This window comes from Streptomyces sp. NPDC092045, from assembly GCF_044756005.1.
Taxonomy (GTDB): domain Bacteria; phylum Actinomycetota; class Actinomycetes; order Streptomycetales; family Streptomycetaceae; genus Streptomyces.
Map to the genome: position 1 here is coordinate 1,406,637 of NZ_JBIVSC010000001.1, position 55,993 is coordinate 1,462,629.

The following is a 55,993-nucleotide window of genomic DNA, read 5'->3' on the forward strand; positions in this document are numbered from 1 at the left end:
ACGCCGGGGGTGCCGGCCGCGCCGCCGTCCGCAGGGCCTTCGGCTCCGCCGTCGGCACCACCGTCGTGCACGCCGGGGGTGCCCGCCGCACCGCCGTCCGCGGGGCCCTCCTGCTGGTTCGGGTCCTGCCCGGGGTAAGCCATGTTTCCTCCTGAGGATCGGACGATCGGGGATCGGTGGTCCCGCTCGGAACCTCCCCGTACCCCTTACAAGCTCACTCGTGAGGCCCGGAGCGGCAACCGGAGGGGGAGTACGGGGGAGTGCGCCCGGCACCGCGGGCGGACGGGCTCAAGGTGCCGGGGACCCCTGTTCGGCGTACCGGATGAGGTCCCGGGAGGTGTCCATCAGCTCCTTCCGCTCCTCCTGCGAGCCGACCATCGGCTGGGAGCCGTGCAGGGGAAGCCCGGCGCTCTCCGGCAGGAACCTGACGGTCACCAGCCCGATCGCACCGGCCAGCATCAGGTAGTACGCGGGGATCATGTCGTTGCCGGTGGCGTTCACCAGCGCTTCGGTGACGAGCGGAGTCGTACCGCCGAAGGCCGCCACGGCGAAGTTGAAGCCGATGCCCATCGCGGCGTAGCGCACCGCCGTCGGGAAGAGGGAGGGCAGGGTCGCCGCGCTCGGCGCGGCGAAGCAGGCGAGCAGGGTGGCCAGGATCAGCATGCCGAGGATCGGTGGCCAGGTCCCCTCCGCCTTCAGGAGCAGGAAGGCCGGGATCGCGAGGACGATCATCGCCACCGCGCCGACCGCGTACAGGGGACGCCGTCCGACGCGGTCGCTGAGGCGGCCCAGGAAGGTGATGAGGAGGACGATCCACACCATGCCGATGAGCACCAGCACGTCGGCCGACGTGCTGGACCGGCCCAGGGTCTCCGTCTGATAGGTGGGCAGGTAGCCGGTGACCATGTAGTTGGTGACGTTGTAGAGCAGGACGAGGCCCATGCACAGCAGCAGCGGCCGCCAGTGGTCGCGCACGATGGTCCTGAACTCGCCGCCGACCGACTCCTGCGCCAGGTTCTTCTCGTGCTCGTCGAGCTGCTGCTGGAACGCCGGGGACTCCTCCAGCTTCAGTCGCATGTAGAGGCCGATGACGCCCAGCGGCCCCGCGATCAGGAACGGAAGGCGCCAGCCCCAGGACAGCATCTGCTCGTCCGAGAGCGCCGCGTTCAGCACGGTGACGAGCGCGGAGCCCATCGCGTAGCCCACGAAGGTGCCGAAGTCGAGCCAGCTGGAGAGGAAGCCCCGCCGGCGATCGGGCGAGTATTCGGCCACGAAGGTGGTGGCGCCGCCGTACTCGCCACCGGTGGAGAACCCTTGGACCATTCGGGCGAGCAGCAACAGGACGGGGGCGGCGATGCCGATCGTGGCGTAGCTGGGGATCAGTCCGATCGCGAAGGTGCCCGCGGCCATCATGATCATGGTCGTGGCGAGGACCTTCTGCCGGCCGAGGCGGTCGCCGAGGGGGCCGAAGACCAGGCCGCCGAGCGGTCGCACGACGAACGCGGCGGCGAACGTCGCGAAGGACGAGATCAGCTGGGCCCCCGGCGAGGCGCCCGGGAAGAAGACCTTGCCGATGGTCGCGGCGAGGTAGCTGTAGACGCCGAAGTCGAACCACTCCATGCAGTTCCCGAGCGCCGAGGCCCCGACCGCGCGCTTGAGGAGGGGCTTCTCGACGACCTGGATGTCCTGCTCGCGGTAGGCCCGCTTGTTGCGGCGCAGCCGCCGCGCCAGCTCCTCACGGACGTGCCCCGGAACGTTCGCGATCGTTTCCGGTAGGCGTGTGCGGCTCCGGGAGCCGGTCGGGTCCTCTGGAGGTACGTGGGCCACGCGCTGACGCCCCTTTCGTGTTCATAAGCGATGCGTCACCTCGGCAATCGTCCGTCATGCCGATCACCGGGTGCACGTCGGAACCGCTTCCCCGGGTTTGCCGGGGCACACGTGTGAACCTCTTACGGCCCCGCGCACACGGCCCCGCGCACACGGCTCCATGCGCTGCCGGGCCTCGGACCGCGCCGAGAGGGAGGCGGAGCGCCTCGCGGGCAACCGGCTGCCGTCCGGCGCCTTGCTCGGCGACGGCGGGGTGAACGGCGATCGCCTCGGCCGCCCGCCCCGGCCCCGGCGCCGGACTCGCCCTCGCGGCTGTCCGACGCACCGGCAGCGGGCCGGCACCCGTCCCGGTGAGGCCCGCCCGCGTTCTGGCCGCGCGGGAGGAGCCCGACGGTACCGGCGTTGTCGGTCCCCGGTGCTAGCTTCGCCACCATGGCAAACCGTTCATATCTCTACTCCGCGGATTCGATGCCGAACGAGGCGGAGATCCCCAAGCCGATCCGATGCATATCGGAGCACAACGGGGACATCCCCCTCGCGCACAAGCTCATGGCGGGACGCGGCACGACGATCGTCCCGTCGATGATCTGGAACCCTCCGATCGGCATCGCCGCCGACTACGCCGGCGGGGCGACGCTGCTGCGCGACCTCCTGCACGTGGTCGGCAAGGGCCTGGAGGACGACGCCGAGTTCGCCGAATGCGTCGCCAAGGTCACGGCCCACCTCGAGAAGCAGCGGGCGAAGTACTTCATCCTGGAGACCGGGGAGATCGTCTCGATGACGGACGACGATCCGGCAGAGAGCGTGCGGCTCCTGGCGGCGAAGGAGATCCCCGACGTCGTCGCCCGGGCCGAGGCGGCGATCGCCGGCCGGAACGACGACTGGCTGGCCTCGGTCCGAGCCGACTGGCAGAGGCACTTCGCGTCCTTCTACAGCGAGGTGCTCTACTTCTCCTTCCCCGGGTGACACGGCCGGCAGCGCGGTGCCGGACGGTCCCGCCCCGACCCGGGCGGCGCCTTCGGCGGTAAGGATTCCTCGTGCCGCCTGCCGGGCCCGTGCCCGTCCGGTGCCGTTGTGTCGGCGCCGGCCGGTGGCCGACGGAGGCCGCCACGCCGGTGATCGCTACGCGTCCGCTGCCCCTCGGCCTTGAGCCGTCGTCGGCGACGCGGGGGCGTCGTTCAGGCAGCGGTCGAGAAGCGCGTGCATGCGGGGGACGGGGAGGGACGGGTTGGCCGCGGCGCCCTCCGCGGTGCGGGGGTCGGCGAGGAGCGCCTCCAGGACCCGCGCTGTCAGGCCCGGGTTGGTGGCGGCCGCCCGGCGCACCGACTCGTCGGGATCCTCCACCGGGGGATCGGGCACGGCGGGGTCGGCCGCGGTCAGGGCGCGCACCTGCGGGTCCGGGTGGCCGACGAGGTGGCTCGTGCCGGTGCGGGGGAACGCGGGCAGGGTCAGGAGGTGCGGACGGTGGGCCGGGCGGGCGACGAAGACGTCCAGGAGCAGGCGCGGCGGAGCCAGGGGGTGGTGGCAGGCCAGCCGGATCCGTACCTCCTCGTCCTCGTCCCGGGCGAGCGCCGCGACGAGTTCGCCGGGCAGGCCGGGCCAGCTCGCTGCGACCCTGCGGAGCACGGGCTCCCCGGACGCGGCGCAGGCGGCGAACCAGTCGGGTGACGGCGGGATCGCCGGCGCGGTGATCGGGCAGGTGCAGTTCGGACCGTGGTCGAGGACCCTGTCGATCATGTCGTACTCGGCCCAGGTGCGGGAGAAGCGCTGGAGGCGTGCGCGCATCCGCACGTCCTCGTCCGGGTCTCGGCTCAGCTCCGCGACCAGGTCCGCGCCCAGGTCGGGGCGGACGGCGACCAACGCGCGGACCGCGGCCCGGGGATGGCGGGCGAGCCTGGCGAGGGCGTGGGCCGGGGCCTGGCGGTTTCCGGCCAGGGGCTGCACCATGCCGTCCGCGAAGCACTGCTCGACGAGCGCCGGGGACAGGGCGCACCTGCCGAACACCATGGGCCTGCCCCGCCGCTCGTAGGAGGGCAACCGGGCCTCCACCTGTTCCGGATCCAGCACCCAGCTGTGGTTTCGCGCCTCTTCACGGACCGCGGGATCCGGATCGTCGAGCAGTCCCGCCCGCTGCGAAGGGGTGAGCGACTCCCAGCTCCACGTGGCTCGTCTCCGGAGTTCGGGGTGCTCGCGGTCGGCCAGGGAACGGCGGAAGGACAGCGAGACCTGCCGGGACAGATCGAGATTCCCGGCGATGTCGTCCGCGGTGAGTCTGTTGTCCTCTCCTCCGTCCTTCGCGGTCAGCAGCGTCACGAGGATGTCGTCCGGCAGTGGCCGGACCCGCCGGAGGTGGCGCCGGGGACCGCCGGCGAGGTGCGCGCGGACCAGTCCCGACGGATCCGTCGCCAGGGGAGTGAGCCACACCGGGTCGACGTACGGGTTGCGGGCGAGCGCGCTGCGGACGGCTCCGACCGGGTGGCGCAGGGCCGCGTCGATGACGGCGTCGGGCAGGTCGCGGCCCTCGCACATCAGCAGGCCCGCCCCACCGGCGGTTCCGTCCAGCAGGCGTATCAGCACGTCGGAGGGCGCCGCCGTATTGAAGGCGAGGCCGCGCAGCCACGGTTCACGCAGGGAGTCGGACACCGCGTCATCCTGCCACTACGCCGTTTTCTGTGCTCATGGGGTGCTCCCGAGTGGACGGGCGTGATCTCCTCGTGGGCAGGTGAGGGCCGCGCGCGTACGCCTTCGTCGCCGTCGTTCACCGTCCTGCGGCGGTCTCGGCGGACCGGTCTGCCGGACCGCCCACGGAGCGTTCTCCGGATCGGGAGTGGAGGGGAAACGACCTGAGAGGAGGCCCTTTAGAGTCCTGGGGCCGTCCTGGCCTCCAGGGTGGGGGAACGCGGACGCCCATACGTCCGCTTGTGAGATGACATGAGAAGATTTGCGGCCCGATGGCCGCACGCGTGGGCGTCCGTCCTGGCCGTCGTCCTCCTCGCCGGGGGTGTGGCGACGCCCGCCGCGGCTCTCGAAACCAGGCCCGGTGACGCGGCTGCGACCGGCTACACCCGCGAGTCGGTGCGCGCGGCGACCTGGAACATGTGCGGGGAGGCCGGCGGTTCGTACGCCTCGGCGGCCGGGTACTGCCCCTGGTGGAACGGCGCCGCCACCGGACGCTACAGACCGGACGGCTCCGCGATCCTCGACGTCACCGGCCCCCGCAGGAAGATGGAGGGCGTCGTCAGGCTCATCGACGAACGCAACCTCAACGCCGTGCTGCTCCAGGAGGTCTGTGCCGGTACGACACCGGGCGACTCCTCCGGAACCAGCCACCTCGACGAGCTCGCGAAGCTGCTCGCCGGAAAGGGCTGGAGCTTCGCCTCCGCGGGCGTGACCCGGCCCGACGACAAGTACGGGGTCGAGCCCGAGCGCAAGGACCCCGAACTCGTCGACTCCGAGGGCTCGGACTGCCGCGGCGACGCCCTGACCGGCACGCTGAGCGTCGCCATCGCCGTCAAGGGGCGGATCACCTGGCGGTCGGAGGACGACTTCCGCACTCCCGTCGGCACCGGCCTCTCCATGAACAGCGGGACCATCCTCTGCGCCGAGGTGGCCGGCTGGGAGAGCCACCTGTGCAGCACGCACGTCTCCGACTTCCACGCCGACACGACGAAGAAGAAGGACCCTGACGACCCGGCCCAGGCGAACTGGGAGGTCCCCATCTCGCCGGCGACGGCCGACGCCTACTACCAGAAGCAGCTCGGCACCATCGTGGACACGGTGAAGAAGTTCCCGTCCGTGGTCCTGGGCGGCGACTTCAACACCAGCGACCAGGAGACGCTTCAACCGCTCTACAGCCTGATGGCGGAGTGCGACCAGCGGGCGTACCTGCCCAACGACGGCACGTACGACGACGCCGTCAACGAGGCCACGAAGCTCACCCGGACCGACGGGGCGACGAGGCCCGACGGGGGCTACAAGTCGTACGCCATGACGTCGTCCAAGATCGACCACCTCTTCTCGACCGACGGCTTCACCGGCTGCGACGCGCGGACCGATTTCGGCGACAGCACGGACTACCTGGCCGAACACCAGCCGGAGTGCCAGTCGGTCGCCAAGAACTGCAAGCCCGACGACGACGCCTACTCCGACCACACCCCGCTCTACGGCTACACCCAGGGCGGCCCGGCCGTCTCCTGGAAGCTCGACGGCGGCGCCACGGCGACCACCGGCGGCTCGGCCGGGCTCACCGGCGCGAGCGGCGACGGTACGAGCGACTGGCGGACGGGCGAACACGGCGGCTCCCTGTACATGGACGGCCGGGTGGACGAGGCCGTGGCCGCCGGCGGCCCCGCCTTCGACACCGCCCACAGCTTCACCGTCTCCGCCTGGGCCGAGCTCGACGCCGACGCGGGCACGTCCGCCGTCCTGTCCCAGGACGGCAACCGGGTCAGCGGCGTGATCCTCTTCTACAACGCGGGCGACAACTCCTGGCGCTTCGTCCTGCCGAAGGCCGACGCCGACGGCTGGAACATCGACCAGGCCGTCGCTCCCGGCGCGGTCAAGGGCCAGTGGACCAGGCTCACCGGCGTCTACGACTCCGCCCCCGGCAAGGCGAGCCTCTTCGTCGACGGCACGAAGAGGGCCGAGACCACGCACACCGCCAGGTGGCGCGCGAACGGCCCCTTCGTCGTCGGCCGGGACCTCGTCGGCGGCGTGCGGAACGCCGGCTTCAAGGGGCACATCCAACGGGCCGAGGCCTTCGGCCACGCCCTGCGGGCCGACCAGGTCGCCTCGTACTCCGCGACCATGGCGCCCCCCACCGGCAAGAACATCGCGATGGCCGGGATCGAGGGGACGAACTCCCAGGGCTGCCACCAGCACGGCGACGACTACGGGAACGCCTTCGGCACCGCCGTCACGCTCACGCCGACCCCCACTGCGACGGTCCGGCACCCCGACCCGTCCAAGGACGTGTGGGCCGAGTTCTCCCTGTGGGACAACACCACCTCGACCCAGATCCTGAGCCTGGGCACGCCCGCGTCGAAGAGCACCGTGGTCAAGGGCCAGGGCACCGTCTCGCTCACCGCGCCGAGGCTCACCCCCGGGCACAGCTACGGCTGGCGGGTCCGCACGGCCGACGCGACGACCGGCAACACCCCCGTGTCCGCCAACTGCCACTTCAAGGCCCCGGAGGCCTGATCCCCCCAGAAGTCCGCAGTCCGACCCCGCGTGCCCCGGCCGAAGACCGTCCGGCCGGGGCACGCCCCGTTCCGGACACGACCCGGCAGGTCGTTCTCCGCGGCGGCGCCTTCCCGGACCCCGCCGAGGGCCGGCACGCGCACACCCCCTGCCGTCCGCCCACGCGATCAGCTGGCTCTACCTTTCTGGCCACGGGTTGACCACAGCCATTCGTAGGGTTGAGGCACCCAGGGGAGCGGGGTGTGGCTTTCAGCTGGCTGCCGACCGTGGTTCCGGAGGCTTGGCCGCCCCGCTCCCCACGACGACTCGGCCGCCGATTGGGAAGTGCGAACATGTCGCTGTGTAGAGCAATACCGGCGAGGTCGTCCGTGGTACGCAGACGAGGACGAACGACTGGAGCACGATGAGCCGGGTATGGGCAGGGACCGACTGCGGCAAGGGGCATCACCACTGCCTGCTCCTGGACGCTGAGGGCGACACACTGCTGTCGCGACGGGTAGCCAACGACGAGTCTGAGCTGCTGGCCTTGATCGCAGATGTGCTGGAGCTCGCCGGCGGCGATCGAGTCACATGGGCCTTGGACATGACCGGCGGTGAACCAGCTCTCTTGATCGCCCTCCTGGTGAACCACGGTCAGGAGCTCGTCTACATTCCCGGTCTCGCAGTCAACCGAGCCACCGATGGTTACCGCGGAGCAGGCAAGACGGACGCCCGAGACGCGCGCATCATCGCCGACCAGGCGCGTATGCGCCGGGACCTGCAGCCGATCCGGCCCGGTGACGAAGCCGCCATTGAGCTGAAGCTGCTGACGGAGCACCGCACCGATCTGGTCACCGAACGCACCCGTACCGTCAACCGCCTCCGATCGCTGTTGACAAGCATGTTCCCGGCGCTGGAACGGTCGCTCGAACTCAACACAGCGGGACCGCTCGTGCTGCTGAGCGGTTACCAGACGCCGGCGGTCATCCGCCGGCTGGGCACCCGGCGCCCGACGGCGTGGTTGCGTAACCGGAAGGTGCGCAATGCTGAGGCTCTCGCGGCGAGAGCAGTCGAGGCCGCCGAGCGTCAGCACACCGCCGTCGCTGGAGAGGCCGCCATCGCGAGGATGGTCCGCACCCTTGTGAAGGAGGTGATGTCTCTCAACGAGAAGGTGACGGAGACCGACAAGCTCATCGAAGGCCGGTTTCGCGAGCACGAGCTCGCTGAGGTGATCCTGTCCATGCCTGGTATCGGCGGCACGCTGGGCGCCGAGTTCCTAGCCAGCGTGGGCGGCAGTCTGGATGCCTTCCCCACGCCGGACCCGCTTGCGGCCTTTGCTGGCCTCGCCCCTGCACCACGCGACTCCGGACAGGCCAGCGGAAACCTGCGCCGACCACAGCGCTACCAGAGGCGACTGCAACGCGTCTTCTACACTTCCGCGCTGCTCAGCATCCGTTCCGACCCGAACTCGCGCCGGTTCTACGACCGCAAACGGGCAGAAGGCAAACGCCACACCCAGGCCGTTCTCGCTTTGGCACGCAGGCGTGTCAACGTCCTCTGGGCCCTCATCCGAGAGCGACGCCGCTATGAGGTCATCCCGCCTGCGGTCTCTCATGCGTAGGTGTGCCTGTGAATGTGCTCAACTCGGTGCGCATGCATAGGCTCTGTCCCTGACCATGCGGTTCGTATGAGTTTGCGTCTGATTCCGGCCCTTTCTGTCTATGCGTCTGAGTGTCCGCCGGGCGATGTGTATCCGCAGTAATCGGGGTTACAGACCGTGTCGTGGTCTCGGCCCCAGAGGTATACGTCCCGTTCGGTCAGGCGGGAGGTGAGCGCCAAGCGGCGCTGCCTGCGGCGGGGCACAGTCGAGGGGAGAGTGGTGAAGGTCTCGGGCAGCACGGCGAGGGAGCTGGTCACCTGTTCGCCGTCGGTCATCCGTACCAGCACGCGGCATTGCCACCAGTGGCGTCCTGCATCTGCATCGGGCCAGTAGTAGGGGGCCGGGTCGGGGAAGATGTAGCAGGCGGAGTCGGCATCGAGGTGCGCATAAAACCACGGGCTGCTCTTACCGAGCCCCAGGCGAAGTCGCTCCGCCTCCTGGTAGAGGGCGAAGAGCCCGTCACGGTCAAGGGCTTTGAGAACCCGTGCTGGGCGAGGCAGCGGCCGACGGCCGACCGGGGTTTTCACCGGCCAGCCCGCCAGCGCGCCCAGACGCTGGCGCACGCTGGGTTCCGAGGCGCCCTTGCGAGGTGTGGGCAGTGGACGCGGCGGCGTCCACTTGTACCCGGTCTGGTCGATGTACCGCAGTATCCATGCACGCCGCTCTTCACTGGCAACGTTCCACCGATAGCTCATCGGGCGCTTGCGTATTGCCTGCTCCCGCCTACTGGGCGGACGACCGCGGGAGAACGTCCGCTTGGCAGGTCCCCCGGCGACACCTCGCATGTCGTGGCAGAAGTCGGCCAGCACCCTGATCCGGTCGATGGCCTCAGTAGCCGGGACGGACTGTGGTGCCGTCTTGGCACGCCGGGCTAGGGAGCGGATTTCCAGGAGCGCTTCGTCGGCCAGCAGAGCAGCCAGTTCCCTGTCATCAATCCTCTCCGCGCGGGCTCGTGGCAACAGCATCCGCAGATGATGACACGGCTTCTGCAGGAGTCAGGAGAGTGGCGTACTCCCCGCGGCCCCTACGAAGACGGCGGGGCAAGCACAGTGCGCCTTCAGGTGCATGCGGTGGAGCACTTTCACAGGTATGCCGACACCTCATGCCGCTTGACTTCCAGATTGGGAAGCCTCCGCGGTCATACGGAGAAACGGCCCGGCCTGCGCCACCCGAACCCGGTGCGCCATCCGACGGGCGGTGTGCACACTGCGACGCGCCAGACAGAGCTCGCCCGCCGGGACGTGGCAGGTCGGGCAGGGTTCGCCGAAAGCGCCGTGCCGGAAACGGCGGTGCGTCTCGTAGGTGGCGTCCAGCATCGCGTCGAGCGCCGAGGGCGGAAGGCCGGCGGACGCCGGGGTGGTGGTGCGCACCGGACGGCCGGGGAGGGGCAGGACCGTGGTGGGGCTCATGGCGGGCATCTCCTCGTGCGGCGTGGGTGCGAGGCCGTACGTCCTCGCGCTCCATGGGGTGAAAGGGCGGCGATTCTCCCTCCCTACCCGCATGACCGCAGCTCAGACGCAATTGTTCATTCCGTGTGGTTCGTGGCCGCGCCGCCTCCGGTCGCGCACCGCGCACGCCGCTCTTCCGCCCTCGCGTTCGACGGGCGTGCTCTTCGCCGGAGTGTCGAACCCCTGGAACCGGGCCGCGGCCCACCGGGGTTGACCTCGTCGGCCGGAGCGGTTCTGATGGCGCTCGTCCCGGCTCTCGCGGAGATCGTTCCCGGGATGCTCCACGGACCTGTGAAGGCCTGGTGGCCGGCACCGTGGCAGAGAGCCGAGCAGCGGTGGGACCTCGTGGCGGTGACCGCGTCGCGGGGCGAGGAGGAGAGCCCGGACGCCGGCCGTCCGGCGCACAGGGGAAACGGGGAGAGGAGCCGTCCATGGTGTCGGTGGGAGAGAGACTGAGCAGTGCGCGCGTACGGGCCTTCATCGGCCGGGAGGCCGAAGTCCGCCGCTTCGAAGAGGCCTTGAGCGGCGATCCGCGGGCCCCGTTCGCGTTCTACGCGGTCGGGCCGGGCGGCATCGGCAAGTCGGCGTTGCTGCGGTGCCTGGCGGACCGGGCGCGTACGGCGGGACGGCCCGTCCTCGAACTCGACGGACGGTTCGTCAGCCGGGACCCGGCCGACTTCGAGCGCGCGGCCGCGTGCTTCCTCGACGTTCCCGACACGGTGCTCCTCGTGGACTCCTTCGAGCACTGCCAGTGGCTGGAGGGATGGCTGTGGCAGCGCTTCCTGCCCCGCGCCGCGGACGGCGCCCTGGTCGTACTGGCCGGCCGCCTCGCGCCGCAGCCGCAGTGGACCGCCGATCCGGCCTGGGCCTGACTGCTGCACGTCGCCGAACTGGAGCCGTTCTCCGAGGAGCAGTCCATGAGCCTGCTCGCCGCGGCGCGGATCCGGCCCGAACTGCGCGACCGGGTGCTGCGGTTCGCCGGGGGCAATCCGCTGGCCCTGTCGCTGGCCGCCGCCGCGGGACCGGCGGGCTGGAGCGGGGAGGAGGGCCGGGCGCCTTCCGCCGACGTCCTGCGCACCCTGCTGGCGGGGCTGATCGGAGAGGTGCCCACGGCGGCCCACCGCCGCGCCCTGGAAGTGGCGGCGCAGGCGCACTCCACGTCCGAGGAACTGCTGGCCTCGGTGTTTCCCGAGGAGGACGTGCACCCGCTCTTCGCCTGGCTGAGGGACCTGCCCTTCATGGAGTCCACGCAGCGGGGGCTCCACCCGCACGACGCGGCCCGCGAGACGCTGGCCGCCGATCTGCGCTGGCGGGCCCCGCACGCCTTCACGGCGATGCGCCGACGGCTGGCGGAGGAGTATCTGCGGATGCTGCGCGAGGCGCCCGAGGAGCAGGTGTGGGCGGCCACCGACGAACTCTTCTACCTCTTCAGGGAGGTGGAGAGCCTGGCGCGGCTGCGCACCTGGGACCGCGAGGACGAGGTGCACGAGCGCCCCCTGCGACCGGACGACATCGACACCGTGCTGGCCATGGCCGAGGAGACCGAGGGCGCGGCCTCCCGCGACCTGGTCCGCTACTGGATCCGGCGGCAGCCGCAGGCGTTCAGCGTCTTCCGCCTCGTGGCCACGGGCCGGACGGTGGCCTTCACGGCCCGGCTCACCCTGCCGGCCCCGCCCGACCCCGAGGAGGCGGCCACCGACCCCGTCGTCGCGGCCGCCTGGGAGCACGCCGCGGCCACGGCTCCGGTCGGCGCCGGCGAGAACATCGGCATGACCCGCTTCTCCGTCTATCCCGAGCGGTACCAGATCCCCTCGCGCGTCATCGACCTGAGCAACTCCCGCGCCCAGGCGGGGGCCGCCCGCGACCGCGCCCGCGCGCACGGCTTCCTTGTCTACCGGGACGCCGACGCCTGGGCCGCGCGCTTCGAGGGCGTCATGGGCGACACCGGTGCGCGGCCGCGGGTCGGAGAGCACACGTACGGCCTGTTCAGCATCGACTGGCGCCGGGTGCCCGTCGAGACCTGGCTCCGGCACCTCATATCCGCCACCGACGTGCCCGTGCTCTCCGGCCCGTCGGGCACCTCGCGCACCGCGTTCGACCAGGCCGTGCGCGAGGCCCTGACGCACTGGCGGGACACGGCCGCCTTCGCCGCCTGCGCCTTGCTGCGCACCCGTCTGGCGGCCGACCTCACCGACCCGGCGGAGGAACTGCGCACCCTGCTGCGCCAGGCCGTCGACGACCTCGGACGCGATCCGCGCGGAGTGCGGGCCCGCGACGCCCTGACGGCGGGCCACTTCTCCGGCGCGCCCACCCAGGAGGCCGCCGCCCGGCGCCTCGGCCTTCCGTACGGCACCTACCGACGCCATCTGCGCCAGGGCCTGGACCTGCTCTGCGAGGCCCTGTGGCAGAGGGAGCTGCACGGGACCCGACAGCCCCGATAGGGACCCCGGGACGTACGACGGCGGAGAGCGGCCGGTCCTCCGGGCGGGCCGGCAGCCGTGAGGGGGTGCCGGGCGGGGCCGTTCGGGCGGTCGTCCGCTCGTCCGCTCGGCCGCCCGTCCGCCCGTCCGCTCGTCCGCTCGGCCGATTGTCCGCTCGGCCGGTCGTCCGCTCGGGCCGGCGCCGGACGGCCGGGCAGGCGGACGGCCGGGCAGGCGGACGGCCGGGCAGGTGGGGTGGGGCGCCCGCGCGGGTGGACACCTGCGGACAGGAGTGGACAGTCCTCGTTCCCGGCCGGTCTGGGAAGTGGACACCGTCCCGCACGAAGCTCTGCGTCATGAACCTCCGACGCACCCAGACGGGCCGAGCGGCCCCCTCCTCCCGGCCGGGAGCCGCCCTCACCGCACTCGCCGCGGCCCAGTTCACCGTCATGCTCGCCACCTCGATCGTGAACGTGGCGCTGCCGCAGATCCGCGCCGGAGCGGACCTGTCGGACGACGGCACCACCTGGGTGGTCAACGCCTACGGCCTGGCGTTCGGAGCACTGCTCCTCGCGGGCGGGCGGGCGGCCGATCTGCTCGGACGCCGACGGGTGCTGGTCGCCGGCCTCGCCGTGTTCGCGGCGGCCTCGCTGGCGGCGGGACTGGCCGCCTCCGCGAGTGCGCTGATCGCCGCCCGCGCCGTTCAGGGGCTGGGCGCCGCCGCCGTCGCACCGGCGGCGCTCGCCCTGACGGTGGACCTGTTCCCGCCCGGTCCCGGGCGCGACAAGGCCCTGGGCGTGTGGGGCGCGGTCTCCGGCGCGGGAGGGGCGGGCGGCGTGCTGCTGGGCGGCCTGCTCACCCAGGCGTGGGGCTGGCCCTGGACCTTCCACGCCGTCGCGCTGGGAACGGCGCTGGTGCTGGCCGCCGTGGCGGCGCTCGTACCGAGAACGGCGGAGCCGAAGGACGGGCGGCCGGGCGGACGGTTCGACCTGCTGGGCACCGCCGTCGTCACCCTCGCCCTGACCGGCCTGGTCTGGGGCCTGACCGGTGCGCGCGGCAGCGGTTGGACGGACGTCCGGGTGCTCGGCGCCCTCCTCGGCGCCGTCGTGCTGATCGTGGTCTTCGCCGTGGTCGAGCTCCGCCGGCCGAACGCACTGCTGCCGCCGCGGCTGTTCGCCGTGGGCCGGGTCGCCGCGGGCAACCTGCTGATGGCGCTGCTGGGGTCCGTGTGGATCGCCCTGTTCTTCTTCCTCCCGCTCTACCAGCAGCAGGTCCTCGGCTCCACCCCCCTGGTCACCGGGGCGGGCCAGCTGCCCCTCGCCGCGGCGGGCATGCTCGGCTCCGCCCTGGCGCCCCGCCTCTCCCGGCGCGTCGGCGTCACCGCCGGCGCGACCGCGTCCCTGCTCACCGCGGCCGCCGGTCTGCTGTGGATGTCGCGGATCGGCGCCGACGGAAGCTACACCGCCGATGTCCTCGGCCCGAGCGTCCTGGTCGGCGCCGGTCTGAGCGGCGCCTTCGTCCAGCTCACCGCGCTCGCCGTGGACGGTGTCCCGCGACACGACGTGGGCCTGGCCGGCGGGCTGGTCAACACGTCCCGCCAGGTCGGCGGTTCGATCGGCCTCGCCGTACTGGCGACCCTGGCCGGCTCCGTCACCGCCCGCGCCTCCTCCCACCAGCCCCCTCTGGAGGCCCTCACCGCCGGCTACCGGGCCGCCTTCGCGGTCTCGGCGGCGGTCCTGGCCGCCACGGCGCTCCTCACCCCGGCGCTCGTCCGCCGGACCGGTCGCACCCTCCAGCACAGCGCGACCGCCTCCGCCGGCCCCGCGGCGGCGCCCCGACGGGACCGGACCGCCCCCTGCCCTCCTGCGGCCTGAATCCCGGATGCGGGACCCGGAAACCGCCCGATTCCCGCTGCCCCCGCCCGTTGACCCTGCCCGACTCCCCCCGGCCCCGCCCGGGTCCCCCGGCTTCCCCGACCCCACACGGTCCCCCCGACAAGGAAGACGCATGCACACCATCGACACCACCGCCCCCGTCGTCGTCCGCCTGGCAACGCTGGTCGACGCCCCGCTCTCCACCGTCTGGTCGCTGCACACCGACATCGACGGCTGGCCGGCCTGGAACACCGGCATCGACCGCGCCCAGCTCGACGGTCCGGCGGCCGTCGGCAGCACCTTCACCTGGCACACCCACGGACTGGACATCACCTCCACCCTCCGCGAGTTCGTCCCCCTGCGACGCGTCGTCCGGGACGGGACCGTCGAGGGCATCGTCGGCGTCCACGCGTGGACCTTCGAGGAGACGGACGGGGGAGTCCTCGTCCGTACCGAGGAGTCCTGGAGCGGCGCCCCCGCCGACGCCGCGACCGACGAACTCGCCACGGCCCTGAAGACCTCCCTGGAGAACTGGCTCGGCAGCCTCAAGGCCCGTGCCGAGCAGACGGCCTGAACCCGCACGCCACCGAGCTCCACCGTCCGCCCCACCACGACGGCCAACGGAATCCGAGGACCCGAACATGACCAGCGCCCCCTACCTGACCGGCCACTACACCCCCGTCGCCGACGAGATCACCGCCGACGGACTCACCGTCGAGGGCACCCTGCCCACCGAGCTGACCGGCCGGCTGATCCGCAACAGCCACAACCCGAAGCCCGGCGTCACCCCGACCCACTGGTTCAAGGGCAGCGGCATGGTCCACGGGATCCGGCTCCGCGAGGGCCGTGCCGAGTGGTACCGCAACCGCTGGGTGCACACCCCCGCCCTGGACGGCGCCCCCTACATGACCGAACACGGCCCGGACCTGACCGCGAGCACGGCCGGAACCCACGTCATCGAGCACGCGGGACGCCTGCTCGCGCTGTGCGAGGCGAACCTCCCCTTCGAGCTGACCCCGGATCTGGAGACGGTCGGCGCCCACGACTTCGACGGCCGGCTGCGCACCGCCATGACCGCCCACCCCAAGGAGGACCCCCGCACGGGAGAGCTCCACTTCTTCGGCTCCTCGCCGTTCCCGCCCCACCTGATGTACTACGTCTCCGACGCCAAGGGAGAGATCGTCCGCAGCGTCGAGGTCCCGGGAGCGACCGCCGCGCTCAAGCACGACTTCGCCCTCACCCGCCACCACGTGGTCTTCGTCGAGGGCAACGTCACCTTCGACCCCACCGAGCACTCCGGCATCCCCTACGCCTGGAGCGACCGGCAGCCCTCCCGCATCGGCGTCATGCCGCGCGGTGAGGACGGCGCCCGGCGCGTCCGCTGGTTCTCCATCGAGCCCGGCAACATGCTGCACGTCTCCAACGCGTACGAGGACGGCCGGGGACGCATCGTCCTGGAGGGCCCCACTGTGGACCGGAAGGGGTTCGAACTCTCCTGGAACTGGTGGGTCGGCGCTCCCGGACGCGGCAGCGAACCCAACGCCCGCTCCTACACCCGCCGCTGGGTGGTCGACCCGGGCGCCGGCACCGTCGACGAGCAGATCGTCGACGACCTCGCCATAGAGTTCCCGACCCTCAACGAGAACTACTCGGGCGTCGAGAACCGCTACCAGTACGCCGTGTCCTTCCCCGACCAGGAGGGCTTCGGGGGCTACGGCGTCGTCAAGTACGACCGCGTCACCGGCGCGCGCCGCATCCACCGGGTCGGCGACGCCCGGTTGCCCAGCGAGGCGGTGTTCGTCCCCGCGGCCGGTGCCACCAACGAGGACGACGGCTATCTGCTCACCGTCGTCTCCGACCTCAAGCAGGACACCTCGCACCTGCTGGTCCTGGACGCCTCCGGCCTCGACCGGGTCGCCACCGTCCACCTGCCCCGCCGCGTGACCGCCGGAATCCACGGCTCCTGGATCCCCGACAGCGCCCTGGACGGCGCCGACTCCTGACACCGAAGCTCCGCACACGGGGGCGGCCGCTCCGGAAACCTCCCGGGCGGCCGCCCCTCCCGCGCGCGCCCGCACCGTGCCGCGGTCGGCGAGAAGGACGGGGCCCGGGAACCCGTCCCCCGCAATGACCGGTGCGGGAAGCCACTTGGACAGGGAAAACGCAACTTCGACACGGTCCGCAGAGGCGGCTACCTTCACCTGGTCCCCGGCGATCGCCCACGGTCGCACCGGAGTTCCTCCAGGCCGAGCCGTCCGCGACCGGACGAGTCGCCCACGCCCGCGAATCGCCGCCCCGGGCGCACACCACCTCACCGAGTCCCCACCAGGCCCCCCGACCAGGGAGAAACGCGTGCCCCGCCTCGCGCTGTACACATTCGGCGTCCTGAAGTCCCCTCTCACCGATCCCGCACCCCTCACGCGCGAGTTCCGCGCCAGGGGCAGGGCCGTCTACCGGAAGGTCGGCCGGCATCCCGGGTACCTCGCTCGTGCCGAAGCGGTGGACGGCTCCCGGGGCGCGCACTTCGACTCGGACTGGGGCGCGTGGGGAGAGTTCGCCGTGCCGGCCTGGTACGACAAGGGCCGTACGGCGGAGACCGCCGCCCTGGACGCGACCCTCTCCCTCTGGACCGACCCGCGTTCCGCCTTCGACGCCGTTTACACGGGTCCGCACCGCGAAGCGCTGAACAGGCGCGGCGACTGGTTCGAGAGGACGGGACGCCCGAGCCACGTGATCTGGTGGGTGTCCGACGGCGTGACGCCCACCTGGCGGGACGGGGTCTCCGGACTGGAGCACCTCCACGACCACGGCTCCGCGCCGCACGCCTTCACCTTCCAGCACCCCTTCGCCCCGGACGGTACGCCGATCAGGATCGAAGGCACCGGACCGAAGAACGACCGGGCCCGCTGAAAGGAGGTCCCGAACGACCGGGGTCACGGGGTTCGACGGATTCGTACAACCATCCGCACGCTCAGGAGTCATGTAGGACGAGCGCGCCGCAGGCGTGTTCGTTCCGTTTCCAGGGGGAATCCACATGACTCACCGCATATCCCTGCGCACCCGCGTGCTTCCGGCCGTGATCACCGCCGGGGTGCTCGTGCCCGCCGTCGTCGCGGGTGCGACGCCCGCTTCCGCCGCTCCGCCGCAGGTCGGCTGCACGTCCGGCAAGGCCGGGCTCGCCGCCAAGCTCCAGAAGGACATCACCGCCGCCCTCGCCGGGCGCACCGGCACCGTCGCCGTCGGCCTGCACGACCGCACCACGAACACCACCTGCACCCTGCGCGCCACGACCTCGTACGACTCGGCCAGCGTCGTGAAGGTGACCGTCCTCGCCGCGCTCCTGTGGGACGCCAAGAAGACCAACCGCTACCTGACCTCACGCGAGTCCGACCTCGCCAACGCCATGATCACCAAGTCGGACAACACGGCCACCACCACCCTGTGGAAGCAGCTCGGCATCACCAAGGTGAAGGGCTTCCTGACGGCCGCCGGCATGACGCGGACGGTGCCGGGGGCCGACGGCTACTGGGGGCTCACCCAGATCAACGTCACCGACGAGCAGCGGCTGCTCTCGCTCATCACCGCCAAGAACACCGTCCTGAGCGACAACTCCCGCGCCTACATCCTCAAGCTCATGGGGAGCGTCGTCACCTCTCAGAAGTGGGGGACCCCGGCCGGCGCGCCCTCCTCCGTGTCCGTGCACGTCAAGAACGGCTGGCTGCAGCGCGCCACGCGGGGCTGGCGCGTGCACAGCGTCGGCACCTTCAAGGGCGCCGGTCACGACTACACCGTCTCCGTGCTCACCGACGGCAACAGCACGATGAACTACGGCGTGACCACGATCCAGGCCGTCGCCAAGGTGATCCACCGGGACCTGATCCCGACCGCGCCCGCCGCGTCCCGCTACACGCCGACCACCACCCCCATGGAGGCGTACGTCGCGGTGCCCCGGGGCTGACGTCCCGGCCGCGTGAGCGGGGAGGAGGCCGCGGCGCCACCGGATCGGCGGTCTCGGCGCTCGGACCGGCCGGACGAAGCCGTGTCTCCCGGCCGGTGGGACCCGGGAGACACGGCGGCGGTCAGCAGGTGACGGTGCCCCTGCGCAGGGCGTGGCCCCCGTCGTTGGTGTCGTCGGACCAGTAGACGGGCTTGGAACCGGCCACGCACTCGTCGGCCCCGGCCAGGGAGAAGCCCTCGTTGTTGTAGTTCGGCATGCCGCCGGGGCGGTTGTGGACGGCGGCCGTGACGAAGGTGCCGCCGGCGCCGATGGTCAGGGTGCGGTGCCGGCCGTCGCACGTGTCGTCGCACACCGCCCACAGACGCGACGCCTGGGGCTCCCACTGCAGCTCCATCACACCGGACGTGCCGCTGCCGAAGGAGGCGACGCGGGTGTACGCGCCGGAGTCGGCCAGGACGTAACCGTGGATCGTGCCGGTGCCCTCGACGCCGACGAAGAACACCCCGCCGCCGTGGGCGCCGTAGCGGGCCGGGTCGTAGGCCGCGCCGGTGGAGGCGTCCTTGAACCCGGCCCCGGTCAGCGCGGCGTCGGGGATCCAGGTGATCCCTTCCAGACCGAGGTTGGAGCCGGTCGGGGGCAGGTCGGAGGTGAGGTTCCACTCCTTGACGGCGGTCAGCGACGAGCCGGATCCGCCGACGTCGTACTTCAGCACCGACAGGCGGCTGGTGCCGGAGGCGTCGCCGTTGCGCTCACTGGCGACGAAGACCCCGCCGGCCGAGCCCGAGCCGGTCAGCGTGACGCCCTCGCCGTCCGGGCTGCCGGAGCCGCCGGGGAAGCGCAGGGCCCTGCCGGAGGACCAGCCCCCGGCCGTGTCCGGCTTCCAGCCCCCGGAACCGTCCCGCACCAGGCGCCACAGCCTGCCGCTGTTCTGCGCCCCCCACAGCACACCGCCCTCCTGGTAGAGGCCGCTGAGGTCCTGGCCGAACACGTTGGAGCCGTCGGCCGTGGACACGCCGCTGCTGCCGGGCCACGCCACCGGGGTCGTGGAACCGCCTCCTCCGGTGCCGCAGGCGTTGGGGGCGCCGAGGGTCACGGCCGCCGCCTGCCCGAAGGCGCCGGTGCCGTCGGGGCAGCGCGACCAGGACGGGGCGGAGTGGGCGCTCCAGGAGAAGCCGTCGACCAGCGTCCTGCCGTCCGCCAGGTAGAGGCGGGCCTGGTCGGCGGAGCCCAGGCCGAACGCGCCGCTGACGTCGAACGCCCGGTGCCCGCCCGGTGCCAGCGTGGTCCCGGAGGCGATCGTGAAGGCGTGGTTCTTGTCGTCGTCCTTCAGGACCCAGCCCGAGACGTCGACCGTCGCGGTGCCCTTGTTGAACAGCTCGATCGAGTCGTTGACGTCGCCGGTGGTCACCACCTCGTTGACGCGTACGTCGTCGGCCGCGGCCGCGTGCGCCGTGGGCGCGCCGGTCAGGGCGCTCGCGGTCAGCACGGACGCGGCGACGAGGAGACGGGGGAGGACGCGGCGCCGGCGGCGGGCGGTCGATGAGGTCACGGGATTCCGTTCTGGGAGTGTCGTGGACGCGGCGGCCCGACGGTCTCTGCTCAGACCGAACGGGAGTCCTCCACCGACGAGGACGGCTCGCGAACGGCCGGCGAATTTCCGTGCACGTCCCCTCCCGTCCGGGCTCCGGCGCGAGAACAGGACGGACCGGCCGCCGGAGGGCGTCGCCGGGTGCTCGTCGAACGCCGGCCGTGCGAGTCGCCGACGGTGTCTGGCAGAGTTCGGCCCATGCTGCAGGTCTGCTTGAACGGAGTGCGGAGGCGGAGCGAGAGCCGCCGGGTTCCCGTGACCCCCGAGGAGCTGGCGGTCGAGGCCGCCCGTGCGGTGGCGGCCGGGGCCGAGGACGTCCACCTGCACCCGAAAGGGGCCGACGGGGTCGATTCGCTGGAGCCCCGGGCGGTGGGCGAGGCGGTGGGCGCGGTGCGTGCCGCCGTCCCGGCGGGGGTGCGCGTCGGGGTCACCACCGGAGCCTGGGCGGTACCGGATCCGGGAAGACGGGTCGAGCTGATCAGGTCCTGGACGGTCCTGCCCGACCACGCCTCGGTGAACTGGCACGAAGAGGGCGCCGAAGCGGTGGCCGACGTGCTGCTGGAGCGCGGGATCGGCATCGAGGCCGGTGTCTGGTCGGGCACCGACGGGGCCCGGCGCTTCCGCGCCTGGCCACGGGCCCACCGGGTGCTGCGGGTACTGGCCGAGGTGACCGACACCGACCCGGTCACCGCCGCCGACACGGCCACGGCCCTGGTGCGCGAGCTGGAGGACCGAACGGCGGCGCCTCTGCTGCTGCACGGCGAGGACGGCGGGGCCTGGGCCGTGCTGCGCGCGGCGGCCGGCCTGGGCCTGGACACCAGGATCGGCCTGGAGGACGTACTGACGTCGCCCGACGGCTCGGACGCCCGGGACAACGCCCACCTCGTACGGTTCGCGCGGAAGGTCCTCGACGAGCACCGCGCCCGGCGGCGGCCCTGACTTCACGCGTGCGGTCTCGTACGGGAGTCACGGCACACCGGGCGGGAGGGCGCGCGATCGGCCGGAGCCGCCCGCCGGCGAGACAGCGGCCCCCGGGGGGTGCCCACGGCCCGGAGCGAGCCCCGGGACGAACCCGCCGGTCGCGGCCCGCCCTCCGGTGGCAGTATCCGGAGGGTGCCCCCTTCCCTTCGGGTCGGTCCCTGCACCGTCGTCGCGCTCGCCGACGGCGAGGGCCCCTTCTTCTCCCCCAGAGGGGAGGCGTTCCCCGACGCCACCACCGAGGAGTGGGCGGCGGCCGACCGGTTCGATCCCGGCGCGCTCGACGCCGACGGGCACTGGCGGGTCCAGTTCCGCACGTTCGCGATCCGCGGCGACCGGGGGTGACGCCGGTCGGCGCGGGGACCGGCCCGGCCGACGGACCGGCGGCCTCCTGGGCGCCCGCGCCCGGGGCGCTCCCGGCGTCGCCGGCCGCCGAGGGCATCGAACCGTCCGACGTGGACACCGTGGTGCTCACGCACCTCCGCACCGACCACGTGGGCTGGGCCGTCGTCGGCGGCGACCGGGCGCGGCCGTTCTTCCCGGACGCGGAGTACCTGCTGCGACGGGCCGAACTCGACGCGATCGGGGAGGTCGACCCGCAACCGCGCGCCACCGTGATCGACCCGCTCCGCGTGGCCGGTCAGCTGCGGCTGCTCGCCGGAGACACCCCGCTGCGCGGCGGCGGGCGCGTGTGCGCCACGCCCGGCCACACCCCCGGACACCAGAGCGTGCTCGTCACGTCCGCGCGCGAGCGGGCCGCCGTCACCGGAGGCCTGCACGCGCACGCGGTCCAACTGCTCCACCCCGAGCTCGCCTACGTCCACGAGACGGACCCCGAGCGGGCGGGGGAGCCGGGGCGGCAGGTGCTCCACAGCCGGACCGCCGGCACCCCCTGCCTCGCGACCCCGCACCCGGCCGAGCCGTTCGTCGTCCGCCGACCCGCCCTTCGGGGCCGGTCGTCCGTCCCGCCACGGACAGCGCCGGTGAACGCGGCGGCGTTCCCGGCGGCCGCCCCGGGCTCGGAGCGGTCCGCCGGCCCGGGATCACCGGGCCGGATCCGACACCCCGCGACGGTGCTTCTGAACGACCGGCATCGCACGGCCGGCGGGGGCCTCCGGCAGACGTACGGCGGGGCGGCGCCCCCGCCGCCACGGCGGAGTCAGCACGTGGGCACCCCGGGGAGCCACGCCTCGGGGACGTCGACGAAGAGGTTGGACATGTAGCCGCCGTGGTCGGGGAGATAGGCCCAGGCGTCATTGGTGCGGCCGTCGTGGGTGACGCTCTGTCCGCGGACCTGGCAGGTGACGCGGACGGTCGTGGGACCGGGCAGGGTGGCCACGCGGGTGGACGCGGTCGTGGCCTGCTGACGGATGTTCACGTCCGTCCCCCAGGTGGGGAACGTCTTCCCCGTACCGGTTTCGCCCCGCACCAGGCTCATGTAGTAGGCCCAGTTCCAGTTCGGACCGGGATCGGTGTGGTCGTTGCCGGGGACCTCGCTGTGGCCGACGACGTGCGCGCGATCGCGCGGGATGCCGTACTTGCTCGTGAGGTGCCGGGTCAGCGCGGCGGACGAGCGGTACATGGCATCGGTGAACCACGCCGGATTGCTGACGTACCCCTCGTGCTCCACGCCCACCGAAGAGGCGTTGGCGGAGCGGGCGTGCCAGGCGGTGTCCCGCTCGCGCACCGTCTGGGTCACCTGACCGTCGGAGGAGCGGATGACGTAGTGGGCGCTCACCTGCGAGGAAGGGTTCTGGAACCAGCTGATCGAGCCCGCGTACGACCCCTGGGTGACGTGGACGACCACCTTCGTGACGGCGGAGGTGCGCCCCGCGCTGTAGTTGCCGGAGGAGGCCGGGACCCACAGGGCCGGCGGGTAGTCGGTGGAGGCCTGAAGGCCCTCGGGGACGATGCCGGCGTACCTGCCCCGCTCGGGCGCGACCGGTCGGGGGGCGACGCCGATCTCCTCGCCGCTGGCGGTGCGGGCGCGGGCGCCCCGGTTGAGGACGTCGTAGACGGCGTCGGCGTACGAACGGGCCGCCGTGTCGCTGTGGGGCGCGCCGTACCGGGCGACGACCGGGTACCAGGCGTCGACGCGACGCCTGTCGGCGGGGGCCAGACCCGCTTCGTCGGCCAGCGCCCGCAGGACGGCGGCGCCTCCGCGGATGTTGGCGGCGGGGTCCTCCTTGAGCGCGGTGACGGTCGCGCCGGTGAGCCGGGCGGCCCTCTCCAGCGAGTGCCGGACGGGGTTGCTGACCAGGTGCATCACGCCGTAGCCGTTGTCCTGGCTGGGCAGACCGTCGTGGTGGTCGAGGCGGGTCTCGCCGTATCCGACGGCCACCAGGAGGTCCCGGGGCACGTCGTGGGCGGCGGCGGCCCGCGCGAAAGCCGGATCGATCGCGGTGACGGGCGCGCCCGCTGAGTGCGCGGCCGCCGGCAGTGCTGGGCCGGCCAGCGCCACGACGGCGGCCAGGGCCGTCCCGTACAGCGCGGTACGCGCCCGTCCGGAGCGAGTGGGCGAAGTCATGGGGTGGATCCTCGCTTTCTCGGTGCCGGGTTCCCCTGTGCCCGGGAGAGACCGTGCTGCGGTCGGGAGGGGTGCCGGGACGCGAAGGCGCGGGGCCTCTCCGCCGCGCCGGGGCGGCCCCGCGAACGGGACCGCCCCGGCTGTGCCGGACCAGGGGTCAGAAGACGCTGACGCCGTAGGCGCTGAGCGCCTCGGTGACGGGCTGGAAGAACGTGGTGCCTCCGCTGGAGCAGTTGCCGCTGCCGCCGGAGGTGAGGCCGAGGGCGGTGGTCCCGGAGAACATGGCGCCGCCGCTGTCGCCGGGCTCGGCGCAGACGTTGGTCTGGATCAGACCGTAGACGATGTCGCCGTTGCCGTAGTTGACCGTGGCGTTGAGACCCGTGACGGTGCCGCCGCGCAGGCCGGTGGTGCTGCCGCTGCGCTGGACGGACTGTCCGACGTAGGCGTTGCCGGCGGCGGTGATGTCGCGGTAGCTGCCGTTGTAGAGGTAGACGCGTCCGTCGGCGGCGGAGGCGTTGGAGTGGCGGATGATGCCGTAGTCGTTCGTGGGGAAGCTGGTCCCGGCCCGGGAACCGAGCACGGCGGTCTGGGAGGAGTTGGTGTACCAGGTGCTGCCGCCGTTGGTGCAGTGGCCGGCCGTCAGGGCGTAGTAGGTGCTGCCGCTGCGGACGTTGAAGCCGAGGGAGCAGCGGCCGCCTCCGCCGTAGATGGCCTGGCCGCCGGCGATGAGCTTGTTGATCTTCCCGGTGGTCCGCTCGATCCTCAGGTTCCCGGCGTTGTCGCCGGCGGCCTCGCGCAGGGTGGCGATCTCGGCCCGGGAGACCGTGGAGTCGACGGTGACGACGACCTTTCCGGTGGCCTGGTCGGTGTACCAGGCGGTGCCGGCCACGTCGGCCCGGAGAACGGCGCTGCTGGTGGTGGCCAGTGCCGCGGACGTGGCCCGCGCGGTGTCGGCCTGCTGTGCCGAGGAGGTGGGGGCGGTCAGGGCCGAGGCGGCCACGAAGGCGCCGAGCACGGCGATCAGCCGGCTTCCTCGGGTGATCCTGGCGCGACGGGACGATCGGTTCACTTGATCCTCCGGTGGGGGTGGTCGGGCCGCTTGGGTGAGCGGCCCGCTGGAGCACGGGTCGGCGGCGGTGGCCGCCATGAACCTGTCAATTGCTTGGGGGAATCCTTGACTCCGCGCCGGGGTGCCGCAAGGTGTCCTTTCGGCCGCTCTACGCGCGTCCGGGTCGCGGGGCGCGCCCAACGAGATCGAACAAATGGGAGGCGATCTTCCCGCCCCCTCGCTGAAAGCTCGTCGGAAAGTTGCAGAAGGTGATTGCGGACCGGAAGTTCCCCTCCGGCCCCCGCCCCGTCCCGGTGCGACCCGAACCGGCGGGAGGCGTGGTCCTGCCCGAGGGCGGGACCCGGTCCGCCGTCCGTCGCGGCCGGATCCGAAAAGGTGCTGGTGCAATCGCGGGGCGCCGGCGGGCGGACGGCCGACGCCCCGCGTGATCTCCCCGCGCCTCCGTGAGGGCTTGCTGCTCAGGGCGCCGGACGGCGGTGGCGGCGGTGGTCCGGACTTCGCGGGCGCACGGCAATGATGGTCATTCACCCGATCTGCCGCATGGCCGGATTCCTGCGCATCGGGGTGCGGAGGGGCCGGATTTCCCTGCGCGACCGCCGACGTCCGCCGTACGTCCAGGAGGCGTTCGCCCGCCCGGGCGATCGTGCTCGAAGCGAGGCCCCTGAGCGGCCGTCAGGGAGGGCGGGTGGTCTGCACCTCTGGAACATCTGAACAGGAGCAAACCACTCCGCACATCTATCCCTTGAGCCGAGCGGCCTGCTAGAAGAGTGACGCCCCTCATCCTCAAGGAGTCGCTTGTCATGTCCACATCTCGCTTCAGGTCCGGTCTGCTGACGCTCCTGCTTCTGACGGCCGCCACCGTGGGCCTCGTCCAACCCGCTTCCGCCGCCACGACGGCCGGAGCGCGCTACGTCGCGCTCGGCGACTCCTACTCCTCGGGGGTGGGCGCCGGCAGCTACCTGTCCGACAGCGGCAGCTGCCAGCGCAGCAGCAAGGCCTACCCGTCCCTCTGGGCGGCGGCCAACGCCCCCGCCTCGTTCGCCTTCACCGCCTGCTCGGGGGCGACGACCAGTACGGTGAAGAGCGGCCAACTGGCCCCGCTCAACAGCTCCACCACGCTCGTCAGCGTCACCGCCGGCGGCAACGACGTCGGTTTCGCCAACGTCATGCAGACCTGCGTGCTGCAGAGCGAGGCAACCTGCGTCAACGCGGTGAACAACGCCGTCGCACAGGTCAACGGCACCCTTCCCGGCAGCCTCTCCTCGCTCTACGGCGCCATCCGCAGCCGCGCGCCCCAGGCCCGCGTCGTGGTCCTCGGCTACCCGCGCTTCTACCAGCTCAACGGCAGCTGCATCGCCGGCCTGAGCGAGACCGAACGCACCGCGATCAACCGGGGCGGCGACGCCCTCAACGCCATGCTCGCCAAGCAGGCCGCCAACGCGGGCTTCACCTACTCCAGCGTCGTCGACGAGTTCACCGGGCACGAGATCTGCTCCGGCAACGCCTGGCTCCACAGCGTCACGGTGCCCGTCTCCAACAGCTACCACCCCACCGCCGCCGGCCACTCCGGCGGATACCTGCCGGCCTTCCGCTCCGTCGCCTGAGACCCATCCCCACGAAACTCCACAGGGCACGGCCGCGCCCACCTGTGACGCGCGTAGCGCGACGGGCGCGGCCGCGCCGCCTCACCGACCACCGGAGGAACCCCCGATGAAGCTCCGTTCCGTCCTCACCGCCCTGGCCCTCGTCCTGGGCGCGCTCTTCGCGCCCGGCGTCGGCGTGCTCACCTCCGCCGGAGAGGCCCACGCGGTCACCAAGATCAGCCACTCCGCCGCGACCTCGCGGTTCCAGTCGTCCGGGATCACCTGGTCCTCCTCCGGCGGCTGCTCCGACCGCAACAACCCCACCTGCACCTCCTTCGACCAGCTCAACCTCGCCACCGCCCAGGGCGCCCAGACCCTCAGGAGCGCCAGCGGCTGCGCCCTCAACATCACCGGCGGCACCGAGACCGGGCACGCGAGCGGCACGTACTCCCACTGGAACGGCTACAAGCTGGACTTCGGCAAGGCCACCTGCCTCACCAACTACGTCAAGAACACCTTCACCTACATCGGCGTGCGCGGCGACGGGGCCCCGCAGTGGAAGTCCGGCGCGGGCAACGTCTACGCCGACGAGGGCAACCACTGGGACGTGACCTTCTACAACTGCGGCGGCTGCTGAACCGGCATCCGTACGGCCGGCGGGTGGCGGGAAGCGGCGTCTCCCGCCGCCCGCCGCGGACCGCCCACCCGGTGCCGTCCCGACGGCGCGGGTGCCGCCGTCAGCGGGGGAGGGGGGACGGAAGGGCGTCCATGTACCAGTTCGCCGGACGGTCGACCTCGCTGACGGTACGGGCGTCGAGCGCGACCGCGGCGGAGCTCGTACCGAGGGTTCCGCCCGCGTGCCAGGTGCCCACGACGGTCACCCATGTGTCGGCGGGCGGGGCCTCGCTCCCGTGGATCCGTACTTTGACCGCCCGGGCGTCCGCCGAGCAGCAGTTGATCAGGAGCCGGGTCAGGTCCCAGCCCTCGCCCCGCCCGCCGGGCGTGACGAATCCGGTCAGCTGGACGCTGCGTCCTCCGACGGCCCGTGTGCGGTCCTGCCGGACGCGGCCGGTGAAGTCGCCGAGGGTCAGCGGAAGGGGCGAGACCGTCGGCAGCGGTTCGAAGGAGTCCTGCCGCACGACCGGCTGGGAGGTCTGCCGGGAGGCGGTGTAGGAGCCGAGGGCCGGCGGGGCGTAGACGAGCATGCTCAGCGCGGGCAGGAGGAGCAGCCAGGCCGACCGGGGCACACCGGAGTGGTCGTGGTCCCCGTGCGCACCCCCCTCGTCCTCGCCCCGGGAGGGGCCCGGCCCGCGGTGCGACCAGGCGTCGGCCACGCCCAGCAGGAGCAGCAGGACCCCCGACGCGATCAGCATCGGACGCATCCACTCCTTGACGTACCTCAGGTAGAGGTCGGTGAGGAGCGAGATGTGCAGCAGACCGGTGCCGCTGAGGACGAGCAGGACCGCCTGCGGGAAGCGCTTCACAGCAGTATTCCTCCGACGAGCGTGCTGCACAGGATGGCGACGACCGCCGTCGCGGCGGAGAAGCGGAGGGCGAAGGCGCGGCCGAACGTGCCCGCCTGGAGCGCGATCAGCTTGAGGTCGACCATCGGTCCGACCACCATGAACACCAGCCGCGCGACGGGCGAGAAACCGGTGAGCGAGGCCGCGAGGAACGCGTCGGCCTCCGAGCACACCGACAGGAGGACGGCGAGCGCGGCCAGGAACAGCACGGACAGCCAGGGCGAGCCGGAGAACGCGTCGAGTACGGAATCGGGGACGGCGACGTTGAACGTGGCCGCCGCCATGGCCCCGACGACGACGAAGCCGCCCGCGTGCAGGAAGTCGTGCTGGAAGCCGAGCCGGAACTCCGTCCGGCGGCTGTGCCCCGGCCGGTGCCCGGTGTGGCGCACGGTCGGCCGCAGCCACTTCTCCCGTCCCAGCGCGAGCCACAGCCAGCCCATCACGACGGCCGTGGCGAGCGAGGCGAGCAGCCGGGCCACGACCATGGACGGGTCGCCGGGGAAGGCGATGGCCGTCGTGGTCAGGACGACCGGGTTGACGGCCGGAGCCGACAGCAGGAACGCGAAGGCGGCGGCCGGCGTGACACCGCGGCCGATCAGGCTGTTGGCGACGGGGATCGAGGCGCATTCGCAGCCGGGCAGCACGACACCGGCCGCTCCGGCCACCGGGACGGCGAGCGCGGGCCTGCGGGGCAGCACCCGGTCGAACACCCTCGCCGGCACGAACGCGTTGATCGCGCCGGACAGGGCCGTTCCCAGCAGCAGGAACGGCAACGCCTGCACACAGATGGAGAGGCAGACGTTCCGCCAGGCCCGCACGGCCGGCTCGTCGCCCCACAGGCCGACGAGGACGACCAGCGTCCCGGGAAGCACCGCCGACCCGAGGAGGACCAGGGGCCAGAACAGGGGCGAGCCGCGGCCGGGCGCCCCGTCGGCGACCGCGACAGCCGCGTCGTCCACCATGGCCCCGCACGAGCCCACCGACCGTTCGCCTGTCTTTTGCATGCCACTCCGATTGCCCGATGTTCGGACCGAAAGATACCTGCCTTCCGGCCTCGCACCGCCCGGGTGCCGGCGTCGTGGAGGCCGCCCCGCCTCTCACCGCTCGCCGGCGCGGGGTCGAAGGCCGCTCACCTCTCGAAGGGCCGCGTCACGCGCTCCGGCCCCCCTCCCCCCAGGACCTCGGAGGGAGGGCCTGCCGCGACGATCCGGCCACCGTCCAGCAGCAGGCACCGTCCGGCCCGGCGCGCCGCCACGATGCCGTGCGTGGCCCGGACGACCGCTACGACGCCCGTGTGCCTTCCGTCCTCACCCGTGACGGAAGGCGCCGGCGAACCAGGTGCGAACGGGAGCGAGTGCGGGCGAGGCCGGCCGGCCGTTGACCGTCGCCACGAGTCGCCAGTAGCGCTCGGTGTGCGGGTCGGCGGTCGTCTCCAGGCGGGCGAGGAGCCAGCGCCGCAGACCGCCGTCGTCGGCATGCTCGAACGCGTAGCCGTAGAGACCGCCCAGTGACGTGGCGCGGGGCGCGTCTCCGGCGGAGGCCGGGAGGACACCGGCGGACACGGCCTCGTCGAACCGTTCGCGCAACGCGTCGTTGAGGGCGTCGTGCAGAGCGCCGACGTCCTGCGGGGAAGGCTCTCGCGCCTGGTCCACGGCTGTGCGGCGCAACGCGATGCGGAAGTCCGCGTCCTGGCAGAGTTCGACGAGCTCCACCCAGGCCTCGGCCTGTCCGGGCTCGGGATCGTCGGGGAGCTCGGGAACCACGGAGCGCATGAGGGACACGAACTCGGGATTGTCGTCGAGCCCCCTGAACACGTCGTCGACGAAGTCGGACACCAACCGGTGCCGCTCGGCTCGGCAAAGCGTGGCGAGTCGCTGCATGAGGTCCGTCTCCATGGGGGTGGGGCCGCGCCTGGCGACCGCTCGCAGTATTGCCCGGCGCAGACGAAGGGCCTGGATCTGTACGTCCAGGGCGTCGGCGTGTGCTTCCGCGACCTCCGCCAGGGACGCCTCCCGGTCCAGCACCTTCCGTACGGTCACCAGATCCAGCCCGAGATCGCGCAGGGTACGGACCAGGTCCAGGCGCGCGAGGGCGTCGAGACCGTACAGCCGGTAGCCCGCGGGGGTTCGGTCGGTCGGCGGGACGATGCCCTTGTCGGAGTAGAACCGGATGGTCTTCACCGTCAAGCCCGTCCTGCGGGACAACTCCCCGATGGAATAGAGCGTGTCGCGTTCCATGTCCCCAGCTTGCTGTCTCCCCCCACAGGAGACTCAACCTGGGCTGGAGCTGGAGCTGGAGCTGGAGCTGGAGCTGGAGCTGGGGACGGGGCCGGGGCCGGGGCTTCGCGCGGGGAGCAAGAGTTCCACGCATCTTGTCGACCGTGTGCCGGGCCGCACCGCATCGCTCCGGTCGGGGCGCAGAGGACGATTCACCCCGACTCGGTCGCTACACGCGGTCGGGGCCGCCCCGGCGCGCGGTCCACCAGTCCACGAGGAGCCGGGTCTTGTCGTCGAAGCGACGGTCCGGAAAGGACATCGGCGCGCGCAGTGGTGTGCGACGTCCGTCCGACACGTGCACGACCACTGTCCGGACCCCGACGGTCTTCCGGACCTCCAGGCCGATGACGTCCCGCCACGCGATATCGCGACGCCTGCCTCCGTGGAGAACGAGGAAGTCGGCACCGAGCTCGACACGGTACTGAGGCGACAGGACCGGAACGACCACGCCGGCGAGCACGGCTGCCGGGACCCACGTCCACAGTTCTCCCACGGGCAGGCGCGTGCCGGTGGCCGCCGCGAGCACGTACGCCGACGCGATGCCCACCAGACCGCCGCCCAGCAGGGGTGCCGCGATCCGGACCGCCCCCGGCCGGAAGGCCGGCGCGGCGCTCCCCACGCCGTTCGGGACAGGGGGCCGGCAGGGCCGTTCATCGGAATCACCCTTCACAGAAGTGGTTGGACGCGGTCGACGCACGCCGAAGGCGAAACGTACAGCCGTGCGGGCGGGCTGTGCCGGCCGTGCCCGGCAGGGCCCCTCCTCAACCCGGTAAGCGGGTTGGGGAACAAGCGCCCGGCTCGTTCTCGGGGGCGGACCGGGCCGACGGCGACATACGGCAGCGGGACGCCGATCGCCCCGAGCGAATCCGATGGCACCGACAACCTCCCGGCGGTAAGACTGCACCGTGAACGCCCTGCCACCACTGTCCGACCCGCTCCTCCTGCCGGCACGGGACCCGCGCGCCCGCGACCTCGTGCTCGACTACGCGGACATGCACGCCCTGGTCGCCGACCTGGTTCTGCCCGGCGACGCGTCGATGTACGTCATGAGTGCGATGGAGACCTCCCGCGAACTCATCCGGCACTCCTTCTACCGGTACGAGTTCGCCACCGTCGCCGTCACGCATTCCCTGTTCGCCCTGGAACACGTCCTCACCGAGCGTCTGGCCACGAAGGAACCGCTCCACGTCCTCATCGAGCGGGCCACCGACGCGGGGCTCATCACGGCCGGACTCGCCGCCGAACTCGACCGCGGCCGACTGCTGCGCGACAAGCTCGCGCAGGGCGCCGCGTCGAGCGCCGCCCTCCAGCCGCCCGGGGCCGTCGCCCTGGTGCGTGCCGTCTTCGACGCCGTCTCCCTGCTCCTTCGCCCACCGTCCACGGCGGAGACGACAGCCGCCGACACGGGCGGAACGCAGTCCGACGGCGGCCTCGTCCGTCTGTGGGAGGGCCACCGGCGCGCCCTGTTCCCCGACGGCTTCCGCGGCGTGGACTTCAACGGCATCGACCTGGTCCTCCTGGACGCCGACGTCGCCGGCCTCGTACAGAGGGAACTGGAGGGGGGACTGGACGACGACGGCATCGCCCACCTCTGGGGCTGCATCGCCGACCTCGACAGGATCGTTCCTCTGATCAACGAGGAGTACTGCGCCTCCTACTTCACGAAACTCCGAACCATGGCCCAGGTCGCCGCGGCACCCTACACACCCACCGCGACCTGACCACCGGGATCGAAGCGGACCCGGGGTCTCCCACGGCCTCGTCGGGGCCTGGGCCGGTCGCGTTCGACGACGGTATCGGGCCGAGACGAGCGGGCCGGGCTTCATCGGTCGCCCCCCAGGACCGGCGAGGGTCGTCCCCCTCCGTCCAAGGCCTCATCGACCGCGGTGCCCTCACCCGCCGCACGGCCGGGTCTACGACCACAGCCCCCTTCGGGCCGGCGACCGGACCGGCCCCACGTCGAACTCGGCGGCGGCCCACTGGGCGTCCTGCTGCCGGACATCCACGGCCGGCGGACCGAGGCGGTCGACGACGGCACCGCCCTGACCACGGAACCCTCCCGATGGCAACGGGCAACACCTTTCAGCGGCCCACCACCGTGGGGAGTATGGAGCCGTGCAGACCACGCTCTCGGACGGCGCCGGTCCCGTCGCCGCTGCCGTCCGTCCGATCGGTTTCCGGTACGAGGAGGGCGCTCACGACCTCGTCCCCGACGGCCTCCACCCCGGCCCGCACAACCCGGCCGACGCCCCCGAGAAGCGCTCCCTCACCGGCCTGGGCCACAGGGGCCACGGGCGCGTCCCGAACGCTCCCGGCGCCCGGGATCCGACCGACCGTACCGCTCCGCAACTGCACGCTCATGCCGACGAGGCACCCATGGCCCGTTCGGCCCGCCTCACGGTCGCGTACCGGAAAGGCCGGTACCGAGCCGTTGACCGGACCAAGGAGGTCTGACATGAAGCACTGCGTCTTCTGCGCCGTCGTCGCCGGACAGGCCCCGGCCGTCATCGTCCGGGAGTGGCCCGACGCCCTCGCGATCCGCCCGCGCAGCGGCGGCGTGAACGACGGGCACGTCTTCGTCCTGCCCCGCGTCCACGTCGAGGACGCCGGCACCGACCCGGACGTGACCGCCGCGGTGATGCGTCGGGCCGCCGAGCTGGTGGCCGAGCATCCCGCCGCGAACGTCATCACCAGCAAGGGGGAGGCGGCGACCCAGAGCGTCTTCCACCTCCACGTCCACGTCGTGCCCCGGCAGGAGGGCGACGACCTGCCCCTGCCCTGGACCCCGCAGCACACCGTCCGTGCCGCCGCCGTACGGGACAGGCAAGCGCGATAAGAACCATCGACCTGGTCAAGGCAAGCGAATCGACCCTTGACGACCCGTCCGTCTTCCTCGACCGACGCGGTTGTGCAGGACCGCCTCGCCCGGGAACGTCACGCTCCCCGAGAGGATCCTGTGAGGCGGGTCGAGCCGTCCACGGTTGCCGCGCACAGCGGCCCATCAGGCCAAGAAGTAGTGATCGATGGGGAACACGCTGATGCCGGAGTGCGTGAGTCTGGAGTGCGGCCCAGCGATTCGGCCCGTGGGGCAGGCGTGGTTTCGGATGTACTGCGAAGCCACGCTATGCGCCGGATCGTGGACGAATCGAGCAGCACGGACACTGCCGCGAGTGGAATTGCCGGTGATGGGTGGGGCGGGACCGTGGGCGTCTCACATGTACGCGAAGTACCGGTCGGCCCAGTACGCCTTCCCCGTCTCCTCGTCGTCGTCCTCGCCTTCGGTCACCTCTCCCGCAGCCACGAGCGCCGCGACGAACTCCTCGTCTCGGTGCGCCTCCAGGAACGACGGACCGTTGTACGGCTCACGGAGGAGATCGGCCGGGACGAAGGCGCACCCCATCGCCGTGCAGACGCAGTCGATCCACGTCACGAATTCCTCGGACAGGCCCGCATCACCACTGGGTGCCCCGTCGGCCACCACGTCGGCAGTGACGAAGTAGTTGCCGAAGTTGCTCATCAGGACGCGCAAGGGCCGGCCGGGGCCCGCCGCGTCCGCCGAGACGTCGATGACGCCGTAGAAACTGGCGTCCTGGGCGAGCAACCCCCTCGAACGAGAGGGCCCGAAGCGTTCCTCCAGGGCGCCCACCAGCCGAGCGAAGCACTTCCGTGAACCGTCCAGATCGAAGTCCGCGGGACGTTCCAGGTGGCCGGGGTCGTCGTGTTCCAGCAGGAGGGCCCGGATCCGGTCCCTCGGGAGCATGTGGTGTTTCTCCGTCGGTTTCAACACGAGGAAGGGCGATGTGCCCGAGGCCCTTGGTATATCAACACGATGACCCGGAGCGCGGGCCCGCCCCTGCGGACGGCTCCGTGGCTTCCGCTGCCGTGCCGCGCCAGGACGCCGACGTCAGCGGAGGCCACGGCTCCACTCGTAGCGCCGTACCGCCTCAAGATACGGACGGGACCGTTTGACGCCACAGGCGGACGGGCGTGGTCGCCCGTGGTGCGACCGTTGACGACGTCGCTGCCTTCGGCCGGGTTGTTCTTGGCGGGATCCTCGGCGGGATCCGTATTTCGCGAAGCCATGCTGTCGCATGGCTTCGCGAACACACCGGAGAAGCATTCGCCGGATACGGGCCCCGGCCCGGGGTCAGAAGCCGAATATCCGAAGTGCGAAGAAGAGCGCCACGGAGAGTGATCCGACGAGGATGAGGGACAGCCAGACCATGGGATGCTCCCAGATGCCTCCATCAGGCCGTTCCACATGTGCCGAAGAGGTGGAGCCTTCGGCCGGCGGGGTCTCTTCGGGAGGGACGAGCGGATCGGACATGGCCTTCACTCCAGTCTGGCGTGACAGGACTTCGTTCGGCTTCCTCCGTCCACCGTCCTCCGGCTTCGGCGGCACCACCAATCGCGTCGTTCGTGCGTCGGTTTCTCTTCGGGAGAAACGGAAACAGGAAGGGGCAGGCCTCGCGTGTTGTCCATCGTTCCGGCCAGGAGAGATGCGAGGGGTGGGTGCCGAACCCGGCGGCGAGCGGAGCATGAGCGCCACCGTCCCGCAGACGGACCGGAGCGAGCAGTGCCCGCGACCGGCAGCCGTGGTGGCGCTGCGGCATCTGGACCGAGGAGCGACACCGCCCGCGTCACCTCACCTCCGACTCTCCCACCGGCTGCGGCCGCGCCTCCTGCCCATCCGATTCCGATCCGTCAGGTGGCCGAGGGGCGGAGGCGGACAGGCACGGTCTTGTGCCCGTTGCTGATCAGCGAGCCCGACGGTTCCAGTTCGTCGGCGGGGACGACCAGCTCGAGGTCGGGGAAACGGTCGAACAGGCCGCGCAAGGCGATGGCGCCCTCCATACGGGCGAGAGGCGCGCCGAGGCAGTAGTGGACACCGTGACCGAAGGCGAGGTGCTCCTTGGAGAGGCGGGTGACGTCGAAGGCGTCGGCGCTCTCGCCGTGCCAGCGGGGGTGGCGGTTGGCGGCGGCGTAGGAGGCGAGGATCGCCTCGCCCTTGGCGATGACCCGGCCGTCGGGCAGAGCGATGTCGTCGACGGCGTAGCGCAGGGGAAGGTGCGCGACGGCCGGTTCGAGGCGCAGCGTCTCCTCGACCGCGTCGGTCCAGGTGGCGCGTCCGGCACGGATGTGGGCGAGCTGCTCGCGGTGGGTGGCCAGCAGCACGATTCCCTGGTCGATGGTGTCGACGGTGGTCTGATAGCCGGCGCTGATGACCAGCAGGAGGGTGTCGCGCAGCTCGGCGTCGGACAGGGCGCTGCCGTCCTCGTCGCGGGTGGCGATGAGCAGCGAGGTCATGTCGTCACCGGGTTCGCTCCGCTTGTCGGCGATGAGCCGGCCGAGGACCGCGTACAGCTCGACGGTATTGGCATGGGCCTGCTCGGTCGTGAGGGTGGTGTCGAATACCCCGTCGACGACCTTGCGGAAGTCGGCCCGCTGGTGGTCCGGGATGCCCATGAGGTGGCCGATGACGGCGATCGGCAGGGGATAGGCGAAGTGCTCGCGCAGGTCGACGCCCTCGTCGGCCGGGAGGGCGTCGAGGTTGTCGAGGAGCGTGGTGACCACGGCGTCGATGACCTCGGACAGGCCCGCGATACGGCGCGCGGTGAAGGCGGGGGAGATCATCCGCCGCAGTCGGCGGTGGTCGGCACCGTAGGCGGTGAACATGTTCTCCACCGCGATCCAGAGGGCCAGCGGCCAGGTCTGCACGACCTCGGCGAACCGCGGCCAGTGCGCGCGGGCGTCCTTGGACACGTCCGGACTGTTCAGCAGTTTCTTCAGCACGTCGGGATCGGTGACGGACCAGGCCCGCACTCCCAGGACGTCGACGGGGGCCGCCGCGCCGTGGGAGCGCAGCAGGGCGTTCTCGGAGTGACGGTCGGTGCCGGCGGAGTCGAGGACGATCGGGGCGCTGGGCAGGTGCGTCATGAGGAGGCTCCTTCAGGCTTTGTCAGCGGTGGAGACGATGACCGGAAGCTGAGCAAGGACACGATGAAAGGGACCGGGACGACAGGTCAACCCATTGGGAGGGAAGGCGAGTTCCGTCACGGACGGGATGCTCGGCAAGGGGCCGGCGGGGCGGGGTGACCTCGACGAGGGGAAAGACGGCCCGTCGTGCTCTCCGTGCACCACAGCTCCCCTTCGGCCCCGACACCGGCGCCCCGGACGGCTCGTCCGGGACGTGTCGGAACAACGATGCGCAACAAGAGCGGCGTTCCGCAGCCGGATCGCGACATGTTCCCCGGACGGATGCGGCGCGCGCACGAGACGTGCCTGCTCGGGGCCGTGGTGCCGGTGAGGGGGGAGCGGACAGGGTGGCGCGGGGTGAGTGTTGTGCGACGTCACTCGCCTTTGCGACGCTCTTGCCCCTCACCGTTGGCGTGATCGTTTAGCCGAAGATCGATCGCCCAGGGCTTCGTGCCACCAGATCTGAGCCAGTGGGGGCTGGGACACCTGTGGTGACGGAGATCGTCGACGACCCGTCGGTCCTGACGAGTCGCCTGACGTCGCATGTCGGTCCGGTCGTGGTGTTTCGCCCTCTCGTGCGCGCCTGCACGGATCGCCGGGAGGGCTTTCTGAGGAGTTTGTCGGTCGGGTCGAGGCGACCGAACACGTTCGACGGGTACGACCTTGCGACCGCGTCCGAGCTGTGTGACGCGACCGCGCGCTACGACCTCGTGACGGACATCGCGCGCCGCGTTGCCGAAACGCCCCCGAGCTCCGCCGTGAGTGCGCTCCGGCACCTCGCGAGCCACCGCACCGGACGCCGCGACCCACCCGATCCCGATCCGCCGGACACGCCCTAGTGCGTGTGTCGGAAGTCCCGCCTGCCCGGCGGCGCCCGGCACGCACTCCCCCGTAGCCCTGCGGGCACGGGGGCACCCCCGGCCGCGTTGTCGGGATCGCCCCGATACAACCAGTATCGGGGCGACCCTCCGCCTTGCGATCGCACGCACCGGACACCGCCGGGCCTGCCCTCCGGGCAGACGGCGCTACTTTCGACACACGCCCTAACGCGCTTCGCGCCGCCTTCGGCGTGCGCGCTCGAACTCGGCGACATCCGATGTCCAGGGACCGTGCGGTTCGAGTGCGGAGCAACCGCCGTGAACGAAGGCGTTCACCAGGGTCCGGTACTCACCGAGCCCGTCGACCAGGCTGTATTCGACCCGGTACTCCGGCTCCGATCCGCCCTTCCCCTCCCGCACGGTCGTGATGCGGGCGATGGAGTCCGCGTAGAAGTGGAGCTGGATCCCCTCACCCTTCTTCTCGTCCTCGATGGTGAACACTTCGTTGTCCGAGGCGGAGCGATCGCCGACGAACGCCCAGAACTCCGCAGAGGCGCTGCGAGGGCCGCCCCTCAGCCACTTCTTCTCGGCGCCCTTGTCGTCGGTGAACGACAGGGCCGTCTTCCTCGCACTTCCACCGAGGTCGGCGCGGTCGCCGGCGGCCTCCGCGTCATCTTCCTCGGGTGTGTTCCTGGAACGGGCCGCGGTCTCCGAGCACATCAGGAAGCTCACGGTACGCACCGCGTCGTCGGCGAGTCCGGGGTGTGCACGGCGGACGGCCGACTCGACCGCCGCCGCCACCCGGCCCCAGCTCTGCTTGTCCGTGGCGCGTTTTCCCCGTCGTGGATCGATGCCGATCCACGTCCCGGCGCACGCCTGCTCCGCGGTGGCGATCACCCGCATCACGTGCGGCAGCAGGGCGGTGTCGACGGCACCGGGTATCCGCCTGGGAACCGTCGCGCCGTGCGCGTACTGGCCCGTGTACCGCAGAATCGCAGCGTCGAGCGGGCCGAGGACTGCTCCGCGCTCGGCGCGTCGGCGGTCCGCGTGATGCTCTTGGGCACGTTTCTCGTTCGGTGTCTCGGTCGCCGAGCGCATCGCCGCACAGACCCGTCCGCGTTCGAGCAGACCGATGTCGGCCCCGTGGGCGACGAGCCGGCTCCTGTCCCACCGGATGCGACGGAAGAGCGCGTCGACGTCTGCGGGCGAGGAGAGGAGGACCGGGTCCAGGAGCGCGACGGCAGCGTTCTCGTCGAGCCGCCCCGCTGTTCCGGCGGCGTCGCACAGCGGAAGGACCGCACTCCACAGCAGCAGGTGCCTGGGCAGATCCTCCCGGATCACCGCGAGATGGGCTTCCTCGATGGGGAACGTGAACGTGCGAGGCTCGTGGTTCGCGTCGGCCCCGGCGCCGAGCATCAGCTTCAGTTCGCCGTCCTCGCCGATCACGTTCGGAATCCATCCGCTGCTACGGGTGAACACGACGTCTCTCATGCGCTCAGGGCCTCTCCGGGACGGTGGCGGCCGGACACGTGCCCGCCTCGGGCGCGGGGCGCGTGCCACAGGGGTGGTGCGCTCCCGGTGCGCACCTGCTCACGACCACCGTGCGCACGCGGCGTCGAGCCGTGCGTCGGTGCGCACCCAGACTTCGCCGTCGGCGGCCTCCGCCGGGGCGTCGACTCGTTCGATGCCGAGGAACTCGATCAGGGCGAGCAGTTCGGCTCGTTCGGCCCGGTCGTCGTCGACATCGTGCGAGTCGAAGAAGACGTGGTACCGGTCGCTCGGGTCCACGATGCCCGAGGCTCCCCAGATCCGGGCGACCTCCTCGATCGCCGCTGCTTCCGTCGTGAACGTGGCGGCGCGGGCGGCGCCGCGCGTCTCCGGCGACGCGTCGAGATCGGCGAGGTCGGGGAACCACTGGCCGAAGTGGTCCAGGCCGGCGTATCCGTTCTCGAAGAACAGCATCGCGCCGGGAAGACAGCGATTGGCCCGGTCCGCGCGGAGATATTCCGACCGGGGCCGGTCCGCACCCTTGACCCGGACGATCACGCCCTGGTCGGGCATGAGCACCAGGCTCTGTCCCGCCGGATCGTCACTGATGGTGTAAACACCGGAATCCCGATCCCGGAAGAACGCGGAGAACGCCACGTAGGCTTCCTGCGGATCGCCCACGGAGACCTTCTGGTCGTTGCCGTCACCGACGGCGAAAACGAACTGCTTGGGTCCGGGTTCGTAAGGGCGGGCCATGATTGTCCTTCGTTCACGTGATGACCCCGACAGCCTAGGGCGTGTCTCCTCGATCTGCTCTCCGGCCGATCAGACATGCCTGTTCGGCCGGTGACCACTGATGCGACGTGGGGCCGGATCGAGCCGTCGACGTCGGCCGATCCGACTCGCCGTCACGCGGAAGGGGGCCGACGAGGAGCCGTAGTTCCTCAGCGCTGTGGTGTGGTGGCACGCGCCACGGGTACGAGGGAAGCCGGCTGCCGGGCGGCCGGTCCGACCAACCGCCCGGCGATGGAACGGGGTCGGGTCAGTTCTGGGGCGGGAAGAGCTCGATCAGGCGCTCGCGCTGCCGTTTGCCCAGGCCCTGGATCCTGCGCGTCTCCGGGATGCCGAGATCCGTCAGGTGGCGTCGGGCACGGACCTTGCCGATCCCGGGCAGGGACTCCAGGAGGCGAAGGGCACGGGTCTGGCGGGCTATGTCGTCGTCGCGCTCGAGGACGTCGAGGAGCGAGAGGCGTCCGGCCTTCAGGGCGGCGAGCATCTCGCTGCGGTCCTTGCGGCTCCGGACAGCCTTCGCCAGGGCTTCGGCCCGCTGCTCGGAGGTGAGGGTGGGGACGGGGGTGGGCATCGTGCTCCTTCGTCGGCCGAGCAGCCCGTCGTGTCCGAGAGGACCGCTTCTGAGCAGGTACTTTCCATCGAAATGCCACAGTCCGGCCCGTCTGTGGCAGGTCGAAGGGACGAGCCCGGAAGGCTCGGTCCCCGACCACGGGCCGGCGCCCGTGTGCTTGCCCGTATGACCGAAGAGACCATGACCTAAACAGGCAGGGCCCGCACTGCTCCGGGCAAGCCCTCCCGGCGGGCCGAAGGCCGCCCGCCGCCCCGCGCGATCGTCCGCCGACAGCCGCCCCGGATGCCGGTGACGCCGCAGCGGGCGAGGCTGCGGCGGAGCGGTACGTTCCCCCCGGCCGTCGGGCGCAAGGCCATCAGGCACCCGCAGGAAACGGGGTCCGCCGATCGAACGGGTCTGTTCCGTAGCCGCTGGTGACGGAGGGCGTGATCGGCCCGGGAGGATGCGGTGGCGGGGGAGGGAGGAGCCCCCGAGGCCGTACATCCGGCGCTTGACCAAGCTCGGAGAGCCGGCCGGTCGGACGTATGGCGCGGCGCGGAGGGAGTTCCGGCCGCGAAACGGACCCCTTCGACGGAGGGCACTCCGGCCGCGAAACAGGCCCGTTCGACGGAGGGGGCTCCGGCCGCGAAACGGCCCCCTTCGACGGAGGGCACTCCGGCCGCGAAACGGCCCCCTTCGACGGAGGGAGCCCTCGCATCCGGGGCGGGACCGTCGAGTCCCGCTCGTCGCTCGCCGACGAAGCCACTTGTTCCGGGTGTCCGGGCGAACGACAATGTGCCTGTTCACACAGCCTGTGCTGCCCCGCGCCGCCGATGTCGCACCTTCGCCGGCCGCGTGTGCGCAGTTCCTGCCGCGTGCGCTGCGATCACCCGCCGCGTGCCGCTCACCGAAGTGCGGTCGGGGCCCGTCACGGGCCCCGCCGGGCCCTGCTCGTGCGAACGCCTCGGAAACCACGTAGGAGAGCTTTGAAGATCACCACACTGCGCGCCGCCCTGACGGCGAGCGTCCTGGCGCTGTTCGGATCGGCGCTCGTCGCCTGGCCCGCGAGCGCAGCCGGCTATGAAGCCTGCCCGACGGCTTCCCTCTGCCTCTACAGCGCCGCCGACGGCACCAGCGACGAGGGCGACGCGGTGCACGCGTACGGAGTGACCGCGAACGCCGACGCCCAGTCCTACGGCGCGTGGGGCAACCGGACCGAGTCCCTGTACAACAACTCCCCGTACTGGGCCTGCCTCTATGCCGATTCCCGCTCCGGCGGTGAGGTGAGGGCCGTGGCGCCCGGGTCCAAGGGCAACCTGTCAGCCCTCGCCCCGAACCTCGGCGGCAAGGTGAACTCGCACAAGCTGGCGCCCTCGCAGGGCCACTGCTTCACCGGGTTCGAGCGCTGCGCCGACGACACGCTGTGCCTCTTCCAGGAGCCGTCCGGCCGGGGCCGGACGACCGGCGTCACCCAGGACTACCGCGCCTATCACCCCGACGTCTGGGGCAACCAGGTCGAGTCGGTCGTGAACCGCACCGACAAGACGGCGTGCTTCTACACCAAGCACCTCGACCAGCTCACCGCGGCGGACCGGCCCTTCCGCGTGCTGCCCGGCGACGCGACCACGATCAGCGGGAGTCACGCCGACACCTTCAACTCCCACCGGTTCAGCGCCAAGGAGGACTGCTCGTGAACACCGTCCTCCGCCGCACCACCGGGAGCGCCGCCGGCCGTACCGCACTGGCCGGTGTCACCGCCCTGGCGACCGCCCTGCTCGTCGTGACCCTTCCCGGCCCTCTCGCCGCCGTCGCCACCACAGCCGCACCGCCGCTGGCCGGCTGGGAAGCGATCACCGACGCGGACGCCGACAAGGTCCTCGCCCCCGGCGTCGAGCACTTCCGCTACCGGGAGACCGCCCCGCCGTCGGGCGATCTCCGCCACGGGAAGCCGCGTCGCGAGCTCAACGTCCTGCGCATCGACCCCGCCAAGGGCGCCCTGCGGATCGAGAGCTCGTACGGGCGCGCCGCCGGTGACGCCGAGATCGTCCGCGACCAGCTCAACATCAACAAGAACCTCCCCGTCGCCGGGATCAACGGCAGCTTCTTCTCCCCCGAGGGCCGCCACGCCCAAGCCGCCGCGGGGGAGGAGGAATCGGTGCAGAGCTACGGCGCGACGGTCCGGGACGGGGTCCTGCTGGGCGCGGCCTGCAACCCCGACAAGGCCAGCCGCCGGTCCCTCGTCCTCCAGTACGGCATCCCGTACGTCACGGAGGTCTCGACGAGCATCGCCGTCACCAGCGACCGGGCCCCGGCGGCCGGGGGACCCGTCCGGCAGGTCGTCGACGACGTCAACCGCAACCCCGGCGGCGCACTGGCCTGCCCGCGCGACGAGACGGACGGGGTCGGCGACAAGGACCCCGACGACCCGGACGACGCGGAGGGACGCAAGTACACGGACTCCGAGGGCCGGTCGATGACCGCCTACCAGGACCCGACGGAGTTCGTGCTCTTCAACGACCGGTACGGGATGAAGACCCCGAGGCCGGACCTGAACCCCGCGATCGGCTCGGACAACTCGGAGGGCTTCGAGGTCGTCATCGAGCCGGACGGCGGCCTGACCCGTCCCTCCACCTGGACCACCGTCCGCGGCGGCAAGGGCGTTCCCCGGGGCAAGCACGTCCTCCAGGTCGTCGGCGCGCAGCCGACCGCGTGGCTGAAGGAGATGTACGCCGCGGGCGCCAAGCTCACGCTGGAGCAGAAGGTCACCGACACGTTCGACGGCCGTGACATACCCCTCGACGAGTCCGTGGACATCGTCTCCGGCGGTCACCGCCTGATCATGAACGGGGTGAACAAGTTCCCGAGCAGCCGCGACGGGCAGGGCAACCCGACGTCGTGCGCGCGCCTGGTGAGCCAGGGCGAGCAGGTCATCTGCAAGGACTCCCGGACGGTCGTGGGCGTGGACGGCCAGGGCCGCACCGTACTCGCGACGCTCACCGGGCCCCGCGACGAGAACCCCGTGACGGGCGAGGCCGACATCGCGGTCTACGACGGCGGCTTCTTCGCGGACGTCACCAAGCCGCTGGCGGAGCTGGGCGTGATGGACGCGATCAACCTGGACGGCGGCGGCTCCACCACCCTGCTCATCCGGCAGAAGAACGCCAACCCGGCCGACACGGCGGCGAACTACCGGCGCTACAGCGGCCTGACGGACCTCAAGCACCGCCCGGTCTTCGACACCGTGTACGTCGGCCTCGGCGGAGAGGTCGTCACCCCGGGCGGCTGAAGCCCCGCTTCCGTCCTTCCCGTTCCCCTGAGCGGTGTACAGCCCCCGCCGGGCCGCCGGTGGGGGCTTTCGCGGCGCACCCTCGCCGCTGCGGTTCGGACGTGGAGCCCCGGGTTCGGGCTCCGTAGGGGCGGGGCACCGTCACCGAGCTGCTCGGCCATGCCGCCGGCCGGTACCTGCCGACCGGGCCCGATGCCCACCGGGCCCGGTGCCCGTGCCGCGGGGCCGACCGGCCCGGGAATCCGCACGCCCCTTCCCCGCCCCGATGTCCTCCGCCACCCCCTCACGGGCGCACCCTGGCGCCCATCCGGCTGCGCAGGTACACCGGGCGACGGGATCAGAGCCAACGGCTCCTACCCGCTCCTGTTCGTCACCGGCTCCTTCGCTCCGGTGGCGCCCGCACCCCGCGCGCCCGGGCGTACCGGCTCCTCGACGTCGCCCGCGCCCCGGCCCGAATCCGCGACGTGGTCGGGGCCGGTCATTCGATGCGCCGGGTCGTGTCTCCCGGCTGGACGGGAACCGCGGGCAGAGGGGCGGTGCACGCCGCGCAGCGGCGGGCCCGGGCCGGGACCGGGCTGAGGCATTCGGGGCAGTCCCGCTTGGGCGCCTGGACGTCCTGGTGCGGCGCGAGGCGCTCGTGCAGCTTGTTGATCGGCAGTACCACGAGGAAGTACAGGGCACTGGCGAGGAGCAGGAAGCTGATCGTCGCGTTGATGAAGGCGCCGTAGGGGAAGTGGGTGGCGCCCACGGTGAAGGTCTTGCGGCTCATGTCGCCGGTGGCGCCGGCCGCCAGCCCGACCAGGGGCGTCAGGAAGGCGCTCACGAAGCCGTTGACGACGGCGGTGAACGCCGCTCCGATGACGATGCCCACGGCCAGGTCGACCACGTTTCCGCGCAGGATGAAGCTGCGGAATCCTTTCACCTTCTCGCTCCTCGGAGTTCCTCGACGTCGGCGGGCGGCCTGGAGTGCGGCCGGTTCCTTGCCCGGATGCCCGGCCACGTCCCGCTCATACCTATTGGGTGTCGGCCGGGATCGCTCCTGCGTTCGCTGTTCTGCTGTTCGGCGGGTAGGAGGGGCGCATCTGTCGGCGAGAATGAGAGGGGCCGGTTGTGACGGGAGCGTTGGTTGCGGGCGGGTGGGGTCTGTTCGCGGGGACGGCTCTGCTGGTGGGGGCTGCCATCGGCACGTTGGTGCGGGTTCCGCCCCGGCTGATCGCACTGGTCATGGCCTTCGGCAGTGGCGTCCTGATCGCCGCGGTGTCGTTCGAACTCATCGCCGAGGCGTACGAACGCTCCGGCATGGTGCCCGTGGTCACCGGCGCCGTCGGCGGTGCTGCCGTGTACTCGGGGGCCAATGCCCTCCTCGCGCGGCGCGGCGCGCGGCACCGCAAGCGCTCCGGGGAACAGCAGCCCTCCGAGGACGAGGCGCCGGGGTCGGGCGATGCCATAGCCCTGGGAGCGCTGCTGGACGGGGTACCGGAATCCGTCGTCATCGGCACCAGCCTGCTGGGAGGCGGACACCTGGGAGTGGCGACGGTGGGGGCGGTGTTCATCAGCAACCTGCCCGAAGGGCTCGCGAGCGCCGCCGGGATGCGCGCCGCCGGCCGCGGGCGCGGATACGTGTTCGCCCTGTGGGGAGGCATCGCGGTGGTCAGCGGCCTGGCGGCGCTGGCCGGGTACGCCCTGCTGGGCGGCGCGTCCGCGGCGGTGACGGCGACGATCACGGCGGTGGCGGGCGGGGCGATACTGGCGATGATCGCGGACACGATGATCCCCGAGGCGTACGGCCGGGTGCACCTGCTGACGGGTCTGGTCACCGTGATCGGCTTCTTGTCGGCGTTCGCTCTGGCCCACCTGTGAGCCGGGCCCAGGACGGCGGACCGGGGGCGCGCCGGAAGGACGAGGGGGTGTACCGCTTCCGGTCGCGCCGTCGTGGGGCGGTCGGATCGGCCGGGGGCGTCGCCGAGTGCGGTCGGCGGGGCACGTTCACGCGCGCCCGGTCCGTCGACGCGGTCGACTCGACGGTCCTACCCGCCCCGCCCCGAACCGGCGGAGGTGGAGGCGGAGCGGATCCCCCCGCCCTCACCTGCCCCTGCGTGCCCAGAGCCCCGTTCCATGCCCGGGGGTACCGGCTCGGTGCGTAGCGGCGGGCTGTTCAGTTTGCTGAACAGCCCGCACCGGGTGGGGTGGGACTGGAAGGCTGTGCCGGGTGAGGGGTGACCGGCTGGGGAGGCTCCGGCAGAGGCGACGGGGAACCGGCGGGACGGGCGGTCGTGGCCGACCGGCTGGTGGACGAGGCCGAGTGGATCCGCCGGTGCGCGCAGTGGTCCGAGCACCCGGAGCGGGAGGAGTTCCCGCCCGGCGGGGGCCAGGTCACCCTCACCATCGACGAGCAGGACCCGAAGAACCCCACGGAGGACCGGTTCACGAGCAAACGCTTCCACAAGGCCCTGAGCGTCACCCTGAACTCGGTGGGGTTCCGCTCCGGCGGACAAGACCTCACCACCGCCGGCACCTACATCGAAATGGTCTCCCGCCTCCTCGAGCCCGCTCTCCCCGCCTTCGCCGTCCTTGCCATCAGAGGACGCGTCAAACGCTGACCACCCGCCTCCGAGGGTTGTCCGGCCCTCCGACCGCTCAAGTGCCGTCGGCGACTCCCGCACCCACCTTGTAATCACAGTCCGGGGCTGTAATTATTTCAGGCGTGACGGTCTCTCAGTCTTCCTTCCTCAACCCCGAATCGATCCCGGTCCGCCTCGCCGGCGTCGGCTATGAGAACGGGACCGCCGTGGTGTGGATCGACCACCGGTCCGCCGACACCTACCACCGTGACTGGTCCCCGACGGGCATCAGCCTGTGGGGCTACCTGGAAGGCCGGGAGGTCGGCCCCCGCACGGAGATCGCGGACGCGGACGACCTGTACGACCTCGACGTCCAGTACGCCGTCACCCGCGTACGCCTGGAGATCGCTGCCGCGCAGGGAAGGGGACAGCTGCTCGCGGCCCGGCACCGGATCGAAGCCCATGGCGAGCCCGCCGACCTGATGCCGGAGGACCCCGGCCTACGGGCCGCCCTCGTCCGGCGGGTGCAGGACGGCACCGCCTCGGCGCACGACCTGGAGGTCAAGGAGCAGGTCGACGCGCTGGGCTCGAAGATCGACGAGGCGCGCCGCCGGTACACCACCGTCCAGTGGCGCTACCTGGCCCACCTGTACCGATGCGGCATGCCCGCACAGGACATCGCGGCATGGACGGACATGACGGCCGACATGGTGACGCGGCGCATCGGCAGCGTGCCCACCACCGGCGCCGCCGCCCTCCTCGGCACCGAAGCCAAGACCTGGAGCGGCTACGTTTCGAGGGGCCAGGCGCCGGCCCCGGACGACCACATCGGCCGCGAACCCGTCTGGCACCTGTCGACCGTGCTCGACCACATGGACAACCGCCCCGGCCGCCCCGGCCGCCCGGCACGGCACACCTGACCCCACCCTCCGTCCCGCTCCGCCGCCGACCTTGCGGCGTGCGCGGGAGAGCCCGGTCCCCGGCTCTGCCCGTCCGAGGCGCAGGAACGGCGAGAACTTGGCCGCCATCGGCCGGGAGCGCGTGGAGAGCTCGGTGGGACTCGCCGGTGCGGCGGCGGTGACGCTTCTGGCCGGTCCCCGGCGAAGGACTCCGGAGGTCTCCGCTGCGCGCGGTCGGGCGTTCCCGGGCCCACGCGCGTCCACACCCGTAGCGGCCCAAGGCGCAGGACACCGAGACCTGCCGCGACTCCGATGAGCGGGAGGGGCGGAAGCCGCGGCGACCGTTCGCCGGCCACTGCCGTGAGACCCGGCCGAGCCGGACGGATGCGGGCAGGGGCCCGAGACGACGGGGCGGAGGCGTGGCGGTCCGAACCCGGGCAGAAGCACGGCGAAGGAGCGTGGCCGCGGGTACGGAGCGGTCTCGGGGGAACCGGTGCGGGGACGCACGGACACCGGACGGAGACATGCCATGACCTACGACGGAAGTGCGGGGCCCGCCGCCCTGCTGCCCCTGCTGCGCACGTCCGTGGAGCGGTTGCACGTCTCGGCGCGGGCCCTGACGGACGAGGACGTGCGGGCTCCCTCGCTGCTGCCCGGCTGGAGCCGCGCGCACGTGCTCACGCACATCGCCCGCAGCGCCGATTCGCGCTCCCGGCTGCTGGTCGCCGCCCGTACGGGCGCCGGCCTTGCGCAGTACGACGACGAGGCGCAGCGGGAGCGGGAGATCGAGGAGGGTGCCGGACGGCGGGCCGCCGAGCTGGCGGCGGACCTGCGCGGTGCGCTGGGCGGGTTCCTGACGGCCGCCGCCGCGCACCCGGACGCGGCGTGGGAGGTGCCGGTGCGCTGGCTGGGCGCGGGGACGCGCCCCGTGCGGCGCGCGGTCGGCAGCCTGCTGCGCGAGGTGGAGGTGCACCACACCGACCTGAGGTGCGGTCATCGGCCCGCGGACTGGCCCCCGTTCTTCGTCGCCCGCGAACTCGCGACCACGGCGGCCGGGCTGCGGGAGCGTGACGACGTGCCCGGCATGGTGCTGGTCGCCGACGAGGACCGGGTGCTGCGCCCGGTCGGCGACGGGCGCGGGCCACGGGTCTCGGGGCCCGCGGCGGCTCTCCTGGGCTGGCTGACCGGCCGCGCGGGCGGACACGGACTCACCCTCGACCCACCCGGGCCACTGCCCGACGTGCCCGCCTGGCGGAGCTGACCGGGAGCCCGGCCGCCGGTGACGACGCCCTGGACCAACCGGGAGCCCGGCCGTCGGCGGCGACGCCCCGGACCAACTGGGAGCCCGGCCGTCGGCGGCGACGCCCCGGACCATCGGCTCGACACAGCCGCCCCTGCCAGGACAGCTTGCGGAAATGGCCATTGAGCCCGCGTCGGCTACTGAGCCGGGTGGTTGGTCGTTCACGCTCCTGCTGCTCGGAGAACTTCGGCGGTGTCGTGGTGGGGGCCGTTGTCCGCCCACTCCAGGGGGGACCTGCCGGTGCCGTGGTCTTCGCGGAGGTGGGGATCGGAACCGTGCGCCAGCAGCTGCCGGACCGTTTCGGTGTGCCCCCAGCACGCGGCCGCGCACAGCGGGGTGCCCTCCGAGCCGGGGCCGCTGCTTTCCGCGTCGGGGGAGGCTCCGGCCTCCAGGAGCAGACGGGCCACTTCGGCCTCGCCCTGCACCGATGCCAAGTACAGCGGAGTGGTGCCGTCGCTGTCCCGGCGCTCGGGACTTGCTCCGGCGCGCAACAGGGTCTTCGTGTTCCCGGCGTCACCTGCCAGGATCGCCTCGAAGAGACGACGGGAGAGCTTCTTCTGCCTGCGTTGCTTCATGGCCGGCGAGGCTAGCGATCATGGCGAGTCGAAGCCATTCTTTTCCTTCGTCGATCGCCTCGCCCCACCTGGTCGGCGGCCGACGTCGAAACGGGCGCTGTGCGCGGGTGCGCGCGGACAGCGGAAGGTTCGGTTCCGAAAGTGTGATGATGAGGGCATGGGGTCCTCCGAGCCGTTCAACGTCCTCTCCCTTCGCCACGTCCCCGCGCATCCGGAGTCATGGCGGGCGGCGGCGCGGATCCGCTTGTCGGTCGACGGAGTGGACGTCGTGGAGACGATCCACCCCGACAGCGATTCCAGCCTCTTCCACGAGATGCTGATCGGCCCGCCCGAAACGTGGCCGCTGAGGGCTCGCGGCGAACCGTCGCGGGTCGAGCTGTCGAACAATCACTGCGACACCGGATGCTGCGGCGGCGTCTTCGTGACCATCGAGCGGTCCGGCGGTCTGGTGGTGTGGACGTGGGAGAACACGGACGACATCCGGGTGCCGCTGCCACCGGACTCCCATTTCGACGCCGACCGGTACGACGCCGAGCTGGAGCGTTTCGTCGCCGACCACAGCTGGGAGGAGCCGGTCGACACCGCCGCACGCCTCTTGGCCCGGGAACTGGTCGCCCGCGACTGGCACCGGCGATGGAACTGCCCGACCCCGCCCCGGGGCTTCGGCGTCTCGGTCGGCGACCGGGGCGAGAAGGCCCACGTCACGATGCGGTTCCGCGTCGAGGATTCACTCCTCGCGACGGCGTTCCGCCACTACACCGTGCCCGTCACCGGGAACGAACCCGTCGAGGACCAGGTCCGCCGGTTCGCCGAACGCGTCGACACCTCCGACCCGCGCTCGGCCGCACAGCACGGCTGATCGGCTCCCGGACCGCTGAGCCCGGTGACAAGAAGGCTTCGCGCCCACATCGCACGGGTTTCACCGGGCATCAGGACAGTGTCGTCATCCCCGAGGAAACGGAGCATGCCGTGCCGAAGACGGAGCCTTCCCGAACAGGACGCGGGCGACAAGGCCCGCGGTGGCCCGTCCTTCTGGGCCTTCTGGCGGTCTGCTACGCCGTTGCCGCGCTCGGCGGGCTGGCCTCCGCGGACGCGGGCGACACCTACGACGCCCTGGACCGGCCCACCTGGGCCCCGCCCGGATGGCTTTTCGGACCCGTGTGGACCGTGCTGTACGGCACCATCGCCGTCGCCGCATGGCTGGTACTCCGAAACCCCCACGGACCCACGCGCACGGCCATGACCTGGTGGTCGGTCCAACTGCTCCTCAACCTCGCCTGGACCCCTCTCTTCTTCACCGCAGACGAGTACGGCCTGGCCTTCCTCGACATCTGCCTCCTCCTCGCGGCCCTCCTGACCACGATGGTCCTCTTCGCCCGCCACCGGAGGGCCGCCGCGCTCCTGCTCGTCCCCTACGCCCTGTGGGTGGCCTTCGCCTCGGCCCTCAACCTCGCGATCTGGCTCTCCAACACCTGACAGACCCGACACCGCCGCTCCGGAGCACCGGCTCCCCGGCCACTCCCGCGCATCCATGGGCGGGACCTCAGGAACGGTCCGAGGGAGTGCGGTGCTCACGGTCGCGATTGCGCCACCTCACAGCCACATAGGCCGTGAGGGCGAGGACGCTCAGGACGAGGACGGCTTTGGAGAGGAACCCCACGTACCTCTCCACCACGTTCCACTGGTCGCCCAGCCAGTAACCGGCCATGATCAAGGCCGCGTTCCAGATCAGGCTGCCGAGCGCGGTCAGCGTCACGAACAACGGCAGGGGCATCCGCTCCACCCCGGCCGGGGCGGAGACGAGGCTGCGGAAGACCGGCACCATGCGGCCGAGGAAGACCGCCTTGCTGCCGTGCCGGGCGAACCACTCCTCCGTACGCTCCAGGTCGGAGACCTTCACCAGTGGCAGCTTGGCCCAGAGGGCGCGCACGCGCTCACGCCCGAGCAGCATTCCGAGCCAGTAGAGCAGCAGGGCTCCCACGACGGATCCGAGGGTGGTCCAGAACATCGCCGAGAACAGCGTGAGCACGCCCTGCCCGGCCGCGAAGCCGGTCAGGGGGAGGATCACCTCGCTCGGCAGGGGCGGGAAGAGGTTCTCCAGCGCGACGGCCAGGCCGGCTCCAGGGCCTCCCAGAGCCTCGACGAGGTCCGACGCCCAGCCCGCGGGTCCGCCCGAGGGCTGCTGTGCCGCCGAGTGCGTGAGGTGGTGCATGGTGGCCTCCAAGCCGCCGGGTCCATCGGTCGCCCAGGTGTGCGCTCCTGCCTTCTCCTCGGCAGGAGACGCACCGGCCGATACGGTCCACGGCCCGGGAGTGCCTTCCCTGCTACCCGCTCCGCCGCCGTCTCCACCTCCGAGGACGGAACGGATGCGGACGCGTACCCCTGCGCAGGGCCACGCCACGCCGCGATCGTCCGTGGTGACACCGGCCCGGTCGGTCTGCCGGCCGCTCGGACCCGTCCAGCACCCGTACCCGTCCAGCACCCGTACCCTGCCGCCGTCAGTGCCCGCCGACCGGCAGGACGTCACTCTTCCGGTCGGCGTCGCCGGAGGCGCGGCGGTCCTGCGGGCGAGGAGCCGGGGACGGGGGAGGCTCCTGACGGCACGAATTCTTCCGAGGGGATGCATACACAGGGGAGGACGGGGAAGGCGGGTGTCACTTGTTGGACCGTGAAAGGCCGGCCTGTGTTGACACCTGATTCCCGCCTCCTCCGTTCCCTGCTCACCCGGTACGCCGATCTCCGCATCGCCGAAGCACGAGGTGAGAAGAGGGAGGGGCAACGACTGGAGGACGTCTCCTACACCCTGTGCGTGATGACCGGAACGAACCGGGTCGAAGACGCTCTGGCCGCCGCCGACAGTCTGCTGGCCGCTGCCCGTGTGACGAAGGTTCGCCCGCAGCCGTCCGCCGCCGACCTGCCGGTGACGGAGCTGGCCGCCTGACGGTCCGGCGGCCCTGCCTCCCTGCCGACGGCGAACCCCTCGGGGCGGACCGGCCGTCCTGGCTCACCGTCTGCCGGACGGGCCCTGGTCGGCCCACGTGCGTGGATGACCGGCCCGTGGAGGGAACCGCGGCCTGATCCCGTGGGTGGTCGGCCGATGACGGGGCTGCGGCGTCCGACGAGGACGACGTCGCGCCATGCCCCGTGGCGGCGGCCGATCCGTTCGCGGGTGCCGATGAGCGGATCGGTGCGAAGCCGCTCCGCCCCGGCACGGCGACCTATAGCTTGAGGAGGTCGGCGAGCGGCGCGGGGGAGGGGCGGACGCATGGGGCGGAACGATCCGGGGCTGTCGGGCTTCCCGGGCTCCTTGTTCATGACCGGCGTCGGCGGGGCCCCGCTGTACGCCGCCCTCAGCGACGGCCGCTGGATGCGACCTCGTGCCGAGAACGCCGACCGCGACCCGGCGGGTGACCCGTGACGGGTTCCGACGGGCGGATCCGCCCGGAGCCCCCGTCACTGCGGCACGGAGGTGTGGCCCCGCTGAGGGCAGGTCGGGATCCCTCGCGCATGGGCGGCTACGAACTCGTCGGCCGGCTCGGTTCCGGCGGCATGGGCCAGGTGTACCTGGCCCGGTCGGCGCGGGGCGACCTGGTGGCGGTCAAGGTGATCCACGAGGAGATCACGGGACACCCGGAGGCCCTGCCCCGGTTCCGGCGCGAAGCGGCCACCGTCCGGACGGTCCGTGACCCCCGCACCGCCCGTCTGGTCGACGCGTCGCTGGACGCGCCACCGTACTGGCTGGCCACCGAGTACGTGCCGGGACCCACGCTCCGCCAGTCGATCGGAGCGGACGGCCCCCTCCCGGCGGCACGGGTCCGGGCACTGGGCGCGGAGCTGGCCCGCGCCTTGGCGGGCGTCCACGCGCACGGCGTCACCCACCGGGACCTGAAGCCGCAGAACGTGATCCTCGGCCCCGACGGCCCGCGGCTGATCGACTTCGGCATCGCCCGCGGCACCGACGACACCCGGCTCACCGCGACCGGCACGGCGCCCGGCACCCCCGGCTTCACCGCACCGGAGATCCTGCTGCGCAACGACGTCTCCCCCGCGGCCGACGTGTTCGCGCTCGGCGCGACGATGGCGTACGCGCTGACCGGACGGCCCCCTTTCGGCGGCGGCGCCGCCGAGGCGGTCTCCTACCGCGCCGTCCACGAGGACGTCGACCTCGAAGGAGCGGCCGGCGACGACCCGGAACTCATCGCTCTGGTACGGGCCTGCGTGGCCAAGGACCCGGCCGAACGGCCTGCGCCGGCCCACGTCGCCGCTCGCTGCGAAGGCCCGGGCGACACCCTGCCCGCGTCCCTGCCCGCAGGGGTACCGCAACGGCGTTTTCCCCTGAGGAGGGCGGTGGCCGTGGCACTTCTGTCGGCGGTGATCGCCACCGCCGGCGTCACCACGACACGGTGGTGGGCACAGAACGGCGCCCAGGACGGCGCCCGGGTCCCGGAACCCGGCGGCGGAACGACCGGTACGAGTGCGGACGGATGGACCCTGGAAGGGAGCTGGAGCCTGGACGTCGGGCCGGAGCCGGCGCGGGACGGCGCCGCCGGGGACGTACGCTGGAAGCTCTCCACCGACGCCGAGGAGGCGCGGATGGGGATGGGGGACTGCGACCGTCCGTCCCGGGGACCCGCGCGGGGTTCGGCGTCGACGTCCGTCTCGTACCGCAGCGGCGCACGGACCGCGGACGTACGGCTGTCGGCGGAGGGCACCGGGCCGTACCGGGTCGTGGTGGGAGTGAAACCACCGGGGACCGAGGGATTCGGCCACACATCCGCACCGGTGCGCGTCAGCTCGAAACGTACGGCACTCGTCTACCCCGCCGACTTCGCCGGGGCGCCGGCGGTGACGGCGGCCGGTGACTGGACGGTCGTCGTCTACCACGCAGAAGGCGATGACCGGAGCCGATGGCGCCGCCTGGGCTGCACCGGCTTCCACGCTCGCTGACAGCACGCACGGTACTGGTTCCGACACCTCCGGGACCGGCCGGCGAAGACCCGGCGTACCCGTATGCGACCGAAGGCGGGAACCGGAAGGTGAGGGCCGCCTGAATGCGAAGGACATGGCAACGAACGTCTCACGGCGGACCGGCGCCTCCCGGACCGTCCGTCCCACCCCGTCTCCCGTCGATCCCCCGTGACGTGGCTTCAGGCAGGTCCCAGACCGGCTCCGGCCCGGCGGCGTCCGGCCGCCGCCAGGGCGTCCTTCACCTCGCGCACGACGCGGGCCGCGTCCGCGGGGTCGTTCACCACGTCCGTACGGTTCATGTCGACGACCAGGACGTCGCTGGCCGAGTAGTGGAGGTGGACCCAGTCGTCGTAGCCGGACCACAGCGTCCGGTAGTACTCGACGAGGCCCGCGTCCTGCTCGAAGTCGCGGCCCCTGAGCCCGATGCGGCGCAGCACCGTCTCGAAGTCGGCCCGCAGGTAGACCATGAGGTCGGGCGCCTTGCGGTAGGGCAGGCCGTCGATCTCGCGCATCATCTCGTCGAGCAGCCCCTCGTACACCCGCATCTCCAGGCTGCTGATGCGGCCGAGGTCGTGGTTGACCTTGGCGAAGTACCAGTCCTCGTAGATCGAGCGGTCCAGGACGTTGTTCTCCTGCTTGTACGCCTGCTTGATCGAGGCGAACCGCGTCTGGAGGAAGTAGAGCTGGAGCAGGAACGGATAGCGCTTCGCCCGGATCTCCTCGGGCGTCGCCGTGTAGAAGAGCGGGAGGATCGGGTTGTCGTCCACGCTCTCGTAGAAGACCTCGCTCCCCAGTTCCCTGGCGAGCAGCTCGGCGACGCTCGTCTTGCCGATACCGATCATGCCGCCGACGCAGATCACTGCCATTCCTCACTTCTCCCCTGGCCTCCCGCACCCCGCGGGCGCACGAGCGGCCGGTGCACCACCAGCCTCGCCAACACTACATCTGGGCGGACGGTGCTCCCGCCATCCCAGATGTGGGGGAGAGGGGGAGCGCAGGAGGCGATCCGGGCGAGAGGTCGGACACGGGCGAGGACGAGTCCCGGGCGTCGGCCGACACCGTCCGCGAGGCCACGGCCCGGCCCGCGGCGATCGAACAGATCAGGAGCACGAACCGGGGAGGACCTGAACGGATTCGCCGTCTCTTTCCTCCACGCCGGCCGGCTGCCCTGCGCACGAGCCGGTCAGTCTTTCGGATCGAGACGGTCGCGCTCCAGTCTCCGTTCGCGCAGGCGGTCCCGGTAGTCGGTGGGCTTGGTGATCGGCCGCTCGGCCTTGTCGTACTTCTCGCGCACCTTCCCGATGTGGGTGGCCACCGTGCTGGGCGAGCAGTCGAGGCGGCGCGCGATGGCTTTGTGGGTCATGCCGGTGCCGACCATCTCCAGGATCTCCAGCTCGCGGGGTGACAGGTGCGGCCGGTTGGGCCGCTTGTCGTGCCTGAGGTGGTAGGCGTGATCGGCGGTGGTGGGCACCTTGCCGGCGTGTACGTCACGGACGATCGAGACGAGGGCTTCCAGGCGGTTGCTCTTGTGGAGGTAGGCGACAGCACCCGCTTCGGTCACCTCCTCGACGTAGCTGTTCTGCGCCAGGACGGTGACGACGACGACCTGATGGCCCGCGTCGATCAGAGCGGTCACGTTGTCCGCGGGCAGGGTGCCGTTGTTCAGGTGGAGATCGAGGGTGACGATCCTCGGGCGGACGGCTCCTTGCAGGAACTCTTCCACCGAGGCGGCCGTCGTGACCATGCGCACCTCGCTCTTCGCCTCCAGCCAGACGGCCTTGCTCTGCAGGTCCATCAGGGCGTCGTCGATACCGGCGATCTCTATCACGGGGTCCATGTCATCTCCACAATGGTTCCTTCTCCGGGCGCGCTGTCGATGAAGGCCTTGCCGCCGATGCCTGCCACCGGTTCCAGGATCGAGCGTCGCGCACCGAAACCGGGAGGCGTGGTGCCGGCGGCGAATCCCACCCCGTGGTCGACGACGGTCACCTTGATCCCGCCGGGTTCCAGGAGGGCCGCGGTCACCCTGGCCTCATCGGTGCGCGCGTACTTGACGATGTTGTTCAACGCCTCACGGGTGGCGCCGGTCAGCACCTCGACCACCTCGGCGGGCAGATCCGGCAGACGGCTGTCGAACTTGGTGATCACCTGATGGAGCTCCTTCTGCGCGGGATGGTCCTGGACCATCACCGCCAGGGCCTGAACAACGGATGCGACGGTTCCGTCGGGCCGGGCGGCCAGCACGGTGGCTCGCTGCGCCTCGGCCTCGGCACCGCAGATGCGCCGCACTTCATCGAGGCCGCTTCCGCGGGCGCCCTGCGCTATGCCTTCCAGCGTCTGGAGCACCGTGTCGTGCAGGTGGCGGATCTGACGCTCGCGTTCCGACGCCCTTTCGGCCCTGCCCCGCTCCACCGCGGTCTCCGCCGCGGCACGGTCCGCTCCTCCCGCGGTCTCGAACAGGAGCTTGCCGGTGATGCCCGCCACGCCGGCGAACAGGGCCATCATCACGCTGTTGGAGAGCAGCTCCGTCGAGCTCTCCGTACCGAGCGCGGGCCATGCGCCCACCACCCACGCGCCGACGACCAGCACCACCGCCGGCACCCTGTAACGGCCGCCGTAGATCGCCGCCGTCACCGTCACACCGCACAGCGGAGGGATCACCCAGTTCGTGATCGACGCGGCTTCCACGGGCGGATAGGACCGGCTGACCACGATCGCGTAGACCACGGCCAGCACCACATCGGCACACACCCAACGCGCCGACAGGGTGTCGCGTTTGACCGCGACCGTGAACAGCGCCACGGAGAAGAGCGCGGCGACGACGTATCCCGCGAGCACCTGTGGAGCGAACCGGCCGGGGCCGCCGTCGGT

Annotated in this window: 53 protein-coding genes and 1 pseudogene (1 of these 54 running past the window's edge); 30 read left to right on the top strand and 24 right to left on the bottom strand. The window is 71.9% G+C overall.

Annotated elements, in window-relative coordinates; translation table 11 throughout:
* Both ACIQKA_RS06100 and proP read right to left on the bottom strand, forming a co-directional pair.
* Positions 1-143 (bottom strand): annotated as a pseudogene (locus tag ACIQKA_RS06100) (BatC protein); the annotation flags it as partial.
* A 145-nt stretch (positions 144-288) separates the two neighbouring features.
* On the bottom strand, positions 289-1,764 hold the full coding sequence (gene proP / locus ACIQKA_RS06105; protein ID WP_383152013.1) for a glycine betaine/L-proline transporter ProP: 1,476 nt from the start codon (positions 1,762-1,764) through the stop codon (positions 289-291).
* A gap of 495 nt (positions 1,765-2,259) precedes the next feature.
* Between proP and ACIQKA_RS06110 the strand changes: the two genes are divergently transcribed.
* On the top strand, positions 2,260-2,793 hold the full coding sequence (locus ACIQKA_RS06110; RefSeq protein ID WP_383430076.1) for a hypothetical protein: 534 nt from the start codon (positions 2,260-2,262) through the stop codon (positions 2,791-2,793).
* 156 nt (positions 2,794-2,949) lie between these two features.
* On the opposite strand, the gene ACIQKA_RS06115 is transcribed toward ACIQKA_RS06110, so the two are convergent.
* A complete protein-coding gene (locus ACIQKA_RS06115) occupies positions 2,950-4,470 on the bottom strand; it encodes a hypothetical protein (protein WP_402540121.1) in 1,521 nt (506 codons plus the stop codon).
* A gap of 288 nt (positions 4,471-4,758) precedes the next feature.
* On the opposite strand from ACIQKA_RS06115, the gene ACIQKA_RS06120 reads away from it, so the two are divergent.
* Together ACIQKA_RS06120 and ACIQKA_RS06125 are read left to right on the top strand one after the other, a co-directional pair.
* Positions 4,759-7,026, top strand: coding sequence for a LamG domain-containing protein (locus tag ACIQKA_RS06120; RefSeq protein WP_402540122.1), 2,268 nt, complete (start codon positions 4,759-4,761; stop codon positions 7,024-7,026).
* A gap of 403 nt (positions 7,027-7,429) precedes the next feature.
* Positions 7,430-8,626, top strand: a complete 1,197-nt coding sequence (locus tag ACIQKA_RS06125) for an IS110 family transposase (protein ID WP_402540124.1) — start codon at positions 7,430-7,432, stop codon at positions 8,624-8,626.
* Positions 8,627-8,724: 98 nt separating this feature from the next.
* On the opposite strand, the gene ACIQKA_RS06130 is transcribed toward ACIQKA_RS06125, so the two are convergent.
* Both ACIQKA_RS06130 and ACIQKA_RS06135 read right to left on the bottom strand, forming a co-directional pair.
* Positions 8,725-9,630: a hypothetical protein gene (locus tag ACIQKA_RS06130; RefSeq protein WP_402540125.1), complete on the bottom strand. Its 906-nt coding sequence runs from the start codon at positions 9,628-9,630 to the stop codon at positions 8,725-8,727.
* A gap of 135 nt (positions 9,631-9,765) precedes the next feature.
* Positions 9,766-10,074 (bottom strand): hypothetical protein, encoded by a 309-nt coding sequence (locus tag ACIQKA_RS06135; protein WP_402540127.1) that lies wholly within the window; start codon positions 10,072-10,074, stop codon positions 9,766-9,768.
* A gap of 470 nt (positions 10,075-10,544) precedes the next feature.
* On the opposite strand from ACIQKA_RS06135, the gene ACIQKA_RS06140 reads away from it, so the two are divergent.
* The 7 genes from ACIQKA_RS06140 to ACIQKA_RS06170 all read left to right on the top strand — a co-directional run bounded on the left by ACIQKA_RS06140 (position 10,545) and on the right by ACIQKA_RS06170 (position 18,365).
* Positions 10,545-10,985, top strand: coding sequence for an AAA family ATPase (locus tag ACIQKA_RS06140; RefSeq protein ID WP_402540128.1), 441 nt, complete (start codon positions 10,545-10,547; stop codon positions 10,983-10,985).
* A 45-nt stretch (positions 10,986-11,030) separates the two neighbouring features.
* The gene (locus ACIQKA_RS06145) at positions 11,031-12,554 is read left to right on the top strand and encodes an ATP-binding protein (RefSeq protein WP_402540129.1); all 1,524 of its coding nucleotides are present in this window, start codon (positions 11,031-11,033) and stop codon (positions 12,552-12,554) included.
* A gap of 335 nt (positions 12,555-12,889) precedes the next feature.
* On the top strand, positions 12,890-14,407 hold the full coding sequence (locus ACIQKA_RS06150) for an MFS transporter (RefSeq protein WP_402540130.1): 1,518 nt from the start codon (positions 12,890-12,892) through the stop codon (positions 14,405-14,407).
* A gap of 133 nt (positions 14,408-14,540) precedes the next feature.
* Entirely contained in the window at positions 14,541-14,981 is a 441-nt protein-coding gene (locus ACIQKA_RS06155; RefSeq protein ID WP_391095159.1) for an SRPBCC family protein, read from the top strand.
* 67 nt (positions 14,982-15,048) lie between these two features.
* Positions 15,049-16,410, top strand: coding sequence for a carotenoid oxygenase family protein (locus ACIQKA_RS06160; protein ID WP_402540131.1), 1,362 nt, complete (start codon positions 15,049-15,051; stop codon positions 16,408-16,410).
* Positions 16,411-16,759: 349 nt separating this feature from the next.
* The gene (locus tag ACIQKA_RS06165; protein WP_383151962.1) at positions 16,760-17,317 is read left to right on the top strand and encodes a DUF3291 domain-containing protein; all 558 of its coding nucleotides are present in this window, start codon (positions 16,760-16,762) and stop codon (positions 17,315-17,317) included.
* A 124-nt stretch (positions 17,318-17,441) separates the two neighbouring features.
* The gene (locus ACIQKA_RS06170; protein ID WP_383151960.1) at positions 17,442-18,365 is read left to right on the top strand and encodes a serine hydrolase; all 924 of its coding nucleotides are present in this window, start codon (positions 17,442-17,444) and stop codon (positions 18,363-18,365) included.
* Between the two features lie 121 nt (positions 18,366-18,486).
* On the opposite strand, the gene ACIQKA_RS06175 is transcribed toward ACIQKA_RS06170, so the two are convergent.
* The gene (locus ACIQKA_RS06175) at positions 18,487-19,914 is read right to left on the bottom strand and encodes a lamin tail domain-containing protein (protein ID WP_402540133.1); all 1,428 of its coding nucleotides are present in this window, start codon (positions 19,912-19,914) and stop codon (positions 18,487-18,489) included.
* Positions 19,915-20,151: 237 nt separating this feature from the next.
* Here ACIQKA_RS06175 and ACIQKA_RS06180 point away from each other — a divergent pair, with 237 nt between their 5' ends.
* The 3 genes from ACIQKA_RS06180 to ACIQKA_RS06190 all read left to right on the top strand — a co-directional run bounded on the left by ACIQKA_RS06180 (position 20,152) and on the right by ACIQKA_RS06190 (position 22,154).
* The gene (locus ACIQKA_RS06180) at positions 20,152-20,892 is read left to right on the top strand and encodes a 3-keto-5-aminohexanoate cleavage protein (protein WP_383151958.1); all 741 of its coding nucleotides are present in this window, start codon (positions 20,152-20,154) and stop codon (positions 20,890-20,892) included.
* Between the two features lie 174 nt (positions 20,893-21,066).
* Positions 21,067-21,276: a hypothetical protein gene (locus ACIQKA_RS06185; protein ID WP_391095164.1), complete on the top strand. Its 210-nt coding sequence runs from the start codon at positions 21,067-21,069 to the stop codon at positions 21,274-21,276.
* On the top strand, positions 21,273-22,154 hold the full coding sequence (locus ACIQKA_RS06190; RefSeq protein ID WP_402540135.1) for an MBL fold metallo-hydrolase: 882 nt from the start codon (positions 21,273-21,275) through the stop codon (positions 22,152-22,154). Before ACIQKA_RS06185 ends, ACIQKA_RS06190 begins: the two co-directional genes overlap by 4 nt.
* On the opposite strand, the gene ACIQKA_RS06195 is transcribed toward ACIQKA_RS06190, so the two are convergent.
* Together ACIQKA_RS06195 and ACIQKA_RS06200 are read right to left on the bottom strand one after the other, a co-directional pair.
* Positions 22,091-23,458, bottom strand: a complete 1,368-nt coding sequence (locus ACIQKA_RS06195; protein ID WP_402540136.1) for an N-acetylmuramoyl-L-alanine amidase — start codon at positions 23,456-23,458, stop codon at positions 22,091-22,093. The two genes, ACIQKA_RS06190 and ACIQKA_RS06195, sit on opposite strands and share 64 nt — an antisense overlap.
* 157 nt (positions 23,459-23,615) lie before the next feature.
* The gene (locus tag ACIQKA_RS06200) at positions 23,616-24,527 is read right to left on the bottom strand and encodes a S1 family peptidase (RefSeq protein WP_383151956.1); all 912 of its coding nucleotides are present in this window, start codon (positions 24,525-24,527) and stop codon (positions 23,616-23,618) included.
* Positions 24,528-25,327: 800 nt separating this feature from the next.
* Between ACIQKA_RS06200 and ACIQKA_RS06205 the strand changes: the two genes are divergently transcribed.
* Both ACIQKA_RS06205 and ACIQKA_RS06210 read left to right on the top strand, forming a co-directional pair.
* Positions 25,328-26,131, top strand: a complete 804-nt coding sequence (locus tag ACIQKA_RS06205; RefSeq protein WP_383151955.1) for an SGNH/GDSL hydrolase family protein — start codon at positions 25,328-25,330, stop codon at positions 26,129-26,131.
* 106 nt (positions 26,132-26,237) lie between these two features.
* Complete coding sequence (locus ACIQKA_RS06210; RefSeq protein WP_383151954.1) at positions 26,238-26,747, top strand: hypothetical protein; 510 nt, start codon at positions 26,238-26,240, stop codon at positions 26,745-26,747.
* Positions 26,748-26,847: 100 nt separating this feature from the next.
* On the opposite strand, the gene ACIQKA_RS06215 is transcribed toward ACIQKA_RS06210, so the two are convergent.
* The 4 genes from ACIQKA_RS06215 to ACIQKA_RS06230 all read right to left on the bottom strand — a co-directional run bounded on the left by ACIQKA_RS06215 (position 26,848) and on the right by ACIQKA_RS06230 (position 30,528).
* Positions 26,848-27,594: a TIGR03943 family putative permease subunit gene (locus tag ACIQKA_RS06215; RefSeq protein WP_391095170.1), complete on the bottom strand. Its 747-nt coding sequence runs from the start codon at positions 27,592-27,594 to the stop codon at positions 26,848-26,850.
* Positions 27,591-28,637 (bottom strand): permease, encoded by a 1,047-nt coding sequence (locus ACIQKA_RS06220; protein ID WP_402540137.1) that lies wholly within the window; start codon positions 28,635-28,637, stop codon positions 27,591-27,593. Before ACIQKA_RS06220 ends, ACIQKA_RS06215 begins: the two co-directional genes overlap by 4 nt.
* A 303-nt stretch (positions 28,638-28,940) precedes the next feature.
* A complete protein-coding gene (locus ACIQKA_RS06225) occupies positions 28,941-29,870 on the bottom strand; it encodes a MerR family transcriptional regulator (RefSeq protein ID WP_402540139.1) in 930 nt (309 codons plus the stop codon).
* 208 nt (positions 29,871-30,078) lie between these two features.
* The gene (locus tag ACIQKA_RS06230; protein WP_390106315.1) at positions 30,079-30,528 is read right to left on the bottom strand and encodes a hypothetical protein; all 450 of its coding nucleotides are present in this window, start codon (positions 30,526-30,528) and stop codon (positions 30,079-30,081) included.
* 286 nt (positions 30,529-30,814) lie between these two features.
* Between ACIQKA_RS06230 and ACIQKA_RS06235 the strand changes: the two genes are divergently transcribed.
* The 3 genes from ACIQKA_RS06235 (at position 30,815) to ACIQKA_RS06245 (ending at position 32,745) form a co-directional block, all read left to right on the top strand.
* Positions 30,815-31,630 (top strand): hypothetical protein, encoded by an 816-nt coding sequence (locus tag ACIQKA_RS06235; RefSeq protein ID WP_391095176.1) that lies wholly within the window; start codon positions 30,815-30,817, stop codon positions 31,628-31,630.
* A gap of 394 nt (positions 31,631-32,024) precedes the next feature.
* Positions 32,025-32,363, top strand: coding sequence for a hypothetical protein (locus ACIQKA_RS06240; RefSeq protein ID WP_391095178.1), 339 nt, complete (start codon positions 32,025-32,027; stop codon positions 32,361-32,363).
* 1 nt (position 32,364) lies between these two features.
* Complete coding sequence (locus ACIQKA_RS06245) at positions 32,365-32,745, top strand: HIT domain-containing protein (RefSeq protein ID WP_391095180.1); 381 nt, start codon at positions 32,365-32,367, stop codon at positions 32,743-32,745.
* A gap of 375 nt (positions 32,746-33,120) precedes the next feature.
* On the opposite strand, the gene ACIQKA_RS06250 is transcribed toward ACIQKA_RS06245, so the two are convergent.
* The 3 genes from ACIQKA_RS06250 to ACIQKA_RS06260 all read right to left on the bottom strand — a co-directional run bounded on the left by ACIQKA_RS06250 (position 33,121) and on the right by ACIQKA_RS06260 (position 35,846).
* Positions 33,121-33,669 (bottom strand): hypothetical protein, encoded by a 549-nt coding sequence (locus ACIQKA_RS06250; protein ID WP_402540141.1) that lies wholly within the window; start codon positions 33,667-33,669, stop codon positions 33,121-33,123.
* Between the two features lie 387 nt (positions 33,670-34,056).
* Complete coding sequence (locus ACIQKA_RS06255; protein ID WP_383430122.1) at positions 34,057-34,236, bottom strand: DUF6480 family protein; 180 nt, start codon at positions 34,234-34,236, stop codon at positions 34,057-34,059.
* Positions 34,237-34,613: 377 nt separating this feature from the next.
* The gene (locus ACIQKA_RS06260; RefSeq protein WP_391095184.1) at positions 34,614-35,846 is read right to left on the bottom strand and encodes a cytochrome P450; all 1,233 of its coding nucleotides are present in this window, start codon (positions 35,844-35,846) and stop codon (positions 34,614-34,616) included.
* 530 nt (positions 35,847-36,376) lie between these two features.
* Here ACIQKA_RS06260 and ACIQKA_RS06265 point away from each other — a divergent pair.
* The gene (locus ACIQKA_RS06265) at positions 36,377-36,724 is read left to right on the top strand and encodes a hypothetical protein (RefSeq protein ID WP_391095186.1); all 348 of its coding nucleotides are present in this window, start codon (positions 36,377-36,379) and stop codon (positions 36,722-36,724) included.
* Between the two features lie 204 nt (positions 36,725-36,928).
* Here ACIQKA_RS06265 and ACIQKA_RS06270 read toward each other — a convergent pair whose 3' ends face one another.
* From ACIQKA_RS06270 to mihF, 3 genes are all read right to left on the bottom strand, one after another.
* Positions 36,929-38,194: a DUF6357 family protein gene (locus tag ACIQKA_RS06270; RefSeq protein WP_402540143.1), complete on the bottom strand. Its 1,266-nt coding sequence runs from the start codon at positions 38,192-38,194 to the stop codon at positions 36,929-36,931.
* Between the two features lie 99 nt (positions 38,195-38,293).
* A complete protein-coding gene (locus ACIQKA_RS06275) occupies positions 38,294-38,872 on the bottom strand; it encodes a hypothetical protein (protein WP_402540144.1) in 579 nt (192 codons plus the stop codon).
* A 361-nt stretch (positions 38,873-39,233) separates the two neighbouring features.
* Positions 39,234-39,554 carry an integration host factor, actinobacterial type gene (mihF, locus tag ACIQKA_RS06280; RefSeq protein WP_383151944.1) on the bottom strand — a complete coding sequence of 107 codons (321 nt, stop codon included), beginning with the start codon at positions 39,552-39,554 and terminating at the stop codon, positions 39,234-39,236.
* Positions 39,555-40,519: 965 nt separating this feature from the next.
* Here mihF and ACIQKA_RS06285 point away from each other — a divergent pair.
* Complete coding sequence (locus tag ACIQKA_RS06285) at positions 40,520-41,227, top strand: peptidase inhibitor family I36 protein (protein ID WP_383430133.1); 708 nt, start codon at positions 40,520-40,522, stop codon at positions 41,225-41,227.
* A complete protein-coding gene (locus tag ACIQKA_RS06290; protein ID WP_402540145.1) occupies positions 41,224-42,819 on the top strand; it encodes a phosphodiester glycosidase family protein in 1,596 nt (531 codons plus the stop codon). The genes ACIQKA_RS06285 and ACIQKA_RS06290 overlap by 4 nt, the downstream gene beginning before the upstream one ends.
* A 478-nt stretch (positions 42,820-43,297) precedes the next feature.
* On the opposite strand, the gene mscL is transcribed toward ACIQKA_RS06290, so the two are convergent.
* Complete coding sequence (mscL, locus tag ACIQKA_RS06295) at positions 43,298-43,741, bottom strand: large conductance mechanosensitive channel protein MscL (protein ID WP_390106296.1); 444 nt, start codon at positions 43,739-43,741, stop codon at positions 43,298-43,300.
* A 188-nt stretch (positions 43,742-43,929) separates the two neighbouring features.
* On the opposite strand from mscL, the gene ACIQKA_RS06300 reads away from it, so the two are divergent.
* From ACIQKA_RS06300 to ACIQKA_RS06315, 4 genes are all read left to right on the top strand, one after another.
* Positions 43,930-44,679: a ZIP family metal transporter gene (locus ACIQKA_RS06300; RefSeq protein WP_383151940.1), complete on the top strand. Its 750-nt coding sequence runs from the start codon at positions 43,930-43,932 to the stop codon at positions 44,677-44,679.
* Between the two features lie 413 nt (positions 44,680-45,092).
* The gene (locus tag ACIQKA_RS06305) at positions 45,093-45,419 is read left to right on the top strand and encodes a hypothetical protein (protein ID WP_402540147.1); all 327 of its coding nucleotides are present in this window, start codon (positions 45,093-45,095) and stop codon (positions 45,417-45,419) included.
* A gap of 104 nt (positions 45,420-45,523) precedes the next feature.
* Positions 45,524-46,300, top strand: a complete 777-nt coding sequence (locus ACIQKA_RS06310; protein WP_383430138.1) for a hypothetical protein — start codon at positions 45,524-45,526, stop codon at positions 46,298-46,300.
* A gap of 508 nt (positions 46,301-46,808) precedes the next feature.
* Positions 46,809-47,540, top strand: a complete 732-nt coding sequence (locus ACIQKA_RS06315; protein WP_386364827.1) for a maleylpyruvate isomerase family mycothiol-dependent enzyme — start codon at positions 46,809-46,811, stop codon at positions 47,538-47,540.
* A gap of 200 nt (positions 47,541-47,740) precedes the next feature.
* Here the strand turns inward: ACIQKA_RS06315 and ACIQKA_RS06320 are convergent, their stop codons facing one another.
* Positions 47,741-48,154 (bottom strand): ankyrin repeat domain-containing protein, encoded by a 414-nt coding sequence (locus tag ACIQKA_RS06320; protein WP_391095197.1) that lies wholly within the window; start codon positions 48,152-48,154, stop codon positions 47,741-47,743.
* A gap of 157 nt (positions 48,155-48,311) precedes the next feature.
* Here ACIQKA_RS06320 and ACIQKA_RS06325 point away from each other — a divergent pair, with 157 nt between their 5' ends.
* Positions 48,312-49,013, top strand: coding sequence for a hypothetical protein (locus ACIQKA_RS06325; RefSeq protein ID WP_391095198.1), 702 nt, complete (start codon positions 48,312-48,314; stop codon positions 49,011-49,013).
* 110 nt (positions 49,014-49,123) lie between these two features.
* Positions 49,124-49,630: a TspO/MBR family protein gene (locus tag ACIQKA_RS06330; protein ID WP_383430147.1), complete on the top strand. Its 507-nt coding sequence runs from the start codon at positions 49,124-49,126 to the stop codon at positions 49,628-49,630.
* A 67-nt stretch (positions 49,631-49,697) separates the two neighbouring features.
* On the opposite strand, the gene ACIQKA_RS06335 is transcribed toward ACIQKA_RS06330, so the two are convergent.
* On the bottom strand, positions 49,698-50,366 hold the full coding sequence (locus tag ACIQKA_RS06335) for a DedA family protein (protein WP_383152010.1): 669 nt from the start codon (positions 50,364-50,366) through the stop codon (positions 49,698-49,700).
* 408 nt (positions 50,367-50,774) lie between these two features.
* On the opposite strand from ACIQKA_RS06335, the gene ACIQKA_RS06340 reads away from it, so the two are divergent.
* The 3 genes from ACIQKA_RS06340 (at position 50,775) to ACIQKA_RS06350 (ending at position 53,101) form a co-directional block, all read left to right on the top strand.
* On the top strand, positions 50,775-51,095 hold the full coding sequence (locus tag ACIQKA_RS06340) for a DUF5133 domain-containing protein (RefSeq protein ID WP_402540151.1): 321 nt from the start codon (positions 50,775-50,777) through the stop codon (positions 51,093-51,095).
* A 324-nt stretch (positions 51,096-51,419) separates the two neighbouring features.
* The gene (locus ACIQKA_RS06345; RefSeq protein WP_402540153.1) at positions 51,420-51,572 is read left to right on the top strand and encodes a hypothetical protein; all 153 of its coding nucleotides are present in this window, start codon (positions 51,420-51,422) and stop codon (positions 51,570-51,572) included.
* An 89-nt stretch (positions 51,573-51,661) separates the two neighbouring features.
* On the top strand, positions 51,662-53,101 hold the full coding sequence (locus tag ACIQKA_RS06350) for a protein kinase (RefSeq protein WP_402540155.1): 1,440 nt from the start codon (positions 51,662-51,664) through the stop codon (positions 53,099-53,101).
* Positions 53,102-53,301: 200 nt separating this feature from the next.
* Here ACIQKA_RS06350 and ACIQKA_RS06355 read toward each other — a convergent pair whose 3' ends face one another.
* From ACIQKA_RS06355 to ACIQKA_RS06365, 3 genes are all read right to left on the bottom strand, one after another.
* The gene (locus ACIQKA_RS06355) at positions 53,302-53,988 is read right to left on the bottom strand and encodes a deoxynucleoside kinase (RefSeq protein ID WP_383151929.1); all 687 of its coding nucleotides are present in this window, start codon (positions 53,986-53,988) and stop codon (positions 53,302-53,304) included.
* Positions 53,989-54,305: 317 nt separating this feature from the next.
* On the bottom strand, positions 54,306-54,959 hold the full coding sequence (locus ACIQKA_RS06360) for a LuxR C-terminal-related transcriptional regulator (protein ID WP_402540157.1): 654 nt from the start codon (positions 54,957-54,959) through the stop codon (positions 54,306-54,308).
* A protein-coding gene (locus tag ACIQKA_RS06365) for a sensor histidine kinase (protein ID WP_402540159.1) crosses the window boundary here: on the bottom strand, positions 54,947-55,993 show its 3' portion. Its footprint extends 66 nt past the window's final position; only the last 1,047 of its 1,113 coding nucleotides appear in the window; the start codon falls outside the window, past its right edge; its stop codon occupies positions 54,947-54,949. The genes ACIQKA_RS06360 and ACIQKA_RS06365 overlap by 13 nt, the downstream gene beginning before the upstream one ends.

Excerpts from the sequence above, each read along its gene's own strand:
- ACIQKA_RS06110 (WP_383430076.1), top strand. The coding sequence starts at position 2,260 with ATGGCAAACCGTTCATATCTCTACTCCGCGGATTCGATGCCGAACGAG.
- ACIQKA_RS06120 (WP_402540122.1), top strand. The coding sequence starts at position 4,759 with ATGAGAAGATTTGCGGCCCGATGGCCGCACGCGTGGGCGTCCGTCCTG.
- ACIQKA_RS06125 (WP_402540124.1), top strand. The coding sequence starts at position 7,430 with ATGAGCCGGGTATGGGCAGGGACCGACTGCGGCAAGGGGCATCACCAC.
- ACIQKA_RS06130 (WP_402540125.1), bottom strand. The coding sequence starts at position 9,630 with ATGCTGTTGCCACGAGCCCGCGCGGAGAGGATTGATGACAGGGAACTG.
- ACIQKA_RS06135 (WP_402540127.1), bottom strand. The coding sequence starts at position 10,074 with ATGAGCCCCACCACGGTCCTGCCCCTCCCCGGCCGTCCGGTGCGCACC.
- ACIQKA_RS06140 (WP_402540128.1), top strand. The coding sequence starts at position 10,545 with ATGGTGTCGGTGGGAGAGAGACTGAGCAGTGCGCGCGTACGGGCCTTC.
- ACIQKA_RS06145 (WP_402540129.1), top strand. The coding sequence starts at position 11,031 with ATGAGCCTGCTCGCCGCGGCGCGGATCCGGCCCGAACTGCGCGACCGG.
- ACIQKA_RS06150 (WP_402540130.1), top strand. The coding sequence starts at position 12,890 with ATGAACCTCCGACGCACCCAGACGGGCCGAGCGGCCCCCTCCTCCCGG.
- ACIQKA_RS06155 (WP_391095159.1), top strand. The coding sequence starts at position 14,541 with ATGCACACCATCGACACCACCGCCCCCGTCGTCGTCCGCCTGGCAACG.
- ACIQKA_RS06160 (WP_402540131.1), top strand. The coding sequence starts at position 15,049 with ATGACCAGCGCCCCCTACCTGACCGGCCACTACACCCCCGTCGCCGAC.
- ACIQKA_RS06170 (WP_383151960.1), top strand. The coding sequence starts at position 17,442 with ATGACTCACCGCATATCCCTGCGCACCCGCGTGCTTCCGGCCGTGATC.
- ACIQKA_RS06180 (WP_383151958.1), top strand. The coding sequence starts at position 20,152 with ATGCTGCAGGTCTGCTTGAACGGAGTGCGGAGGCGGAGCGAGAGCCGC.
- ACIQKA_RS06195 (WP_402540136.1), bottom strand. The coding sequence starts at position 23,458 with ATGACTTCGCCCACTCGCTCCGGACGGGCGCGTACCGCGCTGTACGGG.
- ACIQKA_RS06205 (WP_383151955.1), top strand. The coding sequence starts at position 25,328 with ATGTCCACATCTCGCTTCAGGTCCGGTCTGCTGACGCTCCTGCTTCTG.
- ACIQKA_RS06210 (WP_383151954.1), top strand. The coding sequence starts at position 26,238 with ATGAAGCTCCGTTCCGTCCTCACCGCCCTGGCCCTCGTCCTGGGCGCG.
- ACIQKA_RS06220 (WP_402540137.1), bottom strand. The coding sequence starts at position 28,637 with ATGCAAAAGACAGGCGAACGGTCGGTGGGCTCGTGCGGGGCCATGGTG.
- ACIQKA_RS06225 (WP_402540139.1), bottom strand. The coding sequence starts at position 29,870 with ATGGAACGCGACACGCTCTATTCCATCGGGGAGTTGTCCCGCAGGACG.
- ACIQKA_RS06245 (WP_391095180.1), top strand. The coding sequence starts at position 32,365 with ATGAAGCACTGCGTCTTCTGCGCCGTCGTCGCCGGACAGGCCCCGGCC.
- ACIQKA_RS06250 (WP_402540141.1), bottom strand. The coding sequence starts at position 33,669 with ATGCTCCCGAGGGACCGGATCCGGGCCCTCCTGCTGGAACACGACGAC.
- ACIQKA_RS06255 (WP_383430122.1), bottom strand. The coding sequence starts at position 34,236 with ATGTCCGATCCGCTCGTCCCTCCCGAAGAGACCCCGCCGGCCGAAGGC.
- ACIQKA_RS06260 (WP_391095184.1), bottom strand. The coding sequence starts at position 35,846 with ATGACGCACCTGCCCAGCGCCCCGATCGTCCTCGACTCCGCCGGCACC.
- ACIQKA_RS06270 (WP_402540143.1), bottom strand. The coding sequence starts at position 38,194 with ATGAGAGACGTCGTGTTCACCCGTAGCAGCGGATGGATTCCGAACGTG.
- mihF (WP_383151944.1), bottom strand. The coding sequence starts at position 39,554 with ATGCCCACCCCCGTCCCCACCCTCACCTCCGAGCAGCGGGCCGAAGCC.
- ACIQKA_RS06315 (WP_386364827.1), top strand. The coding sequence starts at position 46,809 with ATGACCTACGACGGAAGTGCGGGGCCCGCCGCCCTGCTGCCCCTGCTG.
- ACIQKA_RS06320 (WP_391095197.1), bottom strand. The coding sequence starts at position 48,154 with ATGAAGCAACGCAGGCAGAAGAAGCTCTCCCGTCGTCTCTTCGAGGCG.
- ACIQKA_RS06325 (WP_391095198.1), top strand. The coding sequence starts at position 48,312 with ATGGGGTCCTCCGAGCCGTTCAACGTCCTCTCCCTTCGCCACGTCCCC.
- ACIQKA_RS06335 (WP_383152010.1), bottom strand. The coding sequence starts at position 50,366 with ATGCACCACCTCACGCACTCGGCGGCACAGCAGCCCTCGGGCGGACCC.
- ACIQKA_RS06340 (WP_402540151.1), top strand. The coding sequence starts at position 50,775 with ATGCATACACAGGGGAGGACGGGGAAGGCGGGTGTCACTTGTTGGACC.
- ACIQKA_RS06345 (WP_402540153.1), top strand. The coding sequence starts at position 51,420 with ATGGGGCGGAACGATCCGGGGCTGTCGGGCTTCCCGGGCTCCTTGTTC.
- ACIQKA_RS06350 (WP_402540155.1), top strand. The coding sequence starts at position 51,662 with ATGGGCGGCTACGAACTCGTCGGCCGGCTCGGTTCCGGCGGCATGGGC.
- ACIQKA_RS06355 (WP_383151929.1), bottom strand. The coding sequence starts at position 53,988 with ATGGCAGTGATCTGCGTCGGCGGCATGATCGGTATCGGCAAGACGAGC.
- ACIQKA_RS06360 (WP_402540157.1), bottom strand. The coding sequence starts at position 54,959 with ATGGACCCCGTGATAGAGATCGCCGGTATCGACGACGCCCTGATGGAC.